We start from the raw sequence: 57671 nt of genomic DNA, 5'->3' as shown, positions 1-57671 counted from the left end.
AACAGCGGCCATTCTATACATCAAAAGCCACCATACCGTGCAAAAAAGTATGCTGACGGTGGCCGAAGCGGCCAAAGTGGCGCAACGCCACAAGGTGCCGCTAATTGTTGACGCGGCAGCAGAAGAAGATCTTTTCAAATACACTGAAGCAGGCGCTGATTTGGTGATTTACAGCGGCGCCAAAGCCATTGAAGGGCCAAGTGCCGGTTTAGTGGTCGGGAAAAAAGAATACATTGACTGGGTGCGCCTACAAGGCAAAGGCATTGGTCGAGCAATGAAAATTGGCAAAGACAATATCCTAGGCTTTACGCAAGCAGTGGAAGAATACTTGGCGCATGGCAGTGAATCAGGGGCTTCGATGCAAGAACGCTTAAAACCGTTTGTTGAAGCTATCAACAACTTGTCAGATTTAACCGCCAAAATCGTCCAAGATGGCGCTGGCCGAGACATTTATCGCGCCAGTGTTAAAGTGGACGGCAGAAAAACTGCCAAGGAAGTCATCCAAGCATTAAAAGCAAAAAGTCCAGCCATTTATACGCGAGAATATCAAGCCAACAATGGCATCATTGAGTTTGACATTCGTTCTGTCAATCAAGAAGAAATGAACAAAATCGTGCAACGATTACAAGAAATTATGGACACAAAGGAGAAATAAGTCATGTCATTAAAACCTAATTATTTAGAAGAACGCATTTGTTTAAACGTCTTAGCCAATTCAGTAGAAAATGCCCAAGCCTGTTATGAAGCAGCAGAAGGGCATGTTGTGTTAGGCGTCCTTTCAAAAAACTATGAAACCGATGAAGCAGCCATTGACGATATGAAAAAATACCAAGCAGCAACCAACAACGCTTTATCTGTCGGTTTAGGAGCTGGTGATCCAAATCAAAGTCAAATGGTGGCTCGCTTATCAGAAGTTTTACAACCGCAACACGTGAACCAAGTCTTCACAGGTGTCGGCGCTTCGCGGGCCTTACTTCGTCAAGACGAAACAGTGATTAATGGCTTGGTTTCACCCACAGGCAAAGTTGGCTATGTCAACATTGCGACAGGTCCGTTAAGCTCGGGTGCGCCAGCGGCGGAAGTGCCTATCGAAACCGCCATCAAATTGTTGAAAGACATGGGGGGCAGTTCCATTAAATATTTCCCGATGAAAGGCTTGGCTCACAAAGAAGAATACCAAGCAGTAGCAGCAGCTTGTGCCAAGTATGACTTTTATTTAGAGCCAACAGGGGGCATTGATTTAGAAAACTTTGAAGAAATTGTTCAAATTGCGGTGGATGCCGGCGTTAAAAAAATCATTCCTCATGTCTACAGCTCAATTATCGATCAAGAAACAGGGGACACTAGAACAGAAGACGTGAAAACGTTACTAACCATGATGAAAAACACATTGAATAAGTAAAGGGCCAATCTTTAGTTGACTTTCTCCACCAGATTTGCTACTCTCAAGTGGAGAATAAATAAAAAACAACAAATGAATGTGGGGTATTTTGGTGAGTGTCGTAGGTATCTAATTGATAAGTTGAATAACCAGTGAACCAAGCAAGGTTTATTTGGTGTGCTTAGAAAGTGATACCTGTCAGTCATCTCATTTACTAAATACCTCCTTTAAAAGAGGTTTCTTTAGTAACCTTTATCCAATGATAAAGAGGACAGCGGTAGAACGCTGTCCTCTTTTTTCTATAGAAACTGGTTTTTATTTAAAGGCGCCAGGTATTCTTTTCGTGATAGAAAGGAAGAAAAAACAAATGAATCATGAAACCATTCAAAAATTACAATTTACAACAATTCTTAAAGAAGTTCAAACACGTGCGATTGGCGAGTATAGTAAAGAACGGTTGGCGAAAATGGTCCCTGCAACACGTTTAGAAACAGTGCAGTCCCGCTTAACGGAAACAACCGAGGCCCGCTTAATTATTGATAGCGGACAACACGTCCCTTTCATGGGCTTGAGCCAAATTACCCGCTTGCTTCAACAAGTGAAAAAAGGCTTAATCCTTACACCAAACGAATTGATTGAGGTGGCTGACTTTTTAAGAAGTAGTCAGCGAATCCAGAAGTTTTTTGAAAAAAATCAATACCAAACACCACGCCTATTTAGTTACAGTCAGCACTTAGCTGATTTCAGAGCAATTGAAGAACAAATTTATACGAAAATCCATAATCAAAAAGTTGCCACCGATGCTTCTCGACAACTTCGGAAAATCCGGCGTCAAATCAATGAATGCCAACAAGAAATTGAAACAAAAGTCACCAAATTTTTACGTAATAAAAATAATCAACTGTATATTCAAGAAAATATGATGGTGAAAAAAGGGGAACATTACACGGTACCAATCAAAGCTAGCTATAAAAATAAGGTTTCAGGCACAATCATTGAGCAATCCAATAAAGGACAAACGGTCTTTATTGAACCTGTAGCAATTAGTAAATTAAATGAACAATTGACACTCTTAAAAGCGGAAGAAACAGCGGAAGAATATCAAATTTTGGCGGAACTAACAGGGTTAATCAATGAGCAAGAACGACTAGTCGATCAAGCCGTCGATACAATGACCACCTTAGATATTATTTTTGCACGAGGAAAGTATAGTCGCGAAATTGGTGGGATTACGCCAAAAGTAAACAAAGAAGAACGCTTGCGCATTGTTCAAGGAAAACACCCTCTTTTATTAGAACACGCAGTACCATTGACGTTTTCTTTAGGAGCAGAGTATCGAGGACTTGTCATTACAGGTGCCAATGCTGGTGGTAAAACGGTTGTCTTGAAAACAGTTGGCTTATTGACTGTCATGACACAATTTGGGTTGCAAATTCCAGCACAAGCGGGCACAGAGATTCCAGTATTAGATGAAATTTTTGTCGATATTGGTGATCAGCAAAATCTGGAAAATGCGTTAAGCACTTTTTCTGGGCACATGAAAAATATTGCGGAAATGTTGCGTAACGTTAAGCGACACACGCTTGTTTTATTAGATGAAATTGGCAGTGGAACCGAGCCGAACGAAGGAGCTGGCTTAGCGATTGCTATCATGGAAACGATGTATCAAAAGGGAGCCTTGGTAGTTGCAACGACCCATTATGGTGAAATTAAACGTTTTGCCCAAGAGCATGACGATTTTGTGCCCGCCGCAATGGCCTTCGATCGTGAAACATTAACGCCCAAATATCAATTGAAAATTGGTGAAGTTGGCGATAGTCAGGCGCTTTGGATTGCACGTAAAATGAAGATGGAGCCACAGCTCATTGAAAAGGCGGCTCATTATATTCAGCGGAAAGAATACCCTACTAATCGAAGTCTATTTAAACCCCTGAAAGCAAAAGAAACGACCTTTGCCACGTTTGTAGAAGAAACAGACCGTTATCAAAAAGGTGATCGTGTCCTATTGACAGAAACACAACAAATTGGGTTGGTTTTTACAGATGAGGGTGAACAAGAAATCCAAGTATTTGTGAATGATAAAATTGAAAATGTACCACGAAGACGATTGAAATTACAAGTGAAAGCACAAGATCTATATCCGCAAGACTATGATTTAGAAAGTTTATTTACAGATTTCCATGAACGAAAGAAACTCAAAGATATTGAACGCGGCTCAAAAAAAGCGCAGAAACAATTACGCAAAGAGGCCGAAAAAAGAGCAGCAAGACGCGACAAATAAGGAACTTAACAGAAGCAACACAACAACTTAACACTTTGTTTACTTGTTATTTATCAGAAATCAACTAAGACTTGTTATAGTCAATGTATGGGTAGATATGAAGGAGGAAACAAGGAAATGAAGAAAAGAGCTTTGCTAGGGGTTACCTTATTAACATTCACAACATTAGCGGGTTGTACAAATTTATCTGAACAGAAAAGCGGCGAAAAACAAACAGAGGTTGCTGAAGCGAAGACAACTGAATCTGAAAAAGCACCAGTAAAAAATGTTATTTTTATGATTGGAGATGGCATGGGGAATCCGTATACAACGGGCTATCGCTATTTCAAAGCCAATCACTCAGACAAGCGTGTTCCCCAAACAGTTTTTGATACCTATTTAGTTGGGCAACAAGCCACTTATCCAGAAGATGAAGAAGAGAATGTCACCGATTCAGCGTCCGCAGCGACAGCGATGGCTGCTGGAGTGAAAACCTACAATAATGCTATTGCGCTCGATAATGACAAGTCCAAAACAGAAACAGTGCTGGAACGTGCGAAAAAAGTGGGGAAATCAACGGGGCTTGTAGCAACATCTGAAATAACACATGCAACCCCTGCTGCATATGGCGCACATAATGTTTCACGCAAAAATATGGCAGAAATCGCCGATGACTATTTTGATGATCAAATCGACGGACAACACAAAGTCGATGTGTTACTTGGCGGCGGCTCCGAATTATTTGCCCGGAAAGATCGTGATTTAGTCAAAGAATTTTCCCAAGCGGGTTATGGTCATGTCACAGACAAAAAGTCGTTAAATGAAAACCAAGACGACAAAATTTTAGGCTTGTTTGCACCAGGCGGGCTACCTAAAATGATTGACCGAACGGAAGAAGTTCCTTCATTAGCTGATATGACAGAAGCGGCTCTTCAACGGTTAGATAAAAATGAAAAAGGTTTCTTTTTAATGGTTGAAGGTAGTCAAATTGATTGGGCCGGGCATAGCAATGATATTGTTGGCGCGATGAGCGAAATGCAAGACTTCGAAGCGGCGTTTGAGAAGGCCATCGATTTTGCCAAAAAAGATGGTGAAACATTGGTGGTTACAACTGCAGATCATTCAACAGGGGGCTTGTCTTTAGGCAAAGGAGATCAATACAACTGGTTGACGGAGCCTTTACATGCGGCAAAACGCACGCCTGATTTCATGGCAGAAGAAATTATTAAAAATGGTAATGTGGAAAAAACAGTGACTGAGTATATTGATTTTCAATTAAGTGAGGCTGAATTGAAAGCAGTGAAAACAGCGTCGGAGTCAAAAGATGTTGAAAAAATCGCTCAGGCATTAAGAAAGATTTTTGATGAACGTTCGAATACTGGTTGGACTACTGGCGGACACACAGGAGAAGATGTAAATGTCTATGCTTATGGCCCACAAGCAGAAGCTTTTTCAGGACAAATTGATAATACAGACCAAGCGAAGATTATTTTTGGCTTAGTAGATGGCACCGGGCAAAAAGCTGAGATTAAAGATAAAGGTATTGGCAAATAACAAAATGAAGAAAAAGCAGAACGTATAGAAGTTCTGCTTTTTCTTCATTGAAGGCATAAAAATTTTATCTCTGTTATAATGAAGGTAACCAGATAAAAGTGAGGTCAAATAATGAAAAAAATGCATGTTGAAAGTGAATTTGCACCGTTACGTTCAGTTGTTTTAGCACAATCGCAATTTTGTTTACCAGATAAATTTGATGAAGCGGATACGACTTTTTTAACAGAGGAAAATGCCCGTTTAACACAGAATAATGAAGGGCGTGATTTAGCAGACTTTGCACCAGAACAACAAGTGCGTTGGGAAAAAGAAAAAGAAGTCATGCAAGGAGTATTAGAATATTATGGCGTAGAAGTATTTCGTCCACGTTTATTGACAACCTATGAAAAAGAACATGGCGAGGAATTGGGCGTAGGATATAGTAACTTCTTTTCACGAGACCCTTTTTTTACAATTGGCAATCTCTTAATAGAAGGAAACTTAAGATTTCAACACCGTCGACAAGAAATTTTACCAATTCGTCCGATTATTCAGCAGTGGACACAAGAAGCAGAAGGCTATTATTTTGCTGCGCCACAACCTGACATTTCTGAAGGGGCTCTAAGTGAAGCAGGTCCCTTTATTGAAGGCGGCGATGTTTTAGTTCTAGGAACAACAATTTTTGTGGGCTACTCTGGCTTGGCAAGTAACTTAGCAGGAATTCAGTGGTTAGCCAATATGATTGGTCATTTTGGTTATGAAGTGGTGCCGGTTCGGTTACATCCGCATATTCTCCACTTAGATTGTGCGTTAAGCTTGTTGAGAGAAGGCCTGATGATTGTTTGTGAAGAGGCCTTTTTGGATGGACTTCCTGCGCAATTAGCCAACTGGGAAAAAATTCACGTTACTTTGCAAGAAGCAGCGTATTTAGTGACAAATGGTCTACCGCTTAACGAAGAAACGTATATAACGGACCAATCGTTTACAACCTTAATTCCTCAAATAGAAGCAAAAGGTATCAAAGTTGAGGCAATTGATTACCATGTTTCTAGAATGTTAGGTGGTTCTTTCCGTTGTACAACGCAAGCTTTGATTAGAGAATAGTCAGCGAGTGATTATCAATTTTCGTAAGAAAAAATGTACGTTTTGTCTATGAAAACGATATAATTTTAGTTTTCACTATTTTTTTTTAAAATATTGAGGAAATTTTGATTTAATAAATGCGAGAAAACGTCAAAATGTTAGTATTTGCTACTAATATTTTGACGTTTTCTCGCTGTTTTTTTATAAAATCACCACTTTATATATAAAAAAAAACGATATCTTTTTTGAAAATTACGTTTTCAAAGACACAAAAAGTCGTTGGAACCTTGCTGTTATAGTAAATTCATTTTTTTTGCATGAGGTGTTTAAAATTTGAAATCACAAGCAGTCTTTTTTTCGCTATACTTAGTTTACGTTCTACTGAGATAGAAAAGTTTTTCACTTTTTTATTCATTAATTAACCAAGATATAAAGGAGAGAGTAAAATGAAGAAAAAAACATTGGTAACTTTATTTGCAGGAACAGCTATTTTAGGGGCAAGCATCGCTCCTGCAGCAGCGCATGCAACAACGACTGGTACAACACCAGCAAACGTAGAGATGACAAGTGGTTCATTACCAGGCGGTACGGGTGATGGAGATGACGGAAGCACACAAGAGCCAGGACCAGGTACGAATACTAACTTTGATTTGTTATATGTTCCAACAGAATTCAAATTTGCTTCGACAGAAGTTAGTTCTGATTTATCAGCGATTTCGTTAGATGCGACAGGTACCCAAACAAAACGTTATGGTGTCGGGGATGTTCGTGGAACACAAGCGGGTTGGTCAGTTACTGCCGGCGTTGCTGAAATGAAAAACGGTACTGCTACGTTAGAAGGTTCAATTACCTTTGCACAAACAGGAGCGGTAGCGAAATATGATGAAACAACAACAAAATACTCACGTGATGTGGCTGCCTTTGCAGCAGATCCAGGAAGTCCTGAATTTGCTGGAACAACTATTCCAGTAGGTGGAGCAGCTGTATCAATTGCTACAGCAGCAGTTGGTAAAGGTCAAGGTACATGGGATTCTGAATTATCAAATGTAAAATTAAACATTACAACACCTAGTTCACAAATTACAAATGGTGCGTATACAGGTAACGTAACTTGGACATTAGTGGCTGCGCCATAAACAGTTACTAACGAGAATACTGCATTACTAGAAAAGGAGCTGCGCAGTGGTGCACGGCTCCTTTTCGATACATAGGAGGAACAAATAATGAAGACAATGCGCTGGCTAATCGTCACAGTTTTTATTTGTGTGATGGCATTAAGCATCCCTTCTGCTGTACAAGCAGAAGAAGCGGATGACAACATGAATACAAAATTTACAGTTAAACCCAATATTCCTGAGAATCAAGCGAAAAATACGCAATCCTACTATGATCTCATTGTAAAACCAGGACAGAAACAAGAAGTCGAATTATCATTAATTAATAAAACAGATGAAGAATTGACGATTGATTTAAATTTGGCGAATGCTGTGACGAATGACAATGGTTTAATTGTGTACAATGATTTCGAGAAAAAACCAGATTCAAGTTTAAAAGTACCTTTGACAACATTAATTAAATTACCTGAGGAACATGTAAAAGTTCCCGCTAAGAAAACCGTAACAGCCAAAATGACTGTCGAAATTCCAGCGAATGGTTTCCAAGGATTAGTTTTGGGTGGTGTTTATGCTTCGCTTGCAGAAGATGAAAAGGAAGAAAAAGGAAAATCAACGGGTTTAACCAGTCGATATGGATTTAATGTAGCAATTGCTTTACGAATGTCAGAAGATACACCGATGTATCTAGCAGAGACTCTTCAATTAGTTAAATTAGTTCCGACCATTGCTTTAGGAAATAAATCGGTCCAAGCGGTTATTCAGAATCCGACATCCGCTATTTTTCCTGAAGTACGTTTAGAAGGAAAAGTAACGAAAAAAGGCGAAACGAAAGAATATGCCAAACGGATTTTACCAAGTGTTCGTTTTGCGCCAAATTCGACGATGAACTTCCATTTAGATTTCGGGAAAGAAGATGTTCGTCCAGGAACCTATATTTTTGAAGGAAAAGCGGTCTTGAAAGAAGATGAACAACAAGTGTGGCCGTTTAAGCAAGAATTTACCATCAGTAGTCAAGAAGCCAAAAAATTAAATAAAGAAGCAGTAGTGAAATTGGTCCTACCGACTTGGTGGAATCAAGCTTTTTATGGCTTGTTAGCTGCAACAATTGTGAGTCTAATTCTAGCTATTTGGCGTTTTACGCAACAGAAAGCAACACTGAAACAACAAGCCTATTTACAACAAGAAAAACAGGCAGCCTTGAAAAATAGACAAGGAGTGCGCGATGATGACAGCGAAAAGTAAAGGATCACTTCTGGTGACATTGGGAATACTTTTAACCGTCAGCATTGCGATTCTGACCGCTTCTTCTGAGAGCTTTGCAGAAGAAGCGGGACAAACGAATATCGGTGTGACGTTTTATGGAGGGAAGGCACCCCTAAAAACGAAAGTTGGCACTAAGTCAACAGAACAACCAGTCACTAATAAAGATAAAAAAACGTCACAACAACAAGACAAAGTGAGCAGAAAAACCACTGCTAAAACGAATCCGAATAATGCACAGACGTCATTACCAAGGACAGGTGAACGAAATAGCACGTGGCTTTACAGCCTTGGTATTGCATGTTTACTCGTAGTACTAACAAGTTTCTATTATTTGAATAAAAAAAGGAAAAAGAAAAAATAATGTGCTGTTTTTATAAACAGAGTCAATTGTAGAAGGAGGAATATAGATGGAGATTACGATGTGGATTTGGATTTGTGCTGGCTTGGCCGTCCTTTGTTTTGCTTTGTTTTTACTGTTCTTAGTAAATAGCATGAATTTTGTTCATCAAGCAAAGCCTAAGCAGTCTTTAGTAAAACAATCAATGTTTAGTTGGCTGCTTCTGGTGATGTGTGGCGGCTGGGTAGCGGTGGCTATCTTGCTGAATATCGCATTACAAACACAATTAACATAAAGAAAACCCGTTGTAAGTTTTTAAGAAACTTGCAACGGGTTTTTGTTAACTTTAAAATAAAGAACGGTACAATTTATCAAAAAAGTACAGTAGACATTTGTACCCAACTTAGATAGAAAATAAAGCGCTATCATTATATGATGATTACAGGAGGAGGACACAGCTGTGAATTATAAAATAAGTTATCTCCTTGACGAGTATGCAGGGCAAAAAATTGCGCTCTCTTTGGCTCAACAAATAACCGATCTTTCGCAACGAGAATTAGTGACACAACTTTCGACAATAGGCGGAGAAGTTCAACAGAATACCGTCAGCATTCCAAACCTTTCCGCAAATGAATGGGGAAAACAACTTTTTCAACAACATCAAGTGATTTATAGCGAAACAGAAAGACAAGCACTTATTTTTTTGCTCACTTATTCAGAAATCGAAGAACTATCGGTGTATCATTACCAAAATTTTTTAGACGTTTCGAAAGGCACTATTTTAGCGGATATCAAAAAAGTACGACACCAACTAGCAACTGAAAACATTGCTTTATCCTACGAACGAAAACGAGGGTTTTACCTAGAAGGAGATGAATTTCGGATTCGTCGTTTCGGGAAAAATTGGCTTGCCCGCCTCTTACAACAAAAGTCGGGCACCTTCGCTTTATTTTGCTGGCTCAGTCAGCATCAAATGAGCCAATACGCAAAAATACGTGACGGCATTCAATTAGCCGTCCAGGAAGCGCAGCTTCAACTGGTACCCAGCAGATTGGATGAAATTAGTTACTTTCTTGCTTTTTCTCAAAAAAGATTAGGCAAATATGGAACAGTCGTCTGGCCTGAGAACCAGTTAATTCAGTCCTTACGCGCTTATCCCGTCAGTCGTCGTATTTTAAGTGATTTAGTTGGGCCTGTGGCGAATATAGAAACTGAGAGTCTTTTTTTCACGATTTGTTTAATGACAGCCTTGCAAGGAGAATTGCGAGATACGAAGTTAGAGTTTTTATTAGATATTTCTGGTGAAATTATTCGGAAAATGGAATTATTGGCCGTTGTTCAATTTGAACAGCCTCGTGAATTGCTCATGAATGTGTATTATCATCTGGTTCCTGCCTATTTTCGGATTAACTATGGCTTTTACTTACCAAATGTTTTAATCAAGGATATTCGACAATCGTATCGGTCGCTTTATCATCTTTGTGAACAAGCGTTAGCTCCTTTAGAAAAATTAACGAAACGGTCAATCCCGTCAGAGGAAATCGGTTTTTTTACCATATTATTTGGTGGAGAAATTTTCGGCCAAAAAAATGAACAGCGGCAAGAAAAGCTAAAAGCGCTAATTGTTTGTCCCAGTGGCATCAGTTCTTCGTTGATTTTGCAATCGGAATTGCGTCGGCTATTTCCAATGATTGAATTTAAAGAAACGAATGCGGTGAGGGAAATAGAGAATGTGTCTGAAAAAAGCTATGACATCATTTTCTCAACGGTCCCTATTGAAACAGCCAAAAAGGTTTATCTTACCAAGCCCATTATGAGCTCTTTGGAGAAAAATCAATTGATGCACCAAGTTCAATCAGATTGGCTATTGCCAGGTATTTCCATGCCAGATGTTAAAGATATTTTAGATGCGTTAAAACCTTATATTTCCTTAAAAAAAGGAGTCACAGAAGCGCAGTTATATCGTGTCTTGCATCGTAAAATGAACAAAATTTTAGAAAAAGAGGAGGATCTGCGTCCAATGTTATCGGAATTATTAACAACAGAAACAGTCCAAGTCCTGCCTGAAGTTGCAGACTGGCGAGCGGGAATTACAGAAGCTGCCAAGCCGTTATTAAAAAATGGCAGTATTACGGAAAAGTACATTGATGCGATGATTCAAAAAGTCGAATCGTTTGGGCCATTTATCCATATCTGTCCAGACGTAGCATTGCCTCATGCGCGACCAGAAGATGGCGTTAATCAATTAGGTATGTCATTACTAAAAATCCAAAAAAGTGTCGATTTATTAGAAGATCCTAAGCATGAAATTCACCTTTTTATTTGTTTAGCTGCTTCAGATAACGAAACACATTTACGGGCCTTATCTAGTCTGACAAAAATTCTATCAAAAAAAGAATCATTACATCGCTTAGTGGCGGCTGAAACCGTCCCAGAAATACTATCAATTATCCAAGAAGGAGAGAAATAAGATGAAGATTTTTACAGTTTGTCAAAGTGGTTTAGGAACAAGTTTTATGGTGCAAATGAATATCCAACAAATTTTAGAGGAAGTCGGTGTTGATACAGATAATTTTCAAATTGATCACACAGATGTCGGGAGTGCCAGTGGCGATATGGCTGATTACTTCTTTGTCGAAAAAACATTGCAAGATGCTTTAGGGTCAATTCCTGCTGAAAAAATCATTCCTTTAAATGCGATTATTGATTACGATGAAACGAAGGAGAAAGTCTTGAAAGTTTTAGATGACAATGGCATTGCACATCAATAAGAAGGAGGAAAAACATGGAAACTTTATTGAATTTATTTGTTTCAATTGTTAGCCAGCCAGCGATTCTGGTTTCATTAATTGCTTTGTTGGGATTAGTTTTACAGAAAAAGAAATTTTCTGATGTTGTTCAAGGAACGTTGAAAACATTCGTCGGCTTCTTAGTTTTAATTGGTGGCGCAGGGCTATTGGCGAACTCATTAACGCCCTTTGCGGAGATGTTCCAAACCGCGTTAAATACACAAGGCGTGGTGCCTAGTAATGAAGCAGTTGTAGCGATTGCCTTGCAACAATATGGGACACCAACTGCTCTGATTATGTTGGTGGGCATGGTTGTTAATATTCTGTTGGCGCGTTTTACACGTTTTAAATATATCTTTTTGACAGGTCAAGCGATGATGTACGTTTCGTGTTTGACAGCCGTTATTTTAGTGGGGGCCGGTTTTAGCGTTAGTTTGCCAATGATTCTTTTAGGTGGTTTATTTGAAGGAACTTTATTAACAGTGACACCTGCTCTTTGTCAGCCCTTTATGAAACAAATTACTGGAAATGATAAAGTAGCAATGGGGCATACAGGGAATATTGGTTATGCGGCAAGTGGCTTTATTGGAAAAGTCTTTGGGAATAAAGAAAAGTCAACGGAAGATATTAAAATTCCTAAAAGTTTTGGTTTTTTAAGAGACTCAACCATCTCAATTATGATTTTGATGTCGATTGTCTATGTGATTTTGGCTTTGCTGGCTGGGACAGGCTATGTCGAGCATGAGTTAAGCAATGGCGAAAATGCGATCATCTTTTCATTAATTCAAGCAGGAACCTTTACGGCTGGTTTCGTTGTGGTTTTACAGGGTGTGCGGATGGTTTTAGGAGAAATTGTGCCAGCTTTCCAAGGAATTGCTAAAAAATTAGTGCCTAATTCTAAACCAGCACTTGATGTTCCCATTATCTTTCCTTATGCGCCAAATGCTGTCTTGATTGGGTTCTTTGTGAGCTTTATTGTGGGAACTATTTCAATGTTAGCGATGGTTGGTCTGAATACCACCGTGATTATACCAGGCGTTGTCGGGCACTTTTTCTGTGGTGCCGCGGCAGGCGTTTTTGGAAATTCCACAGGGGGACGTCGGGGAGCGATTTTAGGGGCTGCGTTTAATGGCTTATTAATTAGTTGGTTACCGTTATTCATTTTACCAGTCTTGGGTGATCTACAGTTAGCATCCTCAACGTTTGCGGATACGGATTATTTAATCCCAGGCCTATTTTTAGGCAAATTAGGTGAGGCAGGTCCGAGTCTTTTAGTAGGAGGAATCATTGCTTTTGTAGTGGTTGTTCTTTTGGCTAGCGCTGTTTTGACTATGCGGGAGAAAAAAGTCGCCGAAGAAAACTAAGTGTTTTGTTCTAAAAAGGCAAGTGGGACAGAAGTCGTTTTGACTTCTGTCCCATTTGCCTTTTACCATTGTTCTTGGATAAATTGTGCAATTTGTTTCCGCGCTTGTCGTCCTTCTGGCAAGTACTGTTTCATTGCGAAAACGTGTTGCATGCCAGGCACCAATCGGCAAGTATCTTGTGGTCGTGGCCCTAATTGTTTTAAAAATTGGTGATAGGAAGGACAAAAAACTTCATGTGTGCCGCCCACGAAAAAAAGTGGCGGAAATTTTTGATAATCAAAGGACAAGCAATTTAAAGAAAGCGTGGAGTGATTAGCCGTGTCATCAATCTCTTGGGCAATTAATTGTAAATAGTTCATGCCAATCATTTTGTCCTTTTTTTGATAACTTTTGGCAACGGGAATGTCTAAATGTCCATCTAACCAAGGAGAAATTAAAACAGCAGCTTTGGGTAAGCGTTCAGGGAAATCGGTGGCTAAATTCTGCAATACGTTTAAAACCAATGTACCACCAGCAGAATCACCTAATAAAATAACATCTTCGGGATCATAATGCTGTAAAATTTCTTGATAAGCAGCATAGCAATGATTATAAATATCAGCAAAAGACTTATTTGGTGCTAATGGATATACAGGGATAAAATAATCTGTTGCAAAAGAGAGATCTTCAATTAGTTTATAACTAAAGTCTAATTGGCTATAGGCGAGATTCAATGTAAAGCCCCCACCATGCAGGTACAGTACAGCTTTCTTAGTAGGCGCAATAACGGAGTTTGACATGCGATACATCGTAGGAAATTGAGTCATTTCTTGAAGAGGAAAAAGATGACGTAAATGTTTTGGCAAAGTTACTTGTTCATTTAATGATCGTTGCCAATGATAAAAAGCCTTGGTGACTTTCGGATTTCGTTCAAGTCGAGCAATTTGGGAAAGACGTAAAGAATCTTCAAAAAGACAGGCTTTTAAGGATTTTTGACGAGAACGTGCGTGAAACAAATATGCGCTAGCTAACAACAAACCAATCGATTTCTTTTTCAATTAAGGCCCTCCATTCAGCAAAAAGTAAATCATTTTTTCTACAGTATAACATTTTAAAAGTAGAACAACGAAATTTGTTGAAGGGATGAAAGGACGGTTTAAACGAATGTACGTATTTATTTGTGGTTGCGTAAAGTAAATGATTGTAGTAAATTAAATGAGATTAAGAGGTCCGGTGAATGTGCGCGTTCACGGCAAGGAGAGAAGTAGGATGACAAATAAAAAGGTTACAATTAAAGATGTTGCCAATGACTCAGGTGTCTCCATTACTACCGTTTCACAAATTTTAAACGGGAATGGGGCACGGTTTAGTGGGAAAACGGTCGAAAAAGTATTGGCTGCAAAAGAGCGATTAAACTATCAGCCCGACTATTTTGCGCAACGTATGGTGATGAAAAAAAGTAAGACGATTGGCGTAATCGTACCTGATATTACTAATCCATTTTTCGCGCAATTGATTCGAGGAATTGAAAGTGTTTTATACAAAGAAAATTTTATACTGATGTTATGCAATGCGGACCAAGACGTTACAAGAGAACATGAATATTTAACAGAGTTGATTCGTCGTAGTGTCGATGGCTTTGTGATTGCAAGTTCTGAAATTTCCAATCAAACGATTAATGAAACGCTACGTGCGAAAAAGATTCCGTTTATTGTACTTGACCAAAAAAAAGCAGAAGGCTTTAGCGATGCTGTTTTGACAGACGATTATAGAGGTGGACAACTAGCAGCAAAGCATCTACAAGAGCAACGACATGAACAGGTCAGCGTGGTAATGCCGCCACATGCGCCAGTCAATATTCAGCAACGGTTAAAAGGTTTTTGTTCTGTTTATACGGAAAAGGTCCAGTTAATCGAAACAGAATTATCAAAAACTGGCGGCTACCAAGCTGTCCCCGAAATTTTAAAAACAGAGAGCACCGGAATTTTTGCTATCAATGATGAAATTGCTTTTGGTTTATATCGAGGATTAGCAGAAGCGGGCAAAAAAATTCCTGAGGATTATAGTATTATTGGTTATGACAATGTTGATATGTGCGAGTATGTTTCGCCGCCGCTAACAACAATTGCTCAACCTGTTTTTCAATTGGGGCAAACTACGGCGACTCTATTATTGGAAAGAATCCATCAGCCTGCAAAAGATTGGGAGGAGCAAACCTTGCCTGTCCAACTGATTGAACGATTTTCGACAGCACCCTTGAAATAGCTTTCAAGGTGTGCTATATTTTTGTTGTGGAATTAAAACGTTTTACTAAAACGTTTTAATTAGAATGAAAAAATAAATTTTATTGAGGTGGATGAAAATGAACGCGGTTACAATTATCGGAAGTATCAATTTAGACACAACATTAAGAGTCAAAGAAATGCCAAAACCAGGCGAAACAATTCACGCCATTGAACATTTTACAGCAGGTGGTGGTAAAGGAGCAAACCAAGCAGTTGCAGCGAAACGTTCAGGCGCAGAAACATATTTTATTGGTGCTGTGGGAAATGATGGCGCTGGAGCTATGATGACTGATTTAATGAGTCAAGATGAAATTAATTTAACTGGGGTCACCACTTTAGAGAAAACAGCTACTGGCCAAGCCTTTATTATGGTAGATAACGCTGGTGAAAATAGCATTATGATTTACGCAGGAGCCAATAACGCCTTTACGCCAAAACAAGTCCAGGAACATCAAGAAATTATTGAAAAAAGTGATTTTGTGATTGCCCAATTTGAAAGTGCGATTGATAGTACGATTGCAGCGTTTAAAATTGCTAAAAAAGCAGGCGTCAAAACGATTTTAAATCCCGCACCTGCGTTAGAACAAGTTCCTGAAGAATTACTAAACGTGACAGATATGATTGTACCAAATGAAACAGAAACCGAAATTTTAACAGGCATTAAAATCACAGATGAAGCGAGTATGCGTAAAGCCGCAGAAGCACTTCATCAATTAGGGATTGAAGCAGTAATTATTACAGTAGGTAGTAAAGGAGCCTTTTATGACGTCAATGGACGAAGTGGTATTGTGCCTGCTTTTAAAGTGAAAGCGGTTGATACAACGGCTGCTGGCGATACTTTTATTGGCGCATTAAGTAGTATATTAGAAAAAGATTTTAGCAATTTGGAAGAAGCTATTCGTTATGGAAACAAGGCGTCCTCGTTGACTGTTCAACGTTTTGGAGCCCAACCTTCGATTCCTTATCAACACGAATTGGTAGACAAATAAAAAGGAGCGAGCGACATGAAAAAAACAAAAGTTATTAATTCAGATATTTCCCGCGTCATCGCACAAATGGGTCATTTTGATAAATTAAGTATTGGTGATGCAGGCATGCCAGTGCCTCGGACTACAGAAAAAATTGATTTAGCAGTTACCAATGGCGTCCCTAGTTTTATGGAAGTTTTAAACAATGTCCTTGAGGAATTGGCAGTTCAACGAATTTATTTAGCAGAAGAAATTAAAACAGAAAATCCTGACATGTTGACAGCAATTAAAACTCGTTTACCAGAAACTCCCATCAGTTTTATTCCTCATACAGAAATGAAACAAGAATTAAACAACTGCCATGCATTTATTCGGACGGGGGAAATGACTCCTTACGCAAATATTTTATTAGAAAGTAACGTTGTCTTTTAAACGAGAGAGGGGAAATAAAGATGAATGCGACTGCATTATTAATCGGTTTAGGACCGCTTTTAGGTTGGGGGCTTTTCCCAACAATCGCTTCCAAAATTGGTGGTCGTCCAGTGAATCAAATTCTTGGTACCAGTTTAGGAACATTAATTTTTGCCGCTATTTTTTCAATGATTAATGGTTTGGCTTTTCCAGCGGGCATGGATTTATTCTTTTCAATTTTATCTGGTGTCGGTTGGGCCTGTGCGCAAATCATTACGTTTAAATGCTTCACGATGATTGGTTCATCACGTGCCATGCCAGTAACGACCGCGTTCCAACTTTTAGGTGCTTCTCTCTGGGGTGTCTTTTTCTTAGGAAACTGGCCAGGTGCGACAGCTAAATTGTTAGGCGCATTTGCCTTAGTGCTAATCATGATTGGTGCCAAAATGACGGTCTGGTCGGAAACGGAGTCCGCTGAGAGTGCTGGGATTATGAAAAAAGCAGTTCTTCTATTAGCCGTTGGTGAAATCGGCTATTGGGCGTACTCTGCAGCACCACAAGCGACGGCAATTGATGGCATGCATGCCTTTTTACCACAAGCAATAGGCATGGTAATTGTGGCAGTTATTTACTCAGCAGTTGTCACTATTAAGGGTGGGGAAACATCCCCATTTATAGAAGCTGTTTCTTACAAACAAATTTTTTCAGGCTTTTTCTTCGCCTTTGCAGCGTTAACTTATTTAATTTCAGCGCAGCCAGATATGAACGGCTTGGCAACGGGCTTTATTCTATCCCAAACATCAGTTGTGCTTGCAACGTTGACAGGTATTTGGTTCTTAGGTCAAAAGAAAACAGCCAAGGAAATGACCGTAACGATTATCGGCTTAGTTTTGATTTTGGCAGCAGCTACGATCACAGTGATGATTTAAAAAAGTATTCAACGACCTATTATTCAGGGCGTTGAATACTTTTTTTTATTTGTTCTAAAAATAATGCAGCAGCTGTGGAAAGAACCGTATTTTTGCGCCAAATTAAACTAATTTTGGCTGTTAAAGCAGGATATAGCGGGATAAAACGTAAATTTGTTTGCTTTGTTTCTAGAATACCATCAATGCTTAGGGCGCTACCTAGCCCAGCTTCTACCATCAGTGAAGCGTTGTAAAGTAAGTTGTAGGTCCCAACGATTCGGAACTGATCTAGACTTGCTTCGAGCCAATCAGAGAGTTGGCTCGGAACTTGTGCTTGTCGAGAAATAAATAAAGGTTCTTCTTTTAAATCGGCTGCAGTAATAACATTTTTAGTGGCTAAGGGATGGTCCTTTACAGTAATTAAGCCCCATGTATCTACAATTGGTAATGTTAAATAGCTATATTTTTGTTTAGGTGCAGGCTCAATAATTAAACCAAAATCTAATAATCCTTTGTCTAGCCGTTCTATTACATCATCTGCATTCCCACTGTATAAATGAAGGTGAATATCAGCTGAGTGCTGGCTTGTTATTTGTTGTAGTGCATTCGCTAAAAAAGACATAGCTTTTGTTTCGCCGCCACCAATCGTGATTTCGCCATTAATGAATTCATTTTGCGACAAGTTGGTGACTGTTTTATTCGCTAAGCTTAAAATATCTTGCCCTTGTTTAGCTAAATATTCTCCTTCAGGTGTTAGTTGTATTTGTCGATTTCCTCGTATAAATAATGTCACGCCTAATTCTTCCTCTAATTCTTTTAATTGCTTAGATAATGTTGGTTGTGATACATGCAATTGTTTGGCTGCGCCACTAATCGTTTTTTCTTGGACCACTGCTAAGAAATAGTGAATCACTCGTAATTCCATTACTTTCCCTCCTATAACTAAAACGCATACTTATCTATTTATTATAAGTATTAGACAGAGGAGTTGTCACGTATTACGATAAATTTAGCAAAAGGAGGCGATTAGGAATGCTTACAAAAAATCTCCAAGAACTAATTGCAACAGGTAGCATTGATAAAGATGAACCACTATTTCAACTTATTCATCAGATTCAAGAGGAAAATAGTCGCTATTTAATAGAATTAAATCAACAAGCCTATACACATAATGAAGTAAGGAATCTTCTTGCCACGATTATCCAAGACAAAATTGACGAAACCGTTACGATTTTATTGCCTTTTTATACAGATTTTGGACGCAATATACATTTTGGTAAAAATATTTTTATTAATCGGGCAGCTATGTTTGTTGATTTAGGGGGCATTATAATTGAAGACAATGTTTTAATTGGTCCGCGCGTTAATCTCTTAAGTGTCAATCATCCGGAACTGCCAATGAAACGGCGAGGTGTATTGCTAGCACCGATTACCATTAAAAAATTTGCGTGGTTAGGCGCGGGTGTCACTGTTTTACCAGGTATTACGATTGGTGAAAATGCTATCGTAGCAGCTAATGCGACTGTAACTAAAGATGTGCCAGCTAACGCTATTGTTGCAGGAACACCAGCTAAAATTATTCGTTGGATTCAGGAAGATAAGGAGGAAATATAATGAAATCATTATCAGAAAAAGTTATTGTTATCATGGGCGCTTCCAGTGGAATCGGTGAGGCAACAGCCCGTTTACTCGCCAGAAAAGGAGCGAAGTTAGTCATTGCAGCACGTCGACAAGAACGTTTAATTGCTATAAAAAAAGAACTTCCTGAAGCAACGATTCTCGTGCAACAAGCAGATGTAACGAAAGAAGAGGAAGTTCAGCGTGTAATCAAGCTTACAATGGAAAAATATGGACGAATTGATGTTCTTTTTAACAATGCAGGAGTTATGCCAACGGCGCCTCTTATTGAAGCACCAAAAGGAGAATGGCGTCAAATGCTAGATATTAATATTATGGGTGTTTTAAATGGCATTGCGGCAGTTCTTCCAATTATGGTTGAACAAAAATCAGGGCAGATTATTGCTACTGATTCTGTGGCAGGACATGTCGTTTATCCAGATTCGGCTGTCTACTGTGGAACAAAGTTTGCTGTTCGAGCAATTATGGAAGGATTGCGACAAGAACAAAGAGAGAATAACATTAAATCAACGATTATTTCACCAGGTGCTGTACAAACAGAACTTTATCAAACAATTTCTAATCGAGTAGTAGCTGAAACGTTACATCTAGAACAGTTAAGTTGGGGCTTAAAGGCGGAAGACATTGCGCAAGCAGTGGTCTTTGCCATAGACACGCCAGATCGTATGTCAATCAGTGAAATGGTTGTTCGCCCGACCACACAAACGATTTAATTTAAAAAGTATTCCTAGAAAGGAATACTTTTTTTAATCGTGATTGTTCGTTTTTTACAGAATTTAGAATTTGATATTTACTTATTTGTTGGTTTATTATATGATTAAACACGTTGTTTCATTAATAAATTGAATATTTTACGAACATTGTAAAATGTTTAGATTTTAGGAGGACGGAACATGAAAGAAAAAATAAGTTCATATTTTGAACTTGAACAATTGAATACGAATATGAAACGAGAAATGTTAGCTGGTTTCACCACATTTATCTCAATGGCGTATATTTTGTTCGTTAATCCAACCGTACTTGGTGCTTCTGGCATGGACGAAGGCGCTGTTTTTACTGCCACCGCTTTAGCGAGTGCCTTAGGTTGTATTTTAATGGGTGTGTTGGCGAAATATCCGATTGCGACAGCACCAGCTTTAGGAATTAATGCATTCTTTGCTTATTCAGTCTCTGTTGGTATGGGGATTCCTTGGCAAACGACATTAGCAGGCGTTTTTGTGGCTTCATTGATATTTATTTTAATTACAATTTTTAAATTACGCGAGCTAATTATTGATGCAATTCCTGCAGACTTGAAATTTGCCATTTCAGGTGGGATCGGGTTGTTTATTGCTTTTCTTGGTTTAAGCCAAGGTGGCTTAATTGTGGCTAATGATGCGACACTCGTTGGCTTAGGACCTTTGAATGTTGGTTCAACGTGGGTTACCATTGTCGGCTTAGTCGTAACTGCAATTTTGTTAGTTCGTCGAGTACCGGGTGGTATTTTTATTGGGATGGCGATTTCAACGATTGTTGGTTTAGCGACAGGCGTTATTCCAATGCCTGATAAGATTATTTCAAGCGCGCCAAGTTTAGAACCAACATTTTTAGTGGCGTTAGGACATGTGAAAGATATCAATACGATTCAAATGTGGGTCGTGGTTTTAACGTTCCTATTAGTAACATTCTTTGATACGGCTGGTACGTTGGTGGGCTTAGCCAATCAAGCAGGTTTTATGAAGGACAATAAAATGCCGCGTGTGGGGAAAGCTTTAGCCGCTGATTCAACAGCGATGTTAGCTGGTTCTCTATTAGGGACATCGCCAGTTGGCGCATATGTCGAATCATCTGCGGGGATTGCTGTGGGTGGTCGTTCAGGAATCACAGCTATTACAACCGGGATTTTATTTATTTTCAGTTTGCTATTTTCTCCTTTGTTAGCAGTTGTCACTTCGCAAGTTACAGCACCAGCGTTGATTATTGTTGGTGTTTTGATGGCACAATCCTTAAGCAAAATTAAATGGAACGAGATGGAAATTGCGATTCCTTCCTTCTTAATCTTGTTAGGAATGCCATTGACATACAGCATTTCAGATGGGATTGCCTTAGGCTTTATCTTCTATCCAATTACAATGATTGCGGCAAAACGTGGGAAAGAAGTTTCGCCAATTATGTATGGCTTGTTCTTTGTTTTTGTCGGATTCATGTGGATCCTGAATGCGCAATAAGCAAGAGAGAAAGTTATCAAATAGTTGATTCATAAGACAATGAACTTATGAATCAACTATTTTTTTTCGACTAAGCACTAGAAAAACGCCCCTTATTTGATGTATAATTTGCAAAGACATTGACCTGTGAAGATACAGGAACAGAGAGGAATTAATTGAGTGAAGTATACAGAAATTATGATTTCAGGTAGTAGTTTCTGCTGAAATGTATTGAGAATACTGGTTTTTAATGTCTTTTTTCGTACAGTAAATAAGTTCAAAAAGCAATGATTGTTAGCTCTTGTGTTAGCGGTTGTTGCTTTTTAAATACTTAAATATGTTTTGTTATTAAACAATATGCTTTCCTTATAGTAAGTATCAATTCATAAAACTAGTTATTCACAATTGTTATTAAAGAGGTAAAATCCGAAAATATGCGAATATGCATTGTATATTATAATTTTAATGTGATAAAATAAATATTTTAAAAATTATTTTTGTTAGAATTTTCATTGATATAAAAATAGAAAAATTAATGATAGTTGTTTTGTTATTAATTTTTTTGTTTTTGTTGTCTAATCAAAGATTTTTAGATTTTTCAGTATAAAAATACGTTTTTTAATTAGAATAAGATGAGTTTTTGCTTGAAAATTGATTGGATAGTGGTAAAATAATTTCATCAATATTGATAAAATTATAACGGAGGTGTATTAAAATGAATGTTGAAGAAGTTTTAGTGTCGCAAAAAACCCCAAATGCAATTAATGAAGAGACTGAATTATATGGGTTTGGGTATGGTTCTGTCGTTGAGAACATTACTGTCTCTAAAGGTGGAGGCGGTGGTGGAGGCGGCGGCGGTGGCTGTTGTTGTTGTTGCTGCTGTTGTTGTGGGGGTGCCACAGGATTAGAAGAATAGAAACTTCATAAGGTAAGTGGACGCACTTACCTCTTTACATAATCAATTAAAAAGGAGTGAAAAAATGTATAAAGTAAACCCTTTTATATGGCATGATCTTAGTGAAAAAGAAACATTCTTTCAAACAAAACTATCTTCGATAATTATTACTAATAAAAATTTAGTTAGAATGTTAAAAGATTTAGAAAAAAATGAAGTAATAAATTTTGAGGAATCTCTATTATCTAATTATTTTAGGAGCAACATGATTAATAATGTACTGGTCTTTTTAGAAGAAAATAAATTAATTAAAAAGCTAGATATAGAAAATAATAAGGTTAATGAGGTTTTGGTATATACCGATGATTCTGAATTTTCTGAATTATTCGATTACGTGTTTTCCGAAAAATTTACAATTAGTCATCAGAGTAGTATTTCCCACTTAGAGTCTAAAAATATGGATGGTAAATTGCTTATAGTATTTTTAAAGGCTTTCAATTTTAAAGAATATGAAAATATTGTAAATATAGCCAAGGAAAAGAATGTAGTCATTAAAATAATTTTTAGCTATAATCATCATATTTATTTTTCGAATTTCTATAAAAGGGAATGGTACAATCCATGTCCAATATGTTTTTTTTCTGAACTAGAAAGCCAATTAAGAGGAGAAATAACTTCTGATACAGCTAATTTTCAGACAATTATAGATTTACTTTATACAAAATCACAAAATTTTGCTATAGAATACCCGTTGCAAAAGGATGATTATTTTACGATAGTTTATACCATAATGAGGAATTTGGATAGCGATTTAATGAAATGTGACTTAGATGAAGTTTTATCTATTGATTTAAATAATCATTTAGTTACAAAAGATATTGCTTATCATTGGGGGTATTGTGATTGCTATGAGTGATTATTATTGGAATGAATATAGGAATGTACTATTAGATGAAGCATATTTAATTGATACGTTAAAATATCAACAAAGGGTAGTGAATAAACAAGTAGAAGAGAATAATTTAGATGAATTGAGCGATGTTTTAGGTCTTTATAATGTGAAATACTCGGATATTAGGTTAGCAGTATATTCTTTTGATGAGTTACCTGTCTTTATAAAAACGTTAGTTAGTGATTTACAAAAAAATTATGCTTCCTTTATATATAAAGTTAGTATGCCAATACTAGCCATAACAAAAAAAATAGGGAATGTAAATACTGGTTGTTATTCTTTTGATTTTAAAAATAATTTTTTGATTCTATATGAAACTGATGTAACTAAGATTAGAGAAATAGTAAATGATAAACTGGTATTAGCTTTTTTTTTAAACATAGAGGATGCAATTTGTTTATATAAAAAAAAGGCGTACACAAATGGTATAAAAGAAATTGGTTATGTTTCTAAAAGCAGTCAATTAGCGATTAGTAAAGAAAAAAACATAATAATAAACGAAATGCTAGTACCAGAGCAACAACTGACAAATGGATTAGGTATAAACTTGAGAAAATGTTTGTTAATGGAAGCTTTAATTTTAGAGGTGTTAACTAATGATATTCACGAATAAAAGTTCCTACGGTGTGAAAAGTGATATGTTTTTATCAAATATAAATATTGGATATGTGAATTTTTCACGTGTCAAGATTAAGCAAGGAACGACAGCAGGTAGTGCTTTCTCAGTTGACGAAAATAAACAGTTATCACTTATTAAAAGTTATAATGAATATTTAGAAAGACTTTTCTTAGGGATACCATTAAGTACAAATAAAACTATTTCTTCTGTAAATTTAGAAAAAAATATTGTAAGTAGCAGAAAATATTCAGAATTTGGATATGGAAATCATGAGTTCGGATTTAATGATACGACAGGAACTTCATCTGGAAAACTTTCAGAAGTAATAATCCAAAAGGCACTAACAGAATTGATTGAGAAAAATGAAGTGTTTTGTTTTTGGTATGGTTTGAAAGGGGAAAAGTTAAAACAAGATAAAGAAATTCATGACTTAATTAATGATTATAATTTTATTTCAAATATGTTTAAAATTTATGTAGTTCGTGAACTTAGTAATTATTCAACAGTGATCGTGATGGGGTTTTTAGAAGGGAAATTACTAACCTCAGGTGTATGTTGTAGTATTACTATGGAACAATCTCTAATTTTAGCCTTGAAAGAAGCTAAGGGAATAGAGTGGCAAACTTTTAATAATCCCTTAGCAAAAGCAAATAAATTTTCTGATAAATTGCATAAACAAATTTTAAAAAAAGTAAAGTTTATGGATGAAACATACAAGGTTATTACAAAAGATTCTATACAAGCTACGAAATACATTGAAACTGCTGATTGGATTAACCATGTTGAGATCTCCGTAATTGGAGATGACATAAATAGAGGAGTTAAAACAATAAAATGTATATCCAAACAGTTACTAAATTCTGTACCAATTAAGATAAACATTGAAAGACAAAAAGATAAAGAGATTATTAAGAGATATTTAATTGATTATTCTATTGATTGTCCTATCCAATGATAGAAAGGAGAATACTTTTGAAAGGTTTTTTAAGAAATAAGGTGAATTTTGTTTTAAATGAGGATTTATTTATGTCACATCACTATAACGTATATATAGAAAAATATTCTAAAAGACCTATCAAAGCCTATGAGGTTGATTTAAAGAATAAAAGGCAGCATATTCTTTCAACTTTAGGAGAGTATTTGGAGCGAGAAACACTCATCAACGAAAATTCACCAAAAGAGCATACGGTTATTGCTACGAATTTAATTGATGGAAGCATTAAACAAGTTAATCTTGATATGATTTTGTTTAAGAATAGTTTTGTTGATTCTTCTGGTATGGCCTCGCATAAAAAATCAAAGCCATTAATATGGACAGCGTATAAAGAATTCTTTGAAAGACAGAGCTATATTACTAACTTCTTGTTTCATACTAAGGCTCAGCAATTAAATATAGATAAGATAGAAGAAATAAAAAAAATAGACAGATATTTGACTAATTATTTAGACAATGTCAAATATTATAATATATCTTTAAGTAAGAACCTTTACGTGGTACTTGCCGTTGGGTATGGTGAAAAATACAAAGCAGTGGGTTTGGGAACTAGTCAATCAGCAAGAAAAGCAGTAATAAAATCACAAAAAGAAATATTACAATATTTTGCTACATCGCATTCAAAATATAAAGAAGGAAAAGTTAGTCAAGGCTCTGGATTAGTAATTGACAATAAGGACATTTATCATGACTATTTTGATAGATTGAGCTCGAAAGAAGTTAAAGATTTATATGCATATCTTGAAGGTAGTGAATTTATTATTCTGAATAATGAAGAGAAAATAGAAAAAGTTAGTCATACATTTACTATCAAAAATATAAGTAATTCTCTTAATATGTATCCGTATATTACAATGTTTGAAAATAATCATGCTAAGAATGTGAAAGTAGTGAAGGTATTTGACCCAAAGTGGTTCCCCAACATGGCACCAAGAAATTTTTCGAAAGAAATAATATTAAATGTAGAGAATATATTAAAATTAAAAAGAAAAAATTTTTCAGAACTGTTACCATTTCCGTAAGGAGGAGTGAAAATGTTTATCTCAGTTAAATCATATGCATTGTTTAATATTAAAATGTTACTGAAAGATAAAATTCCTTTATTGTGGTCAATAGCCTTACCTGTAATTACTTTTTTTATGAATTATAGAAGTGTAACAAATGAATGGGAATTGGCATATTGGTGGGTATATATTGTTGTTTGTTCCTATGTTTATGGAGTAGGAGTTTACGCATTACAATTAAAGGAATATGGAAGCTTAAAAACAATTTTTTCAATAAATAATTCACCTTGGGCATTTTTTTTAGGCAATCTATTAACGCAAATTATGTTTAGCTTTATCAGTGTAAACTTACTTAATTTGATTGTGGTTATTTTACTACCATTATCGTTTCTCCGTCTTTTTTTATATAGCTTTATTACTATTATAGCGTGTTTACCAGTTGCATTTTTTAGTTACAATTTAACTCTAATAAAAAAAGTGCATGCTAATACTATAAATTCAATATTTACAATGCTAATTTTTGGTTTATTTATATTGTTAAATACGAATATAGAGTTAAATAAATATAACCCTCTGTCAATTTTATCTAATGTTTTAATTGAACATAAAAATATGGATGTCTTCAAATATGTTACTTTTTCAATATTTTTAGTTTTTATTAGTATGTATTCTATAGTTAAATTTGAACCGATTTCAAATGAAAGAAGGTAAAGCTATGATCGAAATAAAGGATTTAAATATTCCTTATGTAGATAAAAAAATAAGTATGAATATTTTAAAAGAGTATAATTTATTTACTGGTGATAATGGTAACGGAAAAACCTTACTATTAGATTACATTTCAGGAGTAAAAAAGGCAAAAAGAACTGTAATTAAAGGAAATGAAAGTATCATATATATTAATCAAAACATATATTTTTCTGATCGTTTATCAGGAATGGACTTTCTGAAATTTAGTTATGGTTTGGACGGAAAAAAAAGTATTCAATCTTTTTATCAATTAAGCGATAAAATTCTTAAGCGTGAAGATATTGATAAGTTGCTTAAAAAACAATGGGGAATGCTTTCAGGAGGGGAAAAAAAGTTCCTTTATGCTCTTATTTTGATGTCTTTAGAAAGAGAATGGTATATTTTAGATGAACCGTTTGCTTTTGTAGATAAGAAAAGAAAAAAAATGTTATATAAGATTATAGATATTAAAATATCAGAAGATAAGGGTATTATCTTAACTACTCATGAAGAAGATGAAGTAGTATTACAATCAGTTAGCAAGGTTTTTGAAATATAACTGTAAGAAGTAGTGTCATCATTTTAGAATATTTAATGTTGTACGATAAAAAAATGAATTATAATAAGCTCAGACTGTAGTTTAAATTATAGTAAATATAAAATAATTATGTTTTTGTATAGTAGTTTTTTTGAAAGTATAGATAGTACTGGTTGATTTGCAATGTTTTTTTTGCAAAGTAATTAAGTTCAAAAAGTAATGATTTCTAGCTTTTGCGTTAGTGGTGCTTGCTTTTTATTAAAGCAAGCAAACTGTGGAGGTCAAGTCTCTATTAAAATAATAGGAATCTTAATTTTAATTTCTATATTGGAGTTGAATAAAAATAATAAAAAAAGGAACAGTCATTGCATAGTGCGCCCCCAAAGTTAGACTAAAAAATCTAACTTTGGGGGCGCACTACATTGTTAATAGATAACTGTTCCTTTTTTATTTAGTAAATGAATTTTCGCTTGTACATAATAATATAAAGAAGACATAAAAACTAGTTTCCGCTAGTTTTTATATCAGATAGATTGTAATAGAAGTTATGAACTTCTACCAAATAATTATAGCAAAAAAAAATTTGATCATGTGAATGAAATACTTACTATCATTCTACGTTTTTTTGCGTGAATAAAAAAATAATAGACATTTTTAAAGGTATTTAGTATTGAAAATTTGAAGTATTGTAAGCATGACATTACAATAAATTAACTTAGTCTAAAAAATTTTTTGTGTTTGAAAAATATATAGAAAAAAACGATTATTTTCTATAGAAAAGACTGATTAATTAAACTAATATTGGTTGAGTAGAAATGGAGCTGTGCTATGAACTTTAATGTTTTTTTAGATGAAGATCAAAGATACAAATATTATATTGTAAAGTTGCTTGAGTTGAAACAAAATACATTTTTTTCTCAAGCGCAATTGATGGAGGCATTAGGAGTTTCAAAATATAAAATAGATAGATTTTTAAAAGATATTGAAGAAGATAGTGAATTGTTAAACTTACAAATCAGCATAGTTGTAGATACTTCAGGAGAAATAAGAGCACAAGGTTTTAATAACTTAGTAACTAAAAAATTACGATTGTATTATTTGGAGCAGAGCAAGCAGTATCAATTATTATATGAAATGTTAGTTGGTAGCAATCAAAGTGCGGAATCATTAGCTACTAAATTATATGTTAGCCGAGCTTCTATTTACAATGAATTAAAAATCTTGAAAGATAATTTAAAAATTTATGGACTTAAAGTTAAAAATTTGAAAATAGTAGGACGAGAGCTAAAGGTACGCTCCTTTTTTTTCTCGCTATTTAATGATTTTTATTGCGGAATAACTAAGCCTTTCTCTCAAAAATTAAATAAAAGAATTAATAGCTTCAAAAATTTACTATTAGTAAATAAAAATATTTATCCTACAAAAGTACAAGAATATCGACTTGAACTTTTTATTGGTATTTCCTTTATACGAAAAGAAAAAAACTTTTTTCTAGATGAATCTGTATTAGATGTTCCTGAGTTGGATTTGTATCCTTATTTTAAGTTATACGGTAGCAGTAAAAATAAATCTAACCTAGATACCCAAAACGAAATACAAAATATATTCTTTTTTTGTTACACAGAGAACTTGATTAATGATCTACAATGGAAGATAAATTTTAAAGATAATAAAGAAGCATTAGATATTAGTGGAAACTTTGTAAAGGAGTTAGAAAAAGTTGTTATTTTAGACATTAAAATTAAAGAAAAAATAAGAAAAGAAATATTTAGAATTAATCAGAAGTGGTTGTATTTTCACTTTAAAGAGGCAACCTTTGTATTCGAGAATCAAAAAAGTTATTTTCAAGAAATATATTTTAAATGTGATTCAATTGTACGTACTTATTTAGGTCAGAGTTCATTAGAAAAATTATTTGAAGATAAAGAAGAAAAAGTGAAAGTATATTATGATTATTTATTTCTATTAACTACTATAGTTCCAGCAAATTTTATAGAAGAAGTGATTTATGTATGTGTGGACTTTTCTCATGGAAAATTTTATAACGAATTTATCCAAAATAGTATAAGGTCATTTAAAAATTTGAACATAGTTTTTGAGCATAAAATTACAAATGAAACGCAAATTTATATATCCGATTTTGTTTTAGAGGGTATAAGATGTCGGCAAGTAATTTGGAAAAATCCACCTGGGCCAAATGAATGGAAATTGTTTGGTGATCTAATTGTCAAATTGAAAGGAGGTGAAACATGAGTAAATATTTTCTATTTAGTTATCAACTAGTAGCTCCATTAATGTTATTAAATATATCGACCGATACTTTTCAAGAGTTCATTAGTAATGAACTCATACAAGTTGCTCAGGTGATAGATAATCAAGCAGAACTACATTTTGGTGATAATCAAAAGAAAACTTCTGAAAAACCAGAAGTACAAATAAAAAAGGAAAAGAAAAATATTGAAATAGAAAAGAAAAAAAAGAAGAATAGGTTTGATGATGTTGATAAAATGATAACTATTTTAGAAAATCCGCCGTACTTAATTGAAAAAGATTCAGAAGAAAGTATTTTAGGAAAAGTTTTATTTAATCTTTCTGGAACAATGCTTTATGGATCTAAAGCAGAGAGAATTTATTAAATGAAAGGATACATTATATGAACTGGAAAAAGAGTTTGTCAATAGTAGGCACATTAATAATGGTAGTCGGGCAAAACATTGCTGGAGTTACTGCATTTGCTGAAACAATTAGCAATCAAGAGTCTATTGTCGAAGATATTTATTTTGAAAAAGATAATACTAAAATATCAGAAATTACTTTAGAACAAGGAAAAGAAGAAACTATTACTTTTGTTGATGAAAATAAAGAAGATGAAGAGGCAATAGTAACTTTACCAGAATCGACAAAGTTAAATCTAACAGAAACTAATTTGCAATTAGGTGATGCAAGTATTGTAAATTATAATGAAGATACAAATCAAGTAAAAATTGCATTCAAAAATAAAGAACAAAATATCAAACGGACAAATCTGATATTGGTTACAAGTGATACAGTGGAAAACAACCAAGCACGCATGTACGCACAGGTTATAAGGCAAGATAGTCAAACCTATATGTCTAAACCAGTAATAATTACAACAACTACAAGTTCAGAAAATAATAAACAACAAGAAGAAACACAAAAGAATGAAGAAGACGGAGAATCTGCCCAGCAAAGTTCTACAAATAGTGAATCTAGTAATTCATTAGATATTAATAGTTTAAATAAAGAGCAAAAAAATGAAGTGGAAAATAATTCTAATGTAGATTCTACGGAATCCACTTCTGTGAAAAAAGAACTACAGGATAAAGAAGAATCCAAAATAAAAAGAGTCATTGAAAGTAGATCAAATATAGATGCTAATATTCCTACACCCCCTGCTTCTAGTACCAACATATTAGATTATTTTAATGTACCCAATTTAGGGAATGCTAGTAATGCGGCCTCTGTGAATGATGATTATCCTCAGTCTGTAACTATAAATCCTAATAGCACTGGACAGTTTGGCGTAATGTGGGCTAATACTGTTATTGACTTAACAAATGATTTTGATATGTCTGCCTATGTGTATATGTATAATCCTATCAATCCAGAGAAACATGGAGACGGTTTAAATTTTGTTCTTCAAAATGATTCAAATGAAAATAAAGCATATGGACAAACAGGATGGGGAATTGGTACGTATGGCACTTCGAGCGAAGCCAAGATAAAAAATGCTTTAGCTTTCGAGATGGATACTTATTACAATGGGAGCGGTTCTGAATTAGGTATTGATGTTATAGGCGATGGCCAAACGCAAAATTTACAAAAAGTAAATTACAATGGGCATATCGCCGTTTTAGAAACCAATAAAGATGTCAGTTCAGATTATGCTAGTGCTTCAGGTATTGATACTGGACATGGTGGTAATTTTGGGCAAATGACACATAACAATGTGCAGTATGGGACAGATACCAACCCAGTATTTGGAAACAAATGGAAAAACTTCAAAGTTCATTGGGATTCTGCTAATCAAATAATTACTTACGAGTTAGAAGGATTTAATCCTACAAATTATCATGTAAGTGATTTAAATCAAACGTTTGGCGGAAAACTGGTTAGGTTTGGCTTTACAGGATCAACAGGATCAAGTACAGAATATAACCTAGTATCATTTAATCAATTACCAGTAGCACCGGTTACTGTTTTCTATAAGGACATTGATACAAATGAAGAGATAGCAGATTCGGAACTATTAACAGGTAAATTAGGAGATTCTTGGAAAAGCGAACAAAAAGATATTGACCAGTATGAGTTTGTAAAAGTAGATAAAAAAACAGAAGGTTCCTTTACTCAAACAGCCCAAGAAGTAACATATTTCTACAGAAAACTTCTACCAAAAGTAGAAGTAAAAAAATCAGTAGATAAAGAAACTGCTAAAGTAGGCGATGAACTAACATATACAATTACAGCGAAAAATAGTGGTGAGGGTAATTGGAATGGCACGATCACCGATAAAATTCCGATGGAATATGTGAATTTGGTAAGTGGAACAACAACCGTAAATGGTGAAAAAGTAGAAGATAATGATGTCTGGAAAGACAATGTATTAAATGTAAAACAAACAATTAAAGCTGGAGAAAGTGTCACAATTACGTTTAAAGTAAAAATAATCAAAGCAGCAGAAGGTCAAACGATTGCGAACGTGGCAGAAACAGATGATCCAAACGTACCACCAACTCCACCAGCGGAAACAAAAGTACCAAAAGTAGAGTTAACAAAAACAGCTGACAAAGCTAACGCCAAAGTAGGCGAAGAAATCACCTATACAATCACAGCGAAAAATAGTGGGAATGGCGATTGGGAAAATGGTACAATCACCGATAAAATTCCGACGGAATATGTGAACTTGGTAAGTGGAACAACAACCGTAAATGGTGGAAAAGTAGAAGATAATAATGTCTGGAAAGACAATGTATTAAATGTAAAACAAACAATTAAAGCTGGAGAAAGTGTCACAATTACGTTTAAAGTAAAAACAATCAAAGCAGCAGAAGGTCAAACGATTGCGAATGTGGCAGAAACAGATGATCCAAACGTACCACCAACTCCACCAGCGGAAACAAAAGTACCAAAAGTAGAGTTAACAAAAACAGCTGACAAAGCTAACGCCAAAGTAGGCGAAGAAATCACCTATACAATCACAGCGAAAAATAGTGGGAATGGCGATTGGGAAAATGGTACAATCACCGATAAAATTCCGACGGAATATGTGAACTTGATAAGTGGAACAACAACCGTAAATGGTGAAAAAGTAGAAGATAATAATGTCTGGAAAGACAATGTATTAAATGTAAAACAAACAATTAAAGCTGGAGAAAGTGTCACAATTACGTTTAAAGTAAAAACAATCAAAGCAGCAGAAGGTCAAACGATTGCGAATGTGGCAGAAACAGATGATCCAAACGTACCACCAACTCCACCAGCGGAAACAAAAGTACCAAAAGTAGAGTTAACAAAAACAGCTGACAAAGCTAACGCCAAAGTAGGCGAAGAAATCACCTATACAATCACAGCGAAAAATAGTGGGAATGGCGATTGGGAAAATGGTACAATCACCGATAAAATTCCGACGGAATATGTGAACTTGGTAAGTGGAACAACAACCGTAAATGGTGAAAAAGTAGAAGATAATAATGTCTGGAAAGACAATGTATTAAATGTAAAACAAACAATTAAAGCTGGAGAAAGTGTCACAATTACGTTTAAAGTAAAAACAATCAAAGCAGCAGAAGGTCAAACGATTGCGAATGTGGCAGAAACAGATGATCCAAACGTACCACCAACTCCACCAGCGGAAACAAAAGTACCAAAAGTAGAGTTAACAAAAACAGCTGACAAAGCTAACGCCAAAGTAGGCGAAGAAATCACCTATACAATCACAGCGAAAAATAGTGGGAATGGCGATTGGGAAAATGGTACAATCACCGATAAAATTCCGACGGAATATGTGAACTTGGTAAGTGGAACAACAACCGTAAATGGTGAAAAAGTAGAAGATAATAATGTCTGGAAAGACAATGTATTAAATGTAAAACAAACAATTAAAGCTGGAGAAAGTGTCACAATTACGTTTAAAGTAAAAACAATCAAAGCAGCAGAAGGTCAAACGATTGCGAATGTGGCAGAAACAGATGATCCAAACGTACCACCAACTCCACCAGCGGAAACAAAAGTACCAAAAGTAGAGTTAACAAAAACAGCTGACAAAGCTAACGCCAAAGTAGGCGAAGAAATCACCTATACAATCACAGCGAAAAATAGTGGGAATGGCGATTGGGAAAATGGTACAATCACCGATAAAATTCCGACGGAATATGTGAACTTGATAAGTGGAACAACAACCGTAAATGGTGAAAAAGTAGAAGATAATAATGTCTGGAAAGACAATGTATTAAATGTAAAACAAACAATTAAAGCTGGAGAAAGTGTCACAATTACGTTTAAAGTAAAAACAATCAAAGCAGCAGAAGGTCAAACGATTGCGAATGTGGCAGAAACAGATGATCCAAACGTACCACCAACTCCACCAGCGGAAACAAAAGTACCAAAAGTAGAGTTAACAAAAACAGCTGACAAAGCTAACGCCAAAGTAGGCGAAGAAATCACCTATACAATCACAGCGAAAAATAGTGGGAATGGCGATTGGGAAAATGGTACAATCACCGATAAAATTCCGACGGAATATGTGAACTTGGTAAGTGGAACAACAACCGTAAATGGTGAAAAAGTAGAAGATAATAATGTCTGGAAAGACAATGTATTAAATGTAAAACAAACAATTAAAGCTGGAGAAAGTGTCACAATTACGTTTAAAGTAAAAACAATCAAAGCAGCAGAAGGTCAAACGATTGCGAACGTGGCAGAAACAGATGATCCAAACGTACCACCAACTCCACCAGCGGAAACAAAAGTACCAAAAGTAGAGTTAACAAAAACAGCTGACAAAGCTAACGCCAAAGTAGGCGAAGAAATCACCTATACAATCACAGCGAAAAATAGTGGGAATGGCGATTGGGAAAATGGTACAATCACCGATAAAATTCCGACGGAATATGTGAACTTGGTAAGTGGAACAACAACCGTAAATGGTGAAAAAGTAGAAGATAATGATGTCTGGAAAGACAATGTATTAAATGTAAAACAAACAATTAAAGCTGGAGAAAGTGTCACAATTACGTTTAAAGTAAAAACAATCAAAGCAGCAGAAGGTCAAACGATTGCGAACGTGGCAGAAACAGATGATCCAAACGTACCACCAACTCCACCAGCGGAAACAAAAGTACCAAAAGTAGAGTTAACAAAAACAGCTGACAAAGCTAACGCCAAAGTAGGCGAAGAAATCACCTATACAATCACAGCGAAAAATAGTGGGAATGGCGATTGGGAAAATGGCACAATCACCGATAAAATTCCGACGGAATATGTGAACTTGGTAAGTGGAACAACAACCGTAAATGGTGAAAAAGTAGAAGATAATGATGTCTGGAAAGACAATGTATTAAATGTAAAACAAACAATTAAAGCTGGGGAAAGTGTCACAATTACGTTTAAAGTAAAAACAATCAAAGCAGCAGAAGGTCAAACGATTGCGAATGTGGCAGAAACAGATGATCCAAACGTACCACCAACTCCACCAGCGGAAACAAAAGTACCTATCGAACCTACTATTCATAAGAATATAGAAGGTGTACAGAAGTTAGTACTAAAGAATAATAAACAGAAATTTAATTGGAATATTACTGTTTCTTTTGGAACCAATACTATGAATTGGAAACAAGCTTCCATTACAGACTCAGTAAATAATTTATTAGACATTGTGGAAGTTACAGTAGTAGATGAAAATGGTAAAGATGTGACTGGGAACGGTACATTAAGTACAGAAAACAACGAAGTTGTTTTTGAAATTAATAAAAAAGATGATAGCTATACTTATTTAGCAGGTCATACGTATACCATGACAATTACCACAAAAATCAAAGGTAGTGTAACGGATGAAGAGTTGGCTCCATATATCAAAGATGGTGGAATACCAAACCAAGCAGATTTAAACTTTGGTAATGAAGGAGATAAAAAGCATTCAGAAATACCTACAATAGTTCCATCAAAAGGGACGCCTCCAGAAAAAACTAATACTCCAAGCAATCAAAATGATAAAGGTAATCTTACTCCTTCAAAAGGTATTTTCCCACATACTGGAGAAAATCAAATGCTAAGTAATATATTACTCGTTGTAGGGACAGGTATTTTAATAATCCTTACAGTATATTATATTCTTAAAAAAAGACGAATCGAATAGTTAATTTGTAGTATAGTTAGAACAGTTTGCATTACTTGATAGTATACAAGCTGTTCTAATGCTTATTAAGGGTAGGTTGTATAGTATGAAACTAAATTTTGATGAAATTAAAGAGATTTTGTTATGTTATCCAGAGGGAATATCTTTAGATGACTTACTTATAATTATGGATATGGATGTTATTAACCAAAATCGTATAAATGTAATAAGTATTTTAAAATGGCATGATGAAATAGAAAAAGTATACACAACTGAATTTGGAAGAATAAAAACGGAATATAAACTAATTTTTGATTAAAAATATTTTACATCGTAGATCATTAAAAAGGTGTAAAGCATATTTTCTATTTTTTAATAGAGAATATGCTTTATTCTATTTATTAATCTTCTGGAAAGTAGCCATTTTCTAAGATCATGTCAGAAAAAGTGTGAGTATTGCTATTAATCTTAGGAATATCTATGTAGTAATGTGTGACTTCATGCATTTTAGTAAAATTTTTTCGTTCTAACATTAATTCTTTATTAGTTGTAATAATAACTTCATTGTACACTTTAGAAGTTGAACCAAGCATTCGTCTTCTAAGCTGTTTTTGAAAAGTATATTCAACAAATTCAACGTCTTCAACTTCTTTTATTAATTCGTTTGAAAGATTAAATACTTCAAAATAGAGTTCTTTACTAATAAAATCCACCAACAACAGTCCAATCAATCTTTTTTGTTATGTTCCTTTTTTTCTTTTGCTTTTTTTATAAGAAAATCCTGAAAATCAATTAATTCTTCTTCTAGTTCTTCTATGTCATCAATGTCCATATTAGAAGTATTTAAACGAAAATGTGAGATAATGTTTTGACCTGTACCGTTTGAATCTTCTGATGGTAAGGAAGGGTTCTTAGTTCTACCTTGTAGTAGAAAGAGTGATTTTGACAGATTTTGCTTATGCGCAAAGGTTTTAGTTCAGTAGAATTGATTAAAAATGGCTTGAAATTATACAAACTGTGATAAAGATGTGATAATTTTATTACAAGAAGTAACTTTTAGTAGTTTAAAAAAACATTTTTATTTTTAGAAGAGAAGCAGGTATAAATTAAACATACATAAGTTTTAAATTCTATGAATAAATAAGTACAAATTTCCTTCTGTTTTTTAGTGATAAAATATGATTTGAAAAGTATTAATAATTAGAAAGGGTAGAATAAATTATGGAAAAAAAGCAAATAAATACATTAGTGAAGCAGTTAAGAATGGATTTTGGATTAAAGAAAAAAGAAGCAAGAACAGGAGTAATGGAAGCAGCAGCATATTCACGTCTTGAGAATGGAAAAAAATCGATAGATTTTACAACTTTACTTGCTATATTGAGTAATCTAAATGACAGGTTATCATGAACCTTGTCAAGTTATGTTTTTTAGCTAGTAAGAAGAATTGCATAAAGAGAGAAAGGCAGTCAGCTGTTGACTGTTTATTTTTGTATAAAAATTAGTGAAAGAAGGAAATTATTTTGGCAAATAGAATTCAAGAAATTGCATTAAGTGATAAAAATTTAGGAAGTAAAATTAAAGCTGTTTATAAAACAGAACGTGATATTTATGTAAATGGGGCACCTGTTCGTGGTCGTGTGTTTACCGCTTCAAGCGAAAAGCAACGTGATTTTGAAATTTTTGTTCCTCATTTGCGAAACTCACAAATGTTGAATGGCCGTGAAGAAGTAAAATTAATTGATCCAGTAGCACGAATCAATGTAAAACGGAATAACATTGGTAATAGCCGCTCAATTGACATGGTAGTTTATGCAAAACGTTTAGAAGTAGTTGGAGGTAATAAATAAATAGATAAGAGTTTAAATGTGTATAGAGATAAAAATAGATGTGAATTTAGTGTTTGAGTTAAAAAGATATATGTAAATGTCCAATTGTATTAATAAATTAGTATAGGACGTAAATTGAAATCATTTATAATCTATATATAATGAATTGAAAAAGATAGCTAAATTTTTCGAAGTTAAATAGTGGATTAGTTTTGGCTCAACAATTATAATATATTAATAATTATTATTTTTTTAAATTTAAAAATGGAAACGAGGATTAAAAATTTGTAGTAAAAAAACTAATAGAGCCTCGCACGATAAATACAAATCTTTTTTTCAGAAAAGAATATGATTTGTGGGTAATTATTATAATAAGAAAAGATTATATTGAATTTCCATTTTATATAGAATGTAATTGTGGACAATTAGCGGAAATAGTTCCTCATAAATATAAAGAATATGAATGTTCAAGATGTGGATGTTATTTTAAACGAGTAGTAGGAGGGTATATAGAAATAAAAAAAATGTCAAGTTTTTAAATGTATGACTATAGTAGTTTATGGTGTATAAGAGTGAGTAATTTTAAAAAGGAGGGTATAGTATGATACATCAATATTTAAAAATTTTTATTTTAAGTGCAATTGTATTTTTAGTTTTTGATTTATTTTGGTTATTGGTGGTTTCAAAAAGGATGTACCAACAATTTATTGGTCATTTAATGGGAGATGTGCGTATATTTCCAGCAATTATTTTTTATGTAATTTATGTTGTTGGGGTAACAGTTTTTGTTTTGATTCCTGGGATAGAACGAAATCATTTAGGTTATCTATTATTATCTGGCGCTTTTTTTGGTTTTGTTTGTTATGCAACATACGATTTAACTAATTTAGCTACATTAAAAAATTGGCCAGTCTTAATGACTGTTATCGATCTTATCTGGGGAAGCTTTGTGACTATGGCTACAGTAGGGATTGTTTATTTTATAAATCTCAAGTTTTTTGAAGGGTCAGGTATATAATGATAACGTTGGAAAAATACCGTCTTATGAAAAGTATATTTTGCGGTGCGGAATTAGTTATAGAGAATAAAGAAGAGTTAAACAAAATAAATGTTTTTCCAGTAGCTGATGGAGATACTGGAAGCAATTTAGCCTCTTTGATGCATTCGATATTAAATAATGTAGCACCTCAACCTGATTCAATACAGAGCTTATTAAGTGATATTTCAGAGGCTGCTCTAATTGGAGCAAGGGGAAACTCAGGTTTGATTTTTGCGCAATATTTAAATGCTTTAGCAGAAAATTATTCCAAGGTTGATAATTCAACGAGTAACTTTGTGAATTCTCTTAAAGCAGCATCATTAAAAGCATATGAAGCTGTTATGGATCCTAAAGAAGGAACTATTCTTTCTGTTATTAGATTATGGTCTGACACATTAGAAAAAGAGTTTTTTAAAACAAAATCTTTTTCAGAGGCGCTTGTGAAAGCCCTTCAAGTGACAGAGAGAGCAGTTGAAGATACAAAATTTCAATTATCTGTATTGAAAAAAAATAATTTAGTGGATTCTGGAGCAAAGGGATTTTATTATTTTATTTTTGGATTTACAAAGGAGTACTGTGAAAAAAAAGAAAATTTTTATGATTCGAATCCTTATCTTGTAAGCACAGGAGTAAATAAAAACTTATTGCATAGAATAACGGATAAACCAGAATATCGTTTCTGTGCAGAATTTATTTTAAACGAAGTGCAAATCACAACAGAAGATATGCGAAAAAGATTAAAATATCAAGGAGATTCTTTAATTGTAATTGGTAATCAAAAGAAATCTAAAATTCATATTCATACAAATTCACCAAAAAATGTATTAAAAATCCTAGAAAAATTTGGAGAAGTTACTTATCAAAAAGTAGATGATATGTTAATGCAATATTTAGTTACAAAAAAAAGAAAATCTCCTATTGCAATTGTGACTGATTCTATTGCAGATTTACCAAGTAGTTATCTTCTGGAACATCAAGTACATTGCTTACCCATCAATATACTAAGTGATAACCAAGTTTTTTTAGATAAGCTAACTTTAGATGCAAAATTAATTAAAGAGAAGATAGTAAATAAGCAAAATCTTAGTACAGCACAACCTACCATTCCATCCGTGGATGCATTACTTTCTTTTTTGGAAGATAAATATGAACATGTATTAGTTTTAACCGTTTCTTCAGAACTCAGTGGAACATATCAATTAATTGCGCAGAGAATAAAAGAAATGGGATTATCAGAAAAATGGATCAAGCTGATAGATTCTAAAACTAATTCTGTAGCTCAAGGACTTTTAGTGAAGAGGGCGGTATCACTAATTGAAAAAAATATTGAATTTGAAATTATAGTTAAAAAATTGAAGAATCTTCGCTCAAAAACATTTATTTATGTTGCTGTGGCAGACTTAGAGCCGATGATTCAATCCGGTAGAATACCTCAAAAATTAGGAAGAGTATTAAAGAAGCTATCAGTTGTTCCAATCGTTAGTTTAGATAAATCTGGTCGGGGCGTTTTAAAGGGAATTTATTTAAACCAGAAACATAGTACTAACAAAATTACAAAAATAATTTCTGGTTTAGTAGAAAAGCATGAATTAGAAGAAGTAGCAATTGCGCATGTTTCTTCTTATGAAAATGCGAAAATGCTTTCGGATAAAGTTGAAATAATAACAGGTAAACCATGCGATGTCATAGATAGTTCTGCAGCAATAGCTATTAGTGCGGGTATAGGTAGCATTGCAATTGCGGGTATAAAGAAGGAGGAAAACGAATGATTTATTTAACAATTGGAATAGTGTTATTAATATATTTTTTAATATGGTTTGCAATTTCAACTTATAAGAAAAATTATGGATTGGTAGATATTGCATGGGGAGGAGGATTTGTTGTTGTCGCATGGACATGTTATTTAAAAACAGGAGTACATTCTAATCAGTCAATAATTATTTTAGCGTTAGTAACTATATGGGGCATTAGGTTGATTTGGCATTTAGCAAGAAGAAATTGGAATAAGCCCGAAGATTATCGGTACGTAAACATGAGAAAACGTTGGGGGAACCATTATGTTTATTTAAAAGCTTTTCTGAATGTATTTTTGTTACAAGGCATATTACTGTGTATTATTGCATTACCTGTGATTCAAGCATTTTTTAATAGAGAAACTACTTTTAAATGGTGGCAATATTTAGGTATAATTATCTGGATAATAGGTTTCGTTTTTGAGTTTTTAGGAGATTATCAATTAGAGAAGTTCAAAAAAAATCCTGAAAACAAGGGGAAATTATTAACTACAGGATTGTGGTCCTTAACACGCCATCCTAATTATTTTGGTGAGGCAACCAGTTGGTGGGGGATTTTCCTTTTATCTATGAGTAGTATAAATGAAATTTGGCTGATTGTAAGCCCGCTTGTTATTACGTTATTATTGCTTTTCGTTTCTGGTGTTCCGTTATTGGAGGAAAAATATAAAGATCGTTTAGATTTTCAAGAATATGCAGAACGAACTGCTAAATTTTTTCCTTTTATTGGGAAAAAAGGAGTATAAGTTTTTTAACTTATTTTTCTAATTTTTATAGGGTTAATAGTTGTTAGATAAATAAATTAATTATATAATTGATTTTAAGATTAAGGGTCAGTAGCTCACTTGGGAGATAGTGCAGGTTCAAATCCTGCTTGGCCCATTAAAAACAATAGATTTCTGTGATGATTTTTTTGATTTTAAGTAGTATATTATTTTTATTGCATTTAACTTAATAGAAATTAAAAGGTAAGTAAGGCATATTATAAGAAATAAAAAGCAGTCTCCCCGAAAGGATTTCTTTAAGAAAGAGATCCTTTCGGGGAGACTGCTTTTTATTATTTACGCCCAAGATAAATCTTTAAAAGTATATTCAATAGTTAAATTAGTCTCTTTCAAAACGCCTGATGTTAATTCAGGGTCATTAGCAACTAATTCGTAATCTCCCCATGCTAGACGTTCACCCGTGTTTATGGAATAACATTCATAGGTTATTTTTGAATAAACAGTATATTCTGAACCAACATTAGTTGATATTGTTTCGTCTGATATAGTGGTGTCTTTATCAATTTCTTCAGTTTTTAATATATTACCTGTTTTGTCATAATAGGTTACCTTATAAAAATTAGGTTTAATATATCCTCTATCCGTAGCGTTGATAAAACCTGACTGTTTTAAGGTTATGTTTCCTAGAACAGGTTCTTTTTTATAAATAAATACTACAGTTTGAGCTTCATTCAAATAAGTACCCGTAATAGAACCCTGAACAGTATCAAAAGTATACCCCTCAAAAGTCTTTTTGTTCGCAGTGTAAGAATCACCAATAGCACCAGTCAAAATAATATCATCAGATAATTTATTGCCGTCTGTATCTTGATAACTAACAGTTACAGTGCTTGTTGGTATAGGATTTTTTTCAAAAATAAAAGTAACAGTTTGTGGGGTTTCTTCAAATTTACCAGATATATTTCCTATAACATTTTTGAAAGTATATCCCTCAAAAATCTTTTTGTCCGCAGTGTAAGAATCACCAATAGCACCAGTCAAAGTAATATCATCAGATAATTTATTGCCGTCTGTATCTTGATAACTAGCAGTTACAGTACTTGTAGGTATAGGACTTTTTTCAAAAATAAAAGTAACAGTTTGTGGGGCTTCTGTAAAGCTACCAGATGTATTTCCTATAACATTTTTGAAAGTGTACCCCTCAAAAGATTTTTGTTCGGCGGCATAAGAATCACCAATATTTCCTTTTAAAATAATATCTTTAGAAAGAGTATCCCCATTAGAATCTTTATATTTTACAATAACCTGACCTTCTTTTACAAAAGGCTTATTGTCGTTTGAATACGTGTGAAGATAACCAATATATTTATATCCTGCCAAATCTACATTTGGAGTATAATTAGATCCTTTAGTTAGTATAGTTGAGTCAACAGTTGGTAGTATACCTTCATCTGCGTGTGCCTCATCATAATTGGTAAAGAAATTGCTTCCGCCTAAAACAATTAATAATGATAGAAAAGTTTTTAAATGTTTCCTTTTCCAAATTAATAAAAACAATACTAAAACTAATACGGAAAAACCAAGTAGTGAAATTAATATATTATTTTTCATAGCTCCAGTTTTTGGTAAAGTGTTTGAAGAAGTCTTACTTATTTTTTGAGGTAATTCTAACTTAGTATTATTTGTGGGTAGTATTGAATTAGTAGCAGAATCTGCTTTTTTAAAAACTAACTTAAAATTTTCTTTGTCATGAGTGACAGAACTAGTAGGTACTTTTTCAATAAGATTTTCTTGTTCAATTGAGGTTAAATTATCGTATAACGTGTATTCTGTAGTAACAAGTGAATTATTACCTGAAGCGTGTACATTTGTAAAAGATATACCGAAAGATAACGTAGTGAATATAAAGGTAAGAAATACAACTTTAAAAAAATTATTACGCATAATAATCGTCCTTTCTATTTTAATTTATTGTATTTAGAGAAGTATAGCATATTGTGAACAAAATGTGAAAAAATAAATCTGTTATTTTTTTGGTGTAAAAATCTTTTTTTAAAATATTTAATATAATTACACTTGTTATTTTAAGTTTGTTATTTTTAAATAATTAGCATGTAAAATGTTTAAATTCACAAATAATTCACAATGTAATTTTTAATCTTTATTCTTTTATTTTAAAACAGATTTTGATAAGAGATAAACTGAAACTGTAAAAGGAAATTCAAAAAAAGTAAGAGCAATTTTTTACAGTATTATTTGCATTAATTGGTTACTTTAAAGTAACTAATTGATAGCTTGAACAATAACTAATAAAATTACTTTATGAAAGGAAGTGATTGTTATGAAAAAATATAAGAATGTCATTATCGGTTTTGGAAAGGGAGGGAAAACACTAGCAAAAGAAATTGCTATGCGTGGTGAAGAGGTATTGATGATTGAAGAATCTGAACTAATGTATGGAGGGACATGCATTAATGTAGGATGTATACCTTCAAAATCTTTAATAATTAATGGAGAAAAACATGTAGATATGTCAACGGCGCATTCAATAAAAAATAGTTTGACAAGTAAGTTGAGAGAAAAAAATTACAATAACCTTTTTGAAGAAGAGAATATAACTATTTTAAATGGAAAAGCTAAATTTTTATCAGATAAAATCATACAAATCACTAAGACAGATAATACGAAAATCCAAGTTGAAGGTGAACGTATTTTTATTAATACGGGCTCAAAAGCTATCAAATTACCTATAGATGGGTTAAATAAAAGTAAAAATGTTTTAGATTCTACAACTGCTATGGAACAAGTAATAGCACCAGAAAAAATAGTTATTATAGGTGCTGGTTACATTGGGTTAGAATTTGCATCAATGTTTAATTCTTATGGAAGCAAAGTTAGTATTTTAGATGCTAGCTCTGAATTTTTACCTAGAGAAGATGAAGATATCTCAACATTAATATATAAAGATTTTTTAGATAAGGGAATTGATATTCAGTTAGGCGTATCTATAAACCATATCATAGATAAGGATAATTATACTGAAGTAATATATACTCAAGCTGGTAAAATAAAGAAAGTAGAAGTGTCTAAATTGCTTGTAGCTACAGGTAGAAAACCTAATACAGATACCTTAGGATTAGAAAACACAAATATAAAAACGGATAGTCATGGGGCTATTGTTGTAGATGAATTTTTAAAAACATCTGTGGAAAATATTTGGGCAATAGGCGATGTAAAAGGGGGTCTACAATTTACCTATATTTCTTTAGATGATTATAGAATAATAGTGGATTATCTTTATGGTGACAAAAAGAGAAATACTATGAATAGAGGTAATATACCGTACAGTGTATTTATAACACCACCTTTTTCAAGTGTTGGAATAAAAGAAAAAGAGCTAGAAAAAAGCAAAGTAAACTATAAAGTTTTTAGTTTACCTGTAAAATCTATACCTAAAGCCCATATTATTGATCAGACAGTAGGAATTTTTAAAGTAATAATAGATGCAGAAACTGAAAAGATTTTGGGAGCTTCTTTATATGGTGCAGAATCTCATGAATTAATAAATCTTATTTCGTTGGCAATGGATTTTAATATGGACTATAAAGTATTACGTGATAGAGTGTATACCCATCCTACTATGTCGGAATCTTTAAATGATTTACTAAAATAAAAAATTGAAGTTCATTTCTATAGTTATGAAATGAACTTCAATTTTTTAGATTTGTACAATCTAATTCTCTTTGACCCCATAATTTCATCTGTAAAACAATAGTTGCTAAATCTTTTCCCTTTTCAGACAAATAATAAGTAGACGAAGTAGTATTATTGAAAACTTCTTTTTCATTCTTAACAATTTCATTGTCTTCCAAAAGTTTTAGTTGCTGTTTGATCATTTTTGGAGAACTATTCGGAAGCAATCGGCAAATTTCTCCAAAGCGCATAGATCCTCCGTTTAGGGATTCTATTATTTGGGGAATCCACTTTTTTCCAAGTATATTAGATAAAGCCTCTACAGGGCATTTTTTTTCTACGTTTTTATCCATTATGTAACACTCCTTTTATGAATAATTAAAAATAAAAACTAATTGAAAATAAATCTGTAGATATCAGTTTCTTTATGAAAGTAATAATTGTTAAAAAGTGTATTAGCGTGTGCAAAAGTACAATTATTTACATACATAAGATGCTCGATGAGTCTATTTCTTAATGCAGATTTGCTCATAAAAAAGTATTGTGCAATTTCTTCGAATGAATAAAATTTTTTTAATGCGTAAAATAATGCTTGGTCATTTGCCATTAACATGCTAGCACCGACATTAGCACGATATTCTTTTGGAAAATCTTCCATCAAATAACCATTTTTCAAAAGAATATCAGAAAAAGTATGGGTTGCATTATTAATTTTAGGTATATCTATGTAGTAATGCATAATCTCATGCATTTTAGTGAAATTTTTTCGTTCTAACATTAATTCCTTGTTTGTTGTTATAATGACTTCATTGTCTACTTTAGAAATTGAACCAAGCATCCGCCTTTTAAGTTGTTTTTGAAACGTGTATTCAACAAATTCAACATCTTCAACTTCTTTTACATATTTTTCAATATCAAAGCATTTAACTTGTTCAATATTTTTGGAAGAATAGTAGGATACTTCTTTTATTAATTCGTTTGAAAAATTAAATGCTTCAAAATAGAGTTCTTTACTAATAAAATTCACCAACAACAGTCCAATCAATCTTTTTTGTTACGTTTCTTTTTTTCTTTTGCTTTTTTTATAAGAAAATCTTGAAAATCGATTAATTCTTCTTCTAATTCTTCTATATCTTCTATGTCCATATCAGAAGTATTTAGACGAAAATGAGAAATGATATTTTTCCCAATTTTTTCCTTGTCGTTTAGATGTATTCTTTCCTCTGTTCTACCTAGTAAAAAATCGGTAGATACATCATATAGGGAAGCGATTTTTGATAGCATTTCCGAATCTGGTTCACGTGTTCCGTATTCCCAGTTTGCATAGGTTCCTAAGTTATTTAATCCTAGTTGTTTTGCAACATATGTTTTTGTCCACTCTTTTTCTTCTCTTAAAAGCTGTAGTCTTTTTGCTAATGGTTGCACTGGTTTTACCTCCTCTATAAGTACATTATAAACTTTTTGTGTATAAAATTGAGAAAGTTAAACAAAAAGTGTTGACATTTTATTTCAAAAGGTATATTCTTAATATAAGTTAAACGAAATGTTTAACTCGTCAATTAGATAAACAAAAAAGCGTTCACGAGAAGAAAATGAATTTCTGTTTCGCAAACACTTAAAGTAATACCTAGACAATATTATTTTAAGCGATTTGATGAAATAATACAAGAATGAAATTTTTGTTCGAGGTTATAAGTCTTGTTGAGGTGGTGTGTGCCAGCCGTTGAATGGGGCACAAGGTGGCAGTAGTATCTTTAAATAGAGCCATATTGATGACAGATTAGTGCCGAGCTGTCAGATTATTTCCGATAACCATGTCGTGAGACACGTTGGAAATAGTTGCTGAACTAGATTGAATAAAAAAATCTATGCAAGCTCAATAAAAGGAGGAGAGCTGTACACCGTATATTACAATACTATCTAATGTGCCGTTATGTGATGTAAGAGTCACTAGCCATTGAAGATGATTCTATGTATTGTGATGAACGTAAGAATCTAAAATTGAAATACAATTTAAGTTTTTATTTTTAATCGTGAAAAAGATTTTTTCTAAAAAAAATTCAATCTTAACTTTAGTAAGCACAATTGTATTATTTTAGTTGTACTTTTTTATTTTAAATGAAAGAACAGAATTTGTTATTAAGTGAATAAGGAGGATAAAAATGAAAGAAGAGCTATTACTTTTTGTTGAGAAGTTTGTTGAACGTATGAAACGACAGAAAAAAACTTTTTCTATTTCGGATATAGAAAAGAGCTATAACTTAGAACGTAAGAAGTTAGGTAAGAGTGCGGTTAAGTTAACAAACATGGAACGCTTAACAATTGAAAGTCGATTATTAAAAAATCAGATTTTACAACGAACATATAAAATGACAGGTTATCATGAACCTTGTCAAGTTATGTTTTTTAGCTAGTAAGAAGAATTGCATAAAGAGAGAAAGGCAGTCAGCTGTTGACTGTTTATTTTTGTATAAAAATTAGTGAAAGAAGGAAATTATTTTGGCAAATAGAATTCAAGAAATTGCATTAAGTGATAAAAATTTAGGAAGTAAAATTAAAGCTGTTTATAAAACAGAACGTGATATTTATGTAAATGGGGTACCTGTTCGTGGTCGTGTGTTTACCGCTTCAAGCGAAAAGCAACGTGATTTTGAAATTTTTGTTCCTCATTTGCGAAACTCACAAATGTTGAATGGCCGTGAAGAAGTAAAATTAATTGATCCAGTAGCACGAATCAATGTAAAACGGAATAACATTGGTAATAGCCGCTCAATTGACATGGTAGTTTATGCAAAACGTTTAGAAGTAGTTGGAGGTAATAAATAATGGGATTATCATTTGAAAATAACACGATTGAAAATTTTGATGTAGTAGGAACATTTGGTACGATGAATTTCTTAGAAGTAGTTGCAATTAATGAACGTGATGGTGAAGGAAATGTGACTGACGATGTTCGTGAACAACGAGTAACGGTTTATTCTAGCAAATTAAATGACCAAGTAGAAATTGCGATTGATCCAGATTATGATGTTAGTGGTATCAATTATGATGATGAGATCGAGTTGACTGGAAATGTAACGGCTCGTGGGTGGCTTAATGCTTATAAAGGTTTTAATGACAATGTACAAACAGAACAAGCATTTAAAGTCCGTGCAGTGGGTATTAAAAAAGTAGGAGCTGTTAAACCAGCGCAACCTACTCTACAAAAAGAAAATAAGAATCAAGTAAATGAGCAAAAATAAATGTTAGATTGAGGTAGATTAAATGAGCAAAAGAGAAGAATTAAAAAAATAGGTGATGAATTGTATAAAGTTTTGGCACAAAACAACGTTACCTTTGAACAAGCAAAAGTAACGCTAGATTATCTTTCAATTAAATTAGATTGTGAAATGAAACGAACAATGGTATCTCTTAAGACGTTGTAAAATAGAGAATACTTTTTTCAGGGATGTAGTATTGAATATTAGAACTGATAAACTCTAAAATTGTATCATCAATAATTGATTGGAATTTTTCAATTTTGAGTTTTTGGTTGTTGGTAAGAATAATTGTTACGGATTGCATGTCTATTTCACATGCTTTTTCAATTGTTTTTAGCATTATTATAGGACACCTCCTTTTGTTAATATTTTACCACTGAACCAGAAATTTCTGAAAAAATTAATTGGATGTGGGAATTGAAACGAAAGTAAATATCATATTCGGACGAACGGTGGCACCGTTTAACAGCTGTGAAGGGCATTCTAACGAGTGCCCTTTTTATTATTAATTTGTGTCAACAAGGTTTGTTAATAGACATTAATAATAAAAAATGAGGTGGTTAGTTAAAAGATGAATCGATTAGAGGAATTAATCAAGAACCCAACAAAATTCAATCTATCAAATGAAGCGATTGATTCATTAAGGGAATTATTTGTTACTTTTGAAACGAATCCATTTTTCCCAATGAGTCGATATGATTATGCTCGCAGATACTTAACACAACTATATTTTGCAGGCTTTATTAGTAGTGATTTAGTTCAAAGCATTTTGAGTGAGTTCAAAAAGAGTGGGTAAAGTTAATAAAAAATAGGAGTGATTGGATGAAGCAAGGGAAACGCCCAGTTAGAAAAGAAAAAGAGTTGTTGAAAAGTCGCAGATTGAATGCGAAGAATTGGTTAGTGGAAAGACGTTTGAAGAGTAGTGTTATTTTTCTTCATAAAGAAAGTGGTAATTTGAAAGAGATTTTTTATTAAGAAAGGAAAAATGTTAGTGGAAAAAAATAATGAAAGTACTAAATTATTGCAAAGAAAAATTAGGTATATGTGTGCGGTTGAAGGTGAAATGGAGTTTTATGTGTTACGTCCATTATTTACTGATGATGTTAATGTTCAAGCAGTAGTTATGACATTTCAAGATGTTTATGATAATTCTTTTTTCTATGAAGGTAGTGCAGAGGGATTATATCAAACGATTGTTCGGTGGATTGAAAAGAATATAGCTTAGTAATTAAATGTAAACTGAGAGGGGGTGTCTTGTAAGTTAATGAGTAGTCTGTCGGAAAAAATGGAGCATAAACAAGTAAGGTATCGAGCGTTTTTAGAAAGAAGATTTTATTCATACAGGAGGTGGCAAAGTTTTAATTATTACCGTGACTTGTACTTAAAATTATTTGATGAAACGAGTAATGGTCTTATTCAATTTTTATTACTAGATGATTCTTTTTTTGAAAGTGAACAAGCTGTTTTGAAATTGTTAGATAGTTTTTTGGATCAATTAGTTCGTGCGTACGATTTAAAGTTCCATGAAGATTTTGAAAAGAAAGTGTATTTTGAAGAATATCCATTAGGAATAAGTGAGGTAAATTGATTGTGATGGTTTGATGGCTTATAATGGCTTTAGAATAGACGTTAGAAGAGGTGAGACAAATGGTAATGACAATGAATGAAATTAAAGAGCGTGTGAAGCCAATAGCTGAAAGATACGAAATTCCTGTGATATATGTGTTTGGTTCTTATGCTAGAGATGAAGCGAAGGAATCAAGCGATATTGATTTTTTGGTTGGCACTACTGGTTTGCCAGAAAAATATCGGTGGTCTGTGTATAGTGATTTTTTCGATGAATTGAAGGAAGCCGTTGAACATGAGATCGATTTAGTAGAGCTTGAAGCATTTGAACAACCAATTGATTCAGAATACCAGAAAGAGTTTTACGATACTATGATGAAGGAGAAAGTTAAAGTATTTGAAAGAGAAAAATAGAGATATTCGTGTTCTCAAGGGAACATTGATTTATTGTGAAGATGTAAAATCGGCACTCAATCGTTGTAGCAGAAGCTTTGAAGTTTTCTCTCACGATAGAGTGTTTTTTCATGCAATCAGTATGTCTTGCATGCAGGTAGGAGAACTTGCTAACTCTTTTTCTGAAGGGTTTAAGGAAAGAAATAGTGGTGCGGTTGATTGGCGACAATTAAGGTCAATTAGAAATATTTTTGCACATGCGTATAGTAATATTAATAAACGGACTGTTTGGGAACTTGCAACAGTCTTTTTTCCTGTTTACGAAGAATTTTGTAGACAAGAATTAGCACGATTACAAAAAGAAGGTAGGTAAATGTTTAAAAAATTATTTAGATATAGAGGAAGGCGTATCCGTTATTCTTCAAGAAATTTGTTGGCACTCTATCGAGTGTTATTTTTTATGCCAATTTTTGTTTGTTTAGGCTATTTTGTGGGCTATAAATGGCTTTATCCATTGTATCTCTCAAATCCACCTGATTGGAAAATTTATATTGTGCCAGCGTTAATCATTGTAGGTGTTTCGATAGGTGCAATTGTGCTAATTACATTGCTTGTTAAGGCTTCAATTATCAATTCAGGCTATTTTTCTAAAGTAGAACAACGTCAAGTGTTAGCTCGTATGATTATTGACAATGGCTATTATACGAAGAAACAAGTGAAAAGTTCTGATGGTAAAACAAGAGAAAAAATCAAGTTTCCAAAAATTTATTATAAGTCTGAAAAAAATAGTATTTTCGTTTCATTTGAAACAGCAGGTAATAAGTTTCAAGAAAAATTTGAAACCATTGGTGGTTTTTTGGAAACAGCGTTTCATGCGGATAATTTAAGTCAGACTAGTGAAAAGGGATTTGTAATTTATGAGTTAGCAACTGATGTGTATAGTAAACGTATTTCCATTAGAGATATGCAAGCAGATAAAGGCAAAGTCCAGTTGATGAAAGGGTTATATTGGCATTTCGATAAAGACCCGCATATGTTGATTGGAGGAGGTACAGGTGGTGGTAAAACTTTTACCATTCTTTCTTTAATCTATGCTTTGTGTCGTGTGGGTGAAATAGAAATATGTGACCCAAAAAATTCAGATTTAATGGCACTAGGTAGATTGCCTTTATTTGAAGGAAAAGTTTATACAGGGAAAACGGATATTGTCAATTGTATTAAAAATGCAGTTCAGGAAATGGAAGATCGATTTAAAACTATCAATGAGAGTCCAAAATTTAAAATGGGTAAAAATTATGCCTATTACGGATTAAAACCAAAATTCATTGTCGTAGATGAATTTGCTGCATTTAAAGCAGAATTAGCGAATGACTATGCGACTGATGGTGATGTAGATGAATATTTAACTCAACTTATTTTGAAAGCTCGTCAAGCAGGGATTTTCTTTATTGTTGCAATGCAAAGACCAGATGGCGAGTTTATCAAAACGGCATTAAGAGATCAATTTATGTTTCGTATGTCTGTTGGCCGTTTATCAGAAACTGGTATTTTGATGATTTTCGGTGATGAAAATAAAAATAAAAAGTTTAAATATGTTGAAAAAGTCGATGGATTGAAAGTTTATGGACGTGGTTATGTTGCTTTAGGTGGTTCTGTCGCAAGGGAATTTTATAGCCCACAAGTACCACAAGATTTTGATTTCATTCAGGAATTTATCAAGATTTCTAAAGAGCTAGGATATGAAGATGTTTCAAAAGAAGTGCAAGAAGAAGTATCTCAAAAAATAGCTAAGCATGTAGATAAAGAAGCCCTTGCGGAAATTGATGAAGAGTTAGAAAAAGGTCAAGCAAAGTTAGCTAAGTTAAGTGAAAAATTTGAGTAATGAGGAAGGAGATTTTTATTGGATTCTAGCGAAATAATCAAACGTGTTAGAGAACGAGTGTATGTTGAAGTCAAGAAACGATATAAAAAGCCTGATTTAGATATACGTATTCGTGACATTCTGTATGAACAATCAGAAAGCTATGCAAAATTAGTGAGGTTTTCTAACGGAAAGCGAATAAAGAAATTAGCTGACCCTGTAGAGTTTGAAAAATTTATGGAAAATAGGGGGGCTAAAATTGTTGATGAAGTGATTGTTGGTTTAAATGAAAAAGGAGAAGTATAAATGGAATTTAAAAATAGTAATCAACTTATGGAATATTGGGAAACAAAAGTAAAGGAATTTGAAAAAGAACTTAATAGTGGAATTTCCCAATTGTCAAAAGAAGAGAGACAAGAATCATGTGTTGTTGAAGCAAAAAAATATTTAGAAGAAAAAAGAAAATATGCGAATAATCTTCATGCGTTATTTTATGTTGAAGGTAGTTATCAGAATTCTAATGAAGTAGATAGGAAATTTGATAGAGAATTCTATCCAGCGTTTTATTCGTTTTTAAGTGAAATTGATATTTTGGCTCATTAATAGAAAGGAATAGTGATTGGTATGAATGGTAAATTGACTCTTGAAGAGTTTTATAAAAAAATGTCTTCGGAAATTTATAGAAAAGTGAAATTAAAATACAAGAAAAAAGATTTAGATGATAGGTTTAGTCAGGTATTGCATAATTCGTCTTTTCGTTTTATTTATAGAAAATATCAGAATCGTCCTGATAGTTTACTTACTTATCAGGAAAGTGAAATGGAATTGGATAAAAATTTAGATGGTCTTGTCGATGAAGTATTAAAAGGATTAACAAATGTTCGTCAAATTGATTTTTCGGAATATCTGGAAACTGTCAAACGTGCAACATTTAAACGCTGTTCTGAAAAAACAACAAAGTATTTTTCTAGTCAAGATTTTAATTCTACTTTTAGAGAAGAATGTTTTGACTTTGTGAAGAGTGCTTTTAAAAGAGATTCAGACGGAGAAAGTGTTATTTGCTGTGATGATTTAGATATTTTAATGGAAATAGTAGTGAAGGATTGTGTTGAAAAAGTTATGCGTGTAATTAATAAGTAATGCAGGGGGAGCAGGTGAGTGAATATGTTCTCATTTAAAGAGGTGCTTTTTGAATTAGATAATGCTATTTCTTTGAAAACGTTGAAAAATTGGGCAAATAAAATTGAAAAATTAACAGATGTTCGATTTGTTCGCCAATACGCTAAAAATAAACAGGGTAGAAACTACTCGTATAAAGTTTTTAGTGGGAATCAAATTGAACAATTTAACGAATTAGTTCAATTAAGGAAACAAAATGTACCGTTAGAGCAGGCAATGATTGAGGTGTTCATGTCTGCAGAAGAAAAAGAAAGGCAACAAGTAATCTCCATTGCAAAAAAAGAATTTGAGGAAAATCAAATGTCAGTAAAAGAGCTTGTTGAATATACTAAAGAAGTTTTGACGGAAAATGCAGAGATAAAAAAACGATTGAAGGCATTGGAACTTAAAATGGAAATGTTGGTGAATTAGACTGGCAACCGCTAGGGATTGTTGCGTTCTTTGTAGATGGAATAGGGGCGGCGCCCCAAGGTGCCCGCCCCTATTCCATCGTTAACAAAAGTAGCAACGTATATCCCAAGTGTTGTTAGTCGTGAGGTGGGCTTGTCCCACCTCAAAAGTTTCTACCCCCGTTTTATAACATGGGGGTAGAATTTAACATACCATATAAAAAAGTTACTTAAACGCTATGTCCCACAAGGGATTGAGCGATTTTGTTTTTGTCACATTTTTTGACTAAAGTTGTCACATTTTTTTTGGAAGTAGGTTTAAAGCAGTGAGAGGTGTTGATTTAAAGCGATATAGAAAAGAGCTAAAATTAAAACAGCAAGAATTGGCAAGTAAATTAGGAATTGAGCGTTCGTTAATTTCAAAAATAGAATCTGGAAAACGTGTTATTTCTAAAGAGTTAGAACAAAAGATTATTGATGTGTTGAACTTAGATGGTGGGTATGCTTCGGTAGAAGCAAAAATTGACTTTTTGAGAATACGATTTAAGACATTAGATGTTCGGACAGTTGTTGAAAAGTTGTTGCATATGGATATGAACTGGTTTACTCATGAACCTAGAGGGTTTTATCATTATACTGAAACATTTTCGTATAGCTCTATTCGGATTTTTCGGAATCCAGAAAACGTGAATATGGGAATTATGTTGGACTTGTCTGGCGAAGGTTGTCGTCAATTAGAAGAAATTTTTGAAGAAGACAACAAGCGATCGTGGACAGAATTTTTTCGCTCACTCTATGATGATGATATTTTCGGGCAAGGTGTTTTAGTTGATACAAAAATAACTCGAATTGATATTGCTCTTGATGAATTGATTGTGAAAGAACAAGAAAATTTTGATTTATATGTTTTGAAAGAAAAAATGGAACAAGGGCTTGTGGATACCACTTTTAAGAATTTTGATTTTAGCGGGGGCTTTGCTTATGAAAATAAAAAAATGGTAAATAAAGGTTTGTCTCTTTATTTTGGTAGTCGTCAATCGCCATTGCATTTTAACTTTTACCAAAAAGATTATGAGTTAGCACGAAAAGAAAGTATAAGTGTTGAGGAAGCAAGAGAAAAACATGAAATTAAAAATCGGTACGAAATTCGCCTTTCTGATGAAAAGGCGTTTTTGTTTGTAGAATATTTTCTTTCTAGTGGTGAAACGTTGGATTGGCTAGTCAAGGAAATTATTAATCAATCTTTGACTGTCTATGACATTGAAGATGATATGAAAGTCTATTGCAAAGCTTGGTATGATGTTGTTGATAAATTGGAAGGTTTAAAATTGTCTGTTCAAGGTGAAAAACCGTCTATTGAGAAAACACTTCGGTGGTTATCAAATTATTTAGCCCCTTCATTAAAGATGATTAAAGAAATTGATCATTTGTTAGGAACAAATGAGCTGATGGAACGTATCGATTTAGCAGAATTAAAAGAGAAACATGAAGAAATAATTGAAATGGTCTGTGTTGATGCGAAAGATTTATTGTTTACCACTAATCAAAATAGCAGTGTTCGATCTTATATGGAACAAGAATTTGATTTGGAGGAAGTATATCCATTTTAAAGATTAAGTGGGATATAGATATAATTGATTCGTTATTTTAAATAGATATTAGTTTAGTTGAAAGGAATGTATGAATTATGAGTAGAGAATTTATTGAACGCAATACTAAAGTAGCAATTTCTATTACTGAAAAAATGAAAAAAGGCAAAAATGATCTACAAAAAACAAAAGAAAAAATTGTTCAATTAGATGAACAAGGGGAATTGACTATTCCTTATTTAAAGATTACTTTTGAAAAGCTCTCAGAATCAAATGAAGAGCTTTTAAAAGAAATTTCAAGATATGAATATACTTATGTGGTTCATGAAGCAGAAATGGCGGTTAAAGAGAAAGCAATTTGGGAAGAATTTTTCAGTATAAAAAAATTGTATGATAAAGAGCTTTCAGAATTTGCCAGTTTTAAAGAGAAGTATAAATATTTTGAGCCTAAAAATAGTGAAGAATTAAAAAAACAAGCTCGAGTGTTGCTAGAAAAGAAAGGGTATATTGTTGACAGTCCATTTGAAGGAGATTTTGAAAGATGGATTGGCGTTTATGCTAGACCTAAAGATAAACCAACTTATTTAGATCCAACGGATGGAGAAGAAGCTGGATTACAAGAATTGTACAGTGTAGATGGATTTAAGCAAGACTTTGCAGAATGGTTTGAGTTTGAAGTTGTGGAAGGGAAATTAAAGGAGGACATTTTGTAGTGAAAAAGATTTGGCAATTGGCATGTTTAGAAAATAATTATGATTCACACAGCTCTTATTTTCGGGATATGGTAAGATATTTTTCCTATACACTGTTAGCACTACTTTTATTCTTTTTAGGTTTGTATTTTAACATAGGTTGGGTAAGTGGTTTCTGTTTTGTAGGTTTGATACTTTTACCATATATGGGCTTTTTATCTCGTGATAATTATAGAGAATTTGCACCGAGGGTATGGAAAATAAGAGATGTTCGAGAGTTAGAAGAATTGTATCCTGTAGTTGTTGATAGAGTAAGGGATAGATTACTTTTTTATGAAAAGAAACTCTATTTAAAGGGAGATAGTTTGAAGCATGCAGATTCATTGAAAGAAGGTTTTGTTCTTTCAGAAATTTCTTTAGAAAATGAGTTGATTTTTAATGCTAGTATAGCAAAGAAAAGTTGTATAGTTGTTGAGGAGTATGTATATGAAAATGTAAATTTTAAAGAAGAATTCCAGAATAAAAAGAATCAAGAAGCTCCTGTATTACGCTATATAGTTTATACAAATAACTTTTTAAGTGAATAACTGTGGAAAGGTGAACCAATGAAGAAGATTCGTGGCTCTCCTATTTTTTTATGCAAAATCTAGGAGAAATGAAATAGAACTACAAAAAATTAATAATGAAAAGAGGAAATATTTTGAAGAAAACAACGATTATTCAAGGATTAGCAACAACAATCATTTTAGCAGGCATGGCAATACCAATGATGGTTCAAGCGCAAGAAGGCGGACAAGTTCCACAAACAGTGAGAGCCGATTTTTTCCAACGTTCAAGTGCAAGCTCTAACTCAATCATTAATGCGCCGAATGCTTCTGTGGTAACACCAGATGATGAAGCTGGTTCAAAGTATAGTTTTATTGCAAAGTTTATTAAAGGTGTCACTACGGTTGAAACAGGTGGTGGTGGGTGGACGAATGATGTTTACGTTAATATGCCTCCACAAAAATGGGACGGAAAAATCGGTCTTGATGTAACGAAAACGAAGAAAGGGCAATCGTGGATTCGTTACAATAATGTAGGTACAGCTGATGATGGGACACCAATTGATTTAAAAATTACCATTCAAGACTGGGAACAATATAAAAATGCACAAAATATGGTGTCGAATAATATTGTTGCTTTTAACAATGTTAGTGCGATTGCTACCTATCAAGGTGGTTTCTCATGGGTGAAACAAACATGGACGTACCTAGAACATGGGACAGACAAAGAAAAGCCAGTTTCAGGCTACTATTCATGGATTGATATTGATAATTTACAAGGAATGACGATTGACAAAGATTCGTACAAAGCAATCGATAAATTGTACGTACCAACGAAAGATACAATTGTTAAATATAAAGAAGAAAAAGACGGTGGAAAAACTTTTTATGATTCTGACGATATTCCCTTAGACGATGGTGATAACCGTGGTGATTTTACGTTCTTGTATTCTAATCGTTCTCGATTCGACTTCACATATAGTGAGGACTTCGCGACACGTGAAAAGAATTTAGGGTATCCTTTACCGCCAAAAAATAATAACCAGTATAGTTATTTTGGCTATAGTGCAAAAAAACCAGTTCGGACAGCGCCAATGATTCCTACTAAAACAGTGACAGATAGTGATGAAACAAATGTTGATAAGAATACCTTAGAAGGGTTAGGCGAAGTATATAGCTATACGATTACACATAAAGTTCCTGATGAAATGAAAGAATTTTACTACAGCAACTATGAAATGCAAGACGAACTGATTCCTGAATTGGAACGTGTGTCTGATGTGAAAGTCACGGACGAAGCAGGAAAGGACGTTACCAATAAATTTGAAGCGAAGCATGAAGGCAATTTAGTACGTATGGTTGCAAAGGCTGACGTATTAAAAACAGCGGATTTCTATAATCACGAATACAAATTCAATTTCCAAACAAAAATTCGTGAAGGTGCCAGCTTAGATAAGTACCTTATTGATGGCAAGTTACAAATTCCAAATAAAGCAAAAATTATCCAAAACAACAAAGAAGTCCCAACTGATGAAAC

Annotated in this window: 61 protein-coding genes and 2 pseudogenes (2 of these 63 only partly in view); 54 read left to right on the top strand and 9 right to left on the bottom strand. The window is 33.6% G+C overall.

The window, feature by feature from the left end; all coding sequences use genetic code 11:
* The 12 genes from IGL36_RS11845 to IGL36_RS11790 all read left to right on the top strand — a co-directional run.
* Positions 1 to 655 carry the 3' portion of a DgaE family pyridoxal phosphate-dependent ammonia lyase gene (locus tag IGL36_RS11845; RefSeq protein WP_010717190.1) on the top strand. 449 nt of this gene lie to the left of the window's left edge, so only the last 655 of its 1104 coding nucleotides appear in the window; the start codon falls outside the window, past its left edge; the stop codon is at positions 653 to 655.
* 3 nt (positions 656 to 658) lie between these two features.
* The gene (dagF, locus tag IGL36_RS11840; protein ID WP_002361094.1) at positions 659 to 1402 is read left to right on the top strand and encodes a 2-dehydro-3-deoxy-phosphogluconate aldolase; all 744 of its coding nucleotides are present in this window, start codon (positions 659 to 661) and stop codon (positions 1400 to 1402) included.
* Between the two features lie 346 nt (positions 1403 to 1748).
* The gene (locus IGL36_RS11835) at positions 1749 to 3662 is read left to right on the top strand and encodes an endonuclease MutS2 (RefSeq protein ID WP_010717189.1); all 1914 of its coding nucleotides are present in this window, start codon (positions 1749 to 1751) and stop codon (positions 3660 to 3662) included.
* An 87-nt stretch (positions 3663 to 3749) separates the two neighbouring features.
* Complete coding sequence (locus IGL36_RS11830) at positions 3750 to 5195, top strand: alkaline phosphatase (protein WP_430608812.1); 1446 nt, start codon at positions 3750 to 3752, stop codon at positions 5193 to 5195.
* A 111-nt stretch (positions 5196 to 5306) separates the two neighbouring features.
* The gene (locus IGL36_RS11825) at positions 5307 to 6278 is read left to right on the top strand and encodes a dimethylarginine dimethylaminohydrolase family protein (protein ID WP_002397622.1); all 972 of its coding nucleotides are present in this window, start codon (positions 5307 to 5309) and stop codon (positions 6276 to 6278) included.
* 425 nt (positions 6279 to 6703) lie between these two features.
* Positions 6704 to 7393 (top strand): WxL domain-containing protein, encoded by a 690-nt coding sequence (locus tag IGL36_RS11820; protein ID WP_002368346.1) that lies wholly within the window; start codon positions 6704 to 6706, stop codon positions 7391 to 7393.
* Between the two features lie 87 nt (positions 7394 to 7480).
* Complete coding sequence (locus tag IGL36_RS11815) at positions 7481 to 8614, top strand: DUF916 and DUF3324 domain-containing protein (protein ID WP_002397621.1); 1134 nt, start codon at positions 7481 to 7483, stop codon at positions 8612 to 8614.
* Entirely contained in the window at positions 8595 to 8996 is a 402-nt protein-coding gene (locus IGL36_RS11810) for an LPXTG cell wall anchor domain-containing protein (protein WP_002397620.1), read from the top strand. The genes IGL36_RS11815 and IGL36_RS11810 overlap by 20 nt, the downstream gene beginning before the upstream one ends.
* Positions 8997 to 9042: 46 nt before the next feature.
* Positions 9043 to 9267 carry a hypothetical protein gene (locus IGL36_RS11805; RefSeq protein ID WP_002397619.1) on the top strand — a complete coding sequence of 75 codons (225 nt, stop codon included), beginning with the start codon at positions 9043 to 9045 and terminating at the stop codon, positions 9265 to 9267.
* A 165-nt stretch (positions 9268 to 9432) separates the two neighbouring features.
* A complete protein-coding gene (locus IGL36_RS11800) occupies positions 9433 to 11442 on the top strand; it encodes a BglG family transcription antiterminator (RefSeq protein WP_002397618.1) in 2010 nt (669 codons plus the stop codon).
* A 1-nt stretch (position 11443) separates the two neighbouring features.
* Positions 11444 to 11743 (top strand): PTS sugar transporter subunit IIB, encoded by a 300-nt coding sequence (locus IGL36_RS11795; RefSeq protein WP_002367331.1) that lies wholly within the window; start codon positions 11444 to 11446, stop codon positions 11741 to 11743.
* Positions 11744 to 11757: 14 nt separating this feature from the next.
* Positions 11758 to 13125, top strand: a complete 1368-nt coding sequence (locus IGL36_RS11790; protein ID WP_002355097.1) for a PTS ascorbate transporter subunit IIC — start codon at positions 11758 to 11760, stop codon at positions 13123 to 13125.
* A 62-nt stretch (positions 13126 to 13187) separates the two neighbouring features.
* Here IGL36_RS11790 and IGL36_RS11785 read toward each other — a convergent pair whose 3' ends face one another.
* Positions 13188 to 14162, bottom strand: coding sequence for an alpha/beta hydrolase (locus IGL36_RS11785; RefSeq protein WP_002365272.1), 975 nt, complete (start codon positions 14160 to 14162; stop codon positions 13188 to 13190).
* Positions 14163 to 14373: 211 nt separating this feature from the next.
* On the opposite strand from IGL36_RS11785, the gene rbsR reads away from it, so the two are divergent.
* The 4 genes from rbsR (at position 14374) to rbsU (ending at position 17697) form a co-directional block, all read left to right on the top strand.
* The gene (gene rbsR, locus IGL36_RS11780; protein WP_002371708.1) at positions 14374 to 15369 is read left to right on the top strand and encodes a ribose utilization transcriptional repressor RbsR; all 996 of its coding nucleotides are present in this window, start codon (positions 14374 to 14376) and stop codon (positions 15367 to 15369) included.
* Positions 15370 to 15460: 91 nt separating this feature from the next.
* On the top strand, positions 15461 to 16378 hold the full coding sequence (gene rbsK, locus IGL36_RS11775; RefSeq protein WP_002397614.1) for a ribokinase: 918 nt from the start codon (positions 15461 to 15463) through the stop codon (positions 16376 to 16378).
* Between the two features lie 15 nt (positions 16379 to 16393).
* The gene (gene rbsD / locus IGL36_RS11770) at positions 16394 to 16789 is read left to right on the top strand and encodes a D-ribose pyranase (protein ID WP_002355102.1); all 396 of its coding nucleotides are present in this window, start codon (positions 16394 to 16396) and stop codon (positions 16787 to 16789) included.
* A 20-nt stretch (positions 16790 to 16809) separates the two neighbouring features.
* Positions 16810 to 17697, top strand: a complete 888-nt coding sequence (gene rbsU / locus IGL36_RS11765) for a ribose/proton symporter RbsU (RefSeq protein ID WP_002355103.1) — start codon at positions 16810 to 16812, stop codon at positions 17695 to 17697.
* 19 nt (positions 17698 to 17716) lie between these two features.
* On the opposite strand, the gene IGL36_RS11760 is transcribed toward rbsU, so the two are convergent.
* Positions 17717 to 18601, bottom strand: a complete 885-nt coding sequence (locus IGL36_RS11760; protein ID WP_002365269.1) for a LysR family transcriptional regulator — start codon at positions 18599 to 18601, stop codon at positions 17717 to 17719.
* 107 nt (positions 18602 to 18708) lie between these two features.
* Between IGL36_RS11760 and IGL36_RS11755 the strand changes: the two genes are divergently transcribed.
* The 14 genes from IGL36_RS11755 (at position 18709) to IGL36_RS11690 (ending at position 35903) form a co-directional block, all read left to right on the top strand.
* Complete coding sequence (locus IGL36_RS11755) at positions 18709 to 19290, top strand: DapH/DapD/GlmU-related protein (RefSeq protein WP_002355105.1); 582 nt, start codon at positions 18709 to 18711, stop codon at positions 19288 to 19290.
* The gene (locus tag IGL36_RS11750; protein ID WP_002359155.1) at positions 19290 to 20027 is read left to right on the top strand and encodes an SDR family oxidoreductase; all 738 of its coding nucleotides are present in this window, start codon (positions 19290 to 19292) and stop codon (positions 20025 to 20027) included. The genes IGL36_RS11755 and IGL36_RS11750 overlap by 1 nt, the downstream gene beginning before the upstream one ends.
* A gap of 180 nt (positions 20028 to 20207) precedes the next feature.
* Positions 20208 to 21521, top strand: a complete 1314-nt coding sequence (locus tag IGL36_RS11745; RefSeq protein ID WP_002355107.1) for an NCS2 family permease — start codon at positions 20208 to 20210, stop codon at positions 21519 to 21521.
* A gap of 694 nt (positions 21522 to 22215) precedes the next feature.
* Positions 22216 to 22416 carry a hypothetical protein gene (locus IGL36_RS11740; protein ID WP_002365266.1) on the top strand — a complete coding sequence of 67 codons (201 nt, stop codon included), beginning with the start codon at positions 22216 to 22218 and terminating at the stop codon, positions 22414 to 22416.
* Positions 22417 to 22480: 64 nt separating this feature from the next.
* Positions 22481 to 23311 (top strand): McbB family protein, encoded by an 831-nt coding sequence (locus tag IGL36_RS11735; RefSeq protein ID WP_002365265.1) that lies wholly within the window; start codon positions 22481 to 22483, stop codon positions 23309 to 23311.
* Positions 23304 to 23960, top strand: coding sequence for a hypothetical protein (locus IGL36_RS11730; RefSeq protein ID WP_085443165.1), 657 nt, complete (start codon positions 23304 to 23306; stop codon positions 23958 to 23960). The genes IGL36_RS11735 and IGL36_RS11730 overlap by 8 nt, the downstream gene beginning before the upstream one ends.
* Positions 23944 to 24921, top strand: coding sequence for a hypothetical protein (locus IGL36_RS11725; RefSeq protein WP_002399541.1), 978 nt, complete (start codon positions 23944 to 23946; stop codon positions 24919 to 24921). Before IGL36_RS11730 ends, IGL36_RS11725 begins: the two co-directional genes overlap by 17 nt.
* 17 nt (positions 24922 to 24938) lie before the next feature.
* Entirely contained in the window at positions 24939 to 25982 is a 1044-nt protein-coding gene (locus IGL36_RS11720; RefSeq protein ID WP_010711509.1) for a YcaO-like family protein, read from the top strand.
* A 12-nt stretch (positions 25983 to 25994) separates the two neighbouring features.
* Positions 25995 to 26675 (top strand): hypothetical protein, encoded by a 681-nt coding sequence (locus IGL36_RS11715; RefSeq protein WP_002365261.1) that lies wholly within the window; start codon positions 25995 to 25997, stop codon positions 26673 to 26675.
* Positions 26662 to 27252 (top strand): ATP-binding cassette domain-containing protein, encoded by a 591-nt coding sequence (locus IGL36_RS11710; protein ID WP_002365260.1) that lies wholly within the window; start codon positions 26662 to 26664, stop codon positions 27250 to 27252. The genes IGL36_RS11715 and IGL36_RS11710 overlap by 14 nt, the downstream gene beginning before the upstream one ends.
* A gap of 807 nt (positions 27253 to 28059) precedes the next feature.
* Positions 28060 to 29484, top strand: a complete 1425-nt coding sequence (locus IGL36_RS11705) for a helix-turn-helix domain-containing protein (protein WP_142477162.1) — start codon at positions 28060 to 28062, stop codon at positions 29482 to 29484.
* On the top strand, positions 29481 to 29867 hold the full coding sequence (locus IGL36_RS11700) for a hypothetical protein (RefSeq protein WP_142477160.1): 387 nt from the start codon (positions 29481 to 29483) through the stop codon (positions 29865 to 29867). The genes IGL36_RS11705 and IGL36_RS11700 overlap by 4 nt, the downstream gene beginning before the upstream one ends.
* A gap of 59 nt (positions 29868 to 29926) precedes the next feature.
* Positions 29927 to 35605 carry an isopeptide-forming domain-containing fimbrial protein gene (locus tag IGL36_RS11695; RefSeq protein WP_430598921.1) on the top strand — a complete coding sequence of 1893 codons (5679 nt, stop codon included), beginning with the start codon at positions 29927 to 29929 and terminating at the stop codon, positions 35603 to 35605.
* Between the two features lie 85 nt (positions 35606 to 35690).
* On the top strand, positions 35691 to 35903 hold the full coding sequence (locus IGL36_RS11690) for a hypothetical protein (protein WP_015543579.1): 213 nt from the start codon (positions 35691 to 35693) through the stop codon (positions 35901 to 35903).
* An 85-nt stretch (positions 35904 to 35988) separates the two neighbouring features.
* On the opposite strand, the pseudogene IGL36_RS11685 reads toward IGL36_RS11690, so the two are convergent.
* A pseudogene (locus IGL36_RS11685) lies at positions 35989 to 36315 on the bottom strand (ImmA/IrrE family metallo-endopeptidase); the annotation flags it as partial.
* A pseudogene (locus tag IGL36_RS11680) lies at positions 36312 to 36458 on the bottom strand (helix-turn-helix domain-containing protein); the annotation flags it as partial. The pseudogenes IGL36_RS11680 and IGL36_RS11685, both read right to left, overlap by 4 nt.
* Positions 36459 to 36805: 347 nt before the next feature.
* Here IGL36_RS11680 and IGL36_RS11675 point away from each other — a divergent pair.
* The 5 genes from IGL36_RS11675 (at position 36806) to IGL36_RS11655 (ending at position 40988) form a co-directional block, all read left to right on the top strand.
* Positions 36806 to 36991, top strand: coding sequence for a helix-turn-helix domain-containing protein (locus IGL36_RS11675; protein WP_142477214.1), 186 nt, complete (start codon positions 36806 to 36808; stop codon positions 36989 to 36991).
* A 113-nt stretch (positions 36992 to 37104) separates the two neighbouring features.
* Positions 37105 to 37431 (top strand): hypothetical protein, encoded by a 327-nt coding sequence (locus tag IGL36_RS11670; protein WP_002365226.1) that lies wholly within the window; start codon positions 37105 to 37107, stop codon positions 37429 to 37431.
* A gap of 583 nt (positions 37432 to 38014) precedes the next feature.
* Positions 38015 to 38428, top strand: coding sequence for a DUF2177 family protein (locus IGL36_RS11665; RefSeq protein WP_142477127.1), 414 nt, complete (start codon positions 38015 to 38017; stop codon positions 38426 to 38428).
* 26 nt (positions 38429 to 38454) lie between these two features.
* Positions 38455 to 40218 (top strand): DegV family protein, encoded by a 1764-nt coding sequence (locus tag IGL36_RS11660; RefSeq protein WP_430609055.1) that lies wholly within the window; start codon positions 38455 to 38457, stop codon positions 40216 to 40218.
* Positions 40215 to 40988 carry a DUF1295 domain-containing protein gene (locus IGL36_RS11655; RefSeq protein WP_174113029.1) on the top strand — a complete coding sequence of 258 codons (774 nt, stop codon included), beginning with the start codon at positions 40215 to 40217 and terminating at the stop codon, positions 40986 to 40988. Before IGL36_RS11660 ends, IGL36_RS11655 begins: the two co-directional genes overlap by 4 nt.
* Positions 40989 to 41303: 315 nt before the next feature.
* Here the strand turns inward: IGL36_RS11655 and IGL36_RS11650 are convergent, their stop codons facing one another.
* On the bottom strand, positions 41304 to 42911 hold the full coding sequence (locus tag IGL36_RS11650) for a MucBP domain-containing protein (protein ID WP_142477124.1): 1608 nt from the start codon (positions 42909 to 42911) through the stop codon (positions 41304 to 41306).
* 397 nt (positions 42912 to 43308) lie between these two features.
* Here IGL36_RS11650 and IGL36_RS11645 point away from each other — a divergent pair, with 397 nt between their 5' ends.
* Entirely contained in the window at positions 43309 to 44640 is a 1332-nt protein-coding gene (locus IGL36_RS11645) for an FAD-dependent oxidoreductase (RefSeq protein WP_174115031.1), read from the top strand.
* Between the two features lie 37 nt (positions 44641 to 44677).
* Here the strand turns inward: IGL36_RS11645 and IGL36_RS11640 are convergent, their stop codons facing one another.
* Genes IGL36_RS11640 through IGL36_RS11630 form a run of 3 tightly spaced genes read right to left on the bottom strand, consistent with a single transcriptional unit; the run spans position 44678 to position 46085 of the window.
* Positions 44678 to 45013 (bottom strand): winged helix-turn-helix transcriptional regulator, encoded by a 336-nt coding sequence (locus tag IGL36_RS11640; protein ID WP_002402309.1) that lies wholly within the window; start codon positions 45011 to 45013, stop codon positions 44678 to 44680.
* 38 nt (positions 45014 to 45051) lie between these two features.
* Positions 45052 to 45705: an ImmA/IrrE family metallo-endopeptidase gene (locus IGL36_RS11635; RefSeq protein ID WP_174112997.1), complete on the bottom strand. Its 654-nt coding sequence runs from the start codon at positions 45703 to 45705 to the stop codon at positions 45052 to 45054.
* A complete protein-coding gene (locus IGL36_RS11630) occupies positions 45702 to 46085 on the bottom strand; it encodes a helix-turn-helix domain-containing protein (protein WP_010824178.1) in 384 nt (127 codons plus the stop codon). The genes IGL36_RS11635 and IGL36_RS11630 overlap by 4 nt, the downstream gene beginning before the upstream one ends.
* Before the next feature lie 737 nt (positions 46086 to 46822).
* Between IGL36_RS11630 and IGL36_RS11625 the strand changes: the two genes are divergently transcribed.
* The 3 genes from IGL36_RS11625 (at position 46823) to IGL36_RS11615 (ending at position 47902) form a co-directional block, all read left to right on the top strand.
* On the top strand, positions 46823 to 47074 hold the full coding sequence (locus IGL36_RS11625) for a hypothetical protein (protein ID WP_033596700.1): 252 nt from the start codon (positions 46823 to 46825) through the stop codon (positions 47072 to 47074).
* A gap of 85 nt (positions 47075 to 47159) precedes the next feature.
* The gene (locus tag IGL36_RS11620) at positions 47160 to 47486 is read left to right on the top strand and encodes a hypothetical protein (protein ID WP_048949394.1); all 327 of its coding nucleotides are present in this window, start codon (positions 47160 to 47162) and stop codon (positions 47484 to 47486) included.
* Positions 47486 to 47902, top strand: coding sequence for a DUF961 family protein (locus IGL36_RS11615; RefSeq protein WP_002365225.1), 417 nt, complete (start codon positions 47486 to 47488; stop codon positions 47900 to 47902). The genes IGL36_RS11620 and IGL36_RS11615 overlap by 1 nt, the downstream gene beginning before the upstream one ends.
* 169 nt (positions 47903 to 48071) lie before the next feature.
* Here IGL36_RS11615 and IGL36_RS11610 read toward each other — a convergent pair whose 3' ends face one another.
* The gene (locus IGL36_RS11610) at positions 48072 to 48260 is read right to left on the bottom strand and encodes a hypothetical protein (protein WP_002365223.1); all 189 of its coding nucleotides are present in this window, start codon (positions 48258 to 48260) and stop codon (positions 48072 to 48074) included.
* A gap of 231 nt (positions 48261 to 48491) precedes the next feature.
* Here IGL36_RS11610 and IGL36_RS11605 point away from each other — a divergent pair, with 231 nt between their 5' ends.
* The 15 genes from IGL36_RS11605 to IGL36_RS11535 all read left to right on the top strand — a co-directional run.
* Positions 48492 to 48716, top strand: coding sequence for a hypothetical protein (locus tag IGL36_RS11605; RefSeq protein WP_002365222.1), 225 nt, complete (start codon positions 48492 to 48494; stop codon positions 48714 to 48716).
* A 26-nt stretch (positions 48717 to 48742) separates the two neighbouring features.
* Positions 48743 to 48895, top strand: coding sequence for a DUF6906 family protein (locus IGL36_RS11600; RefSeq protein WP_002399525.1), 153 nt, complete (start codon positions 48743 to 48745; stop codon positions 48893 to 48895).
* A gap of 10 nt (positions 48896 to 48905) precedes the next feature.
* On the top strand, positions 48906 to 49145 hold the full coding sequence (locus IGL36_RS11595) for a hypothetical protein (RefSeq protein ID WP_002399524.1): 240 nt from the start codon (positions 48906 to 48908) through the stop codon (positions 49143 to 49145).
* 39 nt (positions 49146 to 49184) lie between these two features.
* Positions 49185 to 49508: a hypothetical protein gene (locus IGL36_RS11590; protein WP_142477232.1), complete on the top strand. Its 324-nt coding sequence runs from the start codon at positions 49185 to 49187 to the stop codon at positions 49506 to 49508.
* 59 nt (positions 49509 to 49567) lie between these two features.
* Positions 49568 to 49900 (top strand): nucleotidyltransferase family protein, encoded by a 333-nt coding sequence (locus tag IGL36_RS11585; protein ID WP_002399122.1) that lies wholly within the window; start codon positions 49568 to 49570, stop codon positions 49898 to 49900.
* Positions 49884 to 50252, top strand: coding sequence for a HepT-like ribonuclease domain-containing protein (locus IGL36_RS11580; RefSeq protein ID WP_002365216.1), 369 nt, complete (start codon positions 49884 to 49886; stop codon positions 50250 to 50252). Before IGL36_RS11585 ends, IGL36_RS11580 begins: the two co-directional genes overlap by 17 nt.
* On the top strand, positions 50253 to 51761 hold the full coding sequence (locus IGL36_RS11575) for an FtsK/SpoIIIE domain-containing protein (protein WP_033640558.1): 1509 nt from the start codon (positions 50253 to 50255) through the stop codon (positions 51759 to 51761).
* Between the two features lie 18 nt (positions 51762 to 51779).
* On the top strand, positions 51780 to 52046 hold the full coding sequence (locus IGL36_RS11570; protein ID WP_002399522.1) for a hypothetical protein: 267 nt from the start codon (positions 51780 to 51782) through the stop codon (positions 52044 to 52046).
* The gene (locus IGL36_RS11565) at positions 52047 to 52343 is read left to right on the top strand and encodes a hypothetical protein (protein WP_002365214.1); all 297 of its coding nucleotides are present in this window, start codon (positions 52047 to 52049) and stop codon (positions 52341 to 52343) included. It begins immediately after the preceding gene.
* A 21-nt stretch (positions 52344 to 52364) separates the two neighbouring features.
* Positions 52365 to 52880: a hypothetical protein gene (locus IGL36_RS11560; protein ID WP_048949396.1), complete on the top strand. Its 516-nt coding sequence runs from the start codon at positions 52365 to 52367 to the stop codon at positions 52878 to 52880.
* A 24-nt stretch (positions 52881 to 52904) separates the two neighbouring features.
* A complete protein-coding gene (locus IGL36_RS11555) occupies positions 52905 to 53330 on the top strand; it encodes a hypothetical protein (RefSeq protein ID WP_002399125.1) in 426 nt (141 codons plus the stop codon).
* Between the two features lie 304 nt (positions 53331 to 53634).
* Complete coding sequence (locus IGL36_RS11550; RefSeq protein ID WP_100966732.1) at positions 53635 to 54918, top strand: replication initiation factor domain-containing protein; 1284 nt, start codon at positions 53635 to 53637, stop codon at positions 54916 to 54918.
* A gap of 77 nt (positions 54919 to 54995) precedes the next feature.
* Positions 54996 to 55610: a hypothetical protein gene (locus tag IGL36_RS11545; protein ID WP_010815398.1), complete on the top strand. Its 615-nt coding sequence runs from the start codon at positions 54996 to 54998 to the stop codon at positions 55608 to 55610.
* Positions 55610 to 56176, top strand: coding sequence for a hypothetical protein (locus IGL36_RS11540; RefSeq protein WP_100966731.1), 567 nt, complete (start codon positions 55610 to 55612; stop codon positions 56174 to 56176). The genes IGL36_RS11545 and IGL36_RS11540 overlap by 1 nt, the downstream gene beginning before the upstream one ends.
* Positions 56177 to 56271: 95 nt before the next feature.
* Positions 56272 to 57671, top strand: partial view of an isopeptide-forming domain-containing fimbrial protein gene (locus IGL36_RS11535; protein ID WP_174112993.1) — the 5' portion only. Its footprint extends 598 nt past the window's final position; only the first 1400 of its 1998 coding nucleotides appear in the window; it begins with the start codon at positions 56272 to 56274; its stop codon lies off the right edge, out of view.

It is taken from the genome of Enterococcus sp. AZ011 (genome assembly GCF_050548355.1).
In the GTDB taxonomy this organism is placed as follows: domain Bacteria; phylum Bacillota; class Bacilli; order Lactobacillales; family Enterococcaceae; genus Enterococcus; species Enterococcus faecalis.
The sequence above is the reverse complement of the archived record's forward strand: the minus strand, read 5'-3'. Positions and strand labels throughout refer to the sequence as shown.

What these genes read in the sequence shown, in the direction of transcription:
- dagF (WP_002361094.1), top strand. Translation starts at nt 659, where the DNA reads ATGTCATTAAAACCTAATTATTTAGAAGAACGCATTTGTTTAAACGTC.
- IGL36_RS11835 (WP_010717189.1), top strand. Translation starts at nt 1,749, where the DNA reads ATGAATCATGAAACCATTCAAAAATTACAATTTACAACAATTCTTAAA.
- IGL36_RS11830 (WP_430608812.1), top strand. Translation starts at nt 3,750, where the DNA reads ATGGGTAGATATGAAGGAGGAAACAAGGAAATGAAGAAAAGAGCTTTG.
- IGL36_RS11825 (WP_002397622.1), top strand. Translation starts at nt 5,307, where the DNA reads ATGAAAAAAATGCATGTTGAAAGTGAATTTGCACCGTTACGTTCAGTT.
- IGL36_RS11820 (WP_002368346.1), top strand. Translation starts at nt 6,704, where the DNA reads ATGAAGAAAAAAACATTGGTAACTTTATTTGCAGGAACAGCTATTTTA.
- IGL36_RS11815 (WP_002397621.1), top strand. Translation starts at nt 7,481, where the DNA reads ATGAAGACAATGCGCTGGCTAATCGTCACAGTTTTTATTTGTGTGATG.
- IGL36_RS11810 (WP_002397620.1), top strand. Translation starts at nt 8,595, where the DNA reads ATGATGACAGCGAAAAGTAAAGGATCACTTCTGGTGACATTGGGAATA.
- IGL36_RS11805 (WP_002397619.1), top strand. Translation starts at nt 9,043, where the DNA reads ATGGAGATTACGATGTGGATTTGGATTTGTGCTGGCTTGGCCGTCCTT.
- IGL36_RS11795 (WP_002367331.1), top strand. Translation starts at nt 11,444, where the DNA reads ATGAAGATTTTTACAGTTTGTCAAAGTGGTTTAGGAACAAGTTTTATG.
- IGL36_RS11790 (WP_002355097.1), top strand. Translation starts at nt 11,758, where the DNA reads ATGGAAACTTTATTGAATTTATTTGTTTCAATTGTTAGCCAGCCAGCG.
- rbsR (WP_002371708.1), top strand. Translation starts at nt 14,374, where the DNA reads ATGACAAATAAAAAGGTTACAATTAAAGATGTTGCCAATGACTCAGGT.
- rbsK (WP_002397614.1), top strand. Translation starts at nt 15,461, where the DNA reads ATGAAAATGAACGCGGTTACAATTATCGGAAGTATCAATTTAGACACA.
- rbsD (WP_002355102.1), top strand. Translation starts at nt 16,394, where the DNA reads ATGAAAAAAACAAAAGTTATTAATTCAGATATTTCCCGCGTCATCGCA.
- rbsU (WP_002355103.1), top strand. Translation starts at nt 16,810, where the DNA reads ATGAATGCGACTGCATTATTAATCGGTTTAGGACCGCTTTTAGGTTGG.
- IGL36_RS11760 (WP_002365269.1), bottom strand. Translation starts at nt 18,601, where the DNA reads ATGGAATTACGAGTGATTCACTATTTCTTAGCAGTGGTCCAAGAAAAA.
- IGL36_RS11755 (WP_002355105.1), top strand. Translation starts at nt 18,709, where the DNA reads ATGCTTACAAAAAATCTCCAAGAACTAATTGCAACAGGTAGCATTGAT.
- IGL36_RS11750 (WP_002359155.1), top strand. Translation starts at nt 19,290, where the DNA reads ATGAAATCATTATCAGAAAAAGTTATTGTTATCATGGGCGCTTCCAGT.
- IGL36_RS11745 (WP_002355107.1), top strand. Translation starts at nt 20,208, where the DNA reads ATGAAAGAAAAAATAAGTTCATATTTTGAACTTGAACAATTGAATACG.
- IGL36_RS11740 (WP_002365266.1), top strand. Translation starts at nt 22,216, where the DNA reads ATGAATGTTGAAGAAGTTTTAGTGTCGCAAAAAACCCCAAATGCAATT.
- IGL36_RS11735 (WP_002365265.1), top strand. Translation starts at nt 22,481, where the DNA reads ATGTATAAAGTAAACCCTTTTATATGGCATGATCTTAGTGAAAAAGAA.
- IGL36_RS11730 (WP_085443165.1), top strand. Translation starts at nt 23,304, where the DNA reads ATGAGTGATTATTATTGGAATGAATATAGGAATGTACTATTAGATGAA.
- IGL36_RS11725 (WP_002399541.1), top strand. Translation starts at nt 23,944, where the DNA reads ATGATATTCACGAATAAAAGTTCCTACGGTGTGAAAAGTGATATGTTT.
- IGL36_RS11715 (WP_002365261.1), top strand. Translation starts at nt 25,995, where the DNA reads ATGTTTATCTCAGTTAAATCATATGCATTGTTTAATATTAAAATGTTA.
- IGL36_RS11710 (WP_002365260.1), top strand. Translation starts at nt 26,662, where the DNA reads ATGAAAGAAGGTAAAGCTATGATCGAAATAAAGGATTTAAATATTCCT.
- IGL36_RS11705 (WP_142477162.1), top strand. Translation starts at nt 28,060, where the DNA reads ATGAACTTTAATGTTTTTTTAGATGAAGATCAAAGATACAAATATTAT.
- IGL36_RS11700 (WP_142477160.1), top strand. Translation starts at nt 29,481, where the DNA reads ATGAGTAAATATTTTCTATTTAGTTATCAACTAGTAGCTCCATTAATG.
- IGL36_RS11695 (WP_430598921.1), top strand. Translation starts at nt 29,927, where the DNA reads ATGGTAGTCGGGCAAAACATTGCTGGAGTTACTGCATTTGCTGAAACA.
- IGL36_RS11690 (WP_015543579.1), top strand. Translation starts at nt 35,691, where the DNA reads ATGAAACTAAATTTTGATGAAATTAAAGAGATTTTGTTATGTTATCCA.
- IGL36_RS11675 (WP_142477214.1), top strand. Translation starts at nt 36,806, where the DNA reads ATGGAAAAAAAGCAAATAAATACATTAGTGAAGCAGTTAAGAATGGAT.
- IGL36_RS11660 (WP_430609055.1), top strand. Translation starts at nt 38,455, where the DNA reads ATGAAAAGTATATTTTGCGGTGCGGAATTAGTTATAGAGAATAAAGAA.
- IGL36_RS11655 (WP_174113029.1), top strand. Translation starts at nt 40,215, where the DNA reads ATGATTTATTTAACAATTGGAATAGTGTTATTAATATATTTTTTAATA.
- IGL36_RS11650 (WP_142477124.1), bottom strand. Translation starts at nt 42,911, where the DNA reads ATGCGTAATAATTTTTTTAAAGTTGTATTTCTTACCTTTATATTCACT.
- IGL36_RS11645 (WP_174115031.1), top strand. Translation starts at nt 43,309, where the DNA reads ATGAAAAAATATAAGAATGTCATTATCGGTTTTGGAAAGGGAGGGAAA.
- IGL36_RS11640 (WP_002402309.1), bottom strand. Translation starts at nt 45,013, where the DNA reads ATGGATAAAAACGTAGAAAAAAAATGCCCTGTAGAGGCTTTATCTAAT.
- IGL36_RS11625 (WP_033596700.1), top strand. Translation starts at nt 46,823, where the DNA reads ATGAAAGAAGAGCTATTACTTTTTGTTGAGAAGTTTGTTGAACGTATG.
- IGL36_RS11615 (WP_002365225.1), top strand. Translation starts at nt 47,486, where the DNA reads ATGGGATTATCATTTGAAAATAACACGATTGAAAATTTTGATGTAGTA.
- IGL36_RS11610 (WP_002365223.1), bottom strand. Translation starts at nt 48,260, where the DNA reads ATGCTAAAAACAATTGAAAAAGCATGTGAAATAGACATGCAATCCGTA.
- IGL36_RS11605 (WP_002365222.1), top strand. Translation starts at nt 48,492, where the DNA reads ATGAATCGATTAGAGGAATTAATCAAGAACCCAACAAAATTCAATCTA.
- IGL36_RS11600 (WP_002399525.1), top strand. Translation starts at nt 48,743, where the DNA reads ATGAAGCAAGGGAAACGCCCAGTTAGAAAAGAAAAAGAGTTGTTGAAA.
- IGL36_RS11595 (WP_002399524.1), top strand. Translation starts at nt 48,906, where the DNA reads ATGTTAGTGGAAAAAAATAATGAAAGTACTAAATTATTGCAAAGAAAA.
- IGL36_RS11590 (WP_142477232.1), top strand. Translation starts at nt 49,185, where the DNA reads ATGAGTAGTCTGTCGGAAAAAATGGAGCATAAACAAGTAAGGTATCGA.
- IGL36_RS11585 (WP_002399122.1), top strand. Translation starts at nt 49,568, where the DNA reads ATGGTAATGACAATGAATGAAATTAAAGAGCGTGTGAAGCCAATAGCT.
- IGL36_RS11575 (WP_033640558.1), top strand. Translation starts at nt 50,253, where the DNA reads ATGTTTAAAAAATTATTTAGATATAGAGGAAGGCGTATCCGTTATTCT.
- IGL36_RS11565 (WP_002365214.1), top strand. Translation starts at nt 52,047, where the DNA reads ATGGAATTTAAAAATAGTAATCAACTTATGGAATATTGGGAAACAAAA.
- IGL36_RS11560 (WP_048949396.1), top strand. Translation starts at nt 52,365, where the DNA reads ATGAATGGTAAATTGACTCTTGAAGAGTTTTATAAAAAAATGTCTTCG.
- IGL36_RS11555 (WP_002399125.1), top strand. Translation starts at nt 52,905, where the DNA reads ATGTTCTCATTTAAAGAGGTGCTTTTTGAATTAGATAATGCTATTTCT.
- IGL36_RS11545 (WP_010815398.1), top strand. Translation starts at nt 54,996, where the DNA reads ATGAGTAGAGAATTTATTGAACGCAATACTAAAGTAGCAATTTCTATT.